At 49.6% G+C, this 50,057-nt stretch carries 46 protein-coding genes and 1 tRNA gene; 5 read left to right on the plus strand and 42 right to left on the minus strand.

Features of this window, described 5'->3' with window-relative positions:
• Window positions 1-259 precede the first annotated feature (259 nt).
• From lysS to tilS, 11 genes are all read right to left on the minus strand, one after another.
• Entirely contained in the window at window positions 260-1,744 is a 1,485-nt protein-coding gene (lysS, locus tag QMA09_RS13125; protein ID WP_290213428.1) for a lysine--tRNA ligase, read from the minus strand.
• Window positions 1,745-1,883: 139 nt separating this feature from the next.
• Window positions 1,884-2,372 carry a 2-amino-4-hydroxy-6-hydroxymethyldihydropteridine diphosphokinase gene (folK, locus tag QMA09_RS13130; protein ID WP_290213429.1) on the minus strand — a complete coding sequence of 163 codons (489 nt, stop codon included), beginning with the start codon at window positions 2,370-2,372 and terminating at the stop codon, window positions 1,884-1,886.
• A complete protein-coding gene (gene folB, locus QMA09_RS13135) occupies window positions 2,369-2,734 on the minus strand; it encodes a dihydroneopterin aldolase (RefSeq protein ID WP_290213430.1) in 366 nt (121 codons plus the stop codon). Before folB ends, folK begins: the two co-directional genes overlap by 4 nt.
• Window positions 2,734-3,540 (minus strand): dihydropteroate synthase, encoded by an 807-nt coding sequence (gene folP / locus QMA09_RS13140; protein ID WP_290213431.1) that lies wholly within the window; start codon window positions 3,538-3,540, stop codon window positions 2,734-2,736. The genes folB and folP overlap by 1 nt, the downstream gene beginning before the upstream one ends.
• Before the next feature lie 126 nt (window positions 3,541-3,666).
• Window positions 3,667-4,605, minus strand: a complete 939-nt coding sequence (gene cysK / locus QMA09_RS13145) for a cysteine synthase A (RefSeq protein WP_135505025.1) — start codon at window positions 4,603-4,605, stop codon at window positions 3,667-3,669.
• Between the two features lie 127 nt (window positions 4,606-4,732).
• Window positions 4,733-5,680, minus strand: coding sequence for a peptidyl-prolyl cis-trans isomerase (locus QMA09_RS13150; protein WP_290213432.1), 948 nt, complete (start codon window positions 5,678-5,680; stop codon window positions 4,733-4,735).
• Window positions 5,664-6,545, minus strand: coding sequence for an Hsp33 family molecular chaperone HslO (gene hslO, locus QMA09_RS13155; protein WP_135505029.1), 882 nt, complete (start codon window positions 6,543-6,545; stop codon window positions 5,664-5,666). The genes QMA09_RS13150 and hslO overlap by 17 nt, the downstream gene beginning before the upstream one ends.
• Before the next feature lies 1 nt (window position 6,546).
• Entirely contained in the window at window positions 6,547-7,329 is a 783-nt protein-coding gene (locus QMA09_RS13160; protein ID WP_290213433.1) for a type III pantothenate kinase, read from the minus strand.
• 114 nt (window positions 7,330-7,443) lie between these two features.
• Window positions 7,444-9,453 (minus strand): ATP-dependent zinc metalloprotease FtsH, encoded by a 2,010-nt coding sequence (gene ftsH / locus QMA09_RS13165; RefSeq protein WP_290213434.1) that lies wholly within the window; start codon window positions 9,451-9,453, stop codon window positions 7,444-7,446.
• A gap of 120 nt (window positions 9,454-9,573) precedes the next feature.
• Window positions 9,574-10,125, minus strand: a complete 552-nt coding sequence (hpt, locus tag QMA09_RS13170) for a hypoxanthine phosphoribosyltransferase (RefSeq protein ID WP_135505035.1) — start codon at window positions 10,123-10,125, stop codon at window positions 9,574-9,576.
• 14 nt (window positions 10,126-10,139) lie between these two features.
• Window positions 10,140-11,549, minus strand: a complete 1,410-nt coding sequence (tilS, locus tag QMA09_RS13175) for a tRNA lysidine(34) synthetase TilS (protein ID WP_290213435.1) — start codon at window positions 11,547-11,549, stop codon at window positions 10,140-10,142.
• A gap of 122 nt (window positions 11,550-11,671) precedes the next feature.
• Between tilS and QMA09_RS13180 the strand changes: the two genes are divergently transcribed.
• Window positions 11,672-11,745: transfer RNA gene (locus tag QMA09_RS13180), tRNA-Met, on the plus strand.
• Window positions 11,746-11,912: 167 nt separating this feature from the next.
• Here the strand turns inward: QMA09_RS13180 and QMA09_RS13185 are convergent.
• Window positions 11,913-12,344 carry a S1 domain-containing RNA-binding protein gene (locus tag QMA09_RS13185; RefSeq protein WP_135505039.1) on the minus strand — a complete coding sequence of 144 codons (432 nt, stop codon included), beginning with the start codon at window positions 12,342-12,344 and terminating at the stop codon, window positions 11,913-11,915.
• Between the two features lie 131 nt (window positions 12,345-12,475).
• The gene (locus tag QMA09_RS13190; RefSeq protein ID WP_135502436.1) at window positions 12,476-12,898 is read right to left on the minus strand and encodes an FtsB family cell division protein; all 423 of its coding nucleotides are present in this window, start codon (window positions 12,896-12,898) and stop codon (window positions 12,476-12,478) included.
• Between the two features lie 279 nt (window positions 12,899-13,177).
• Between QMA09_RS13190 and QMA09_RS13195 the strand changes: the two genes are divergently transcribed.
• From QMA09_RS13195 to argF, 3 genes are read left to right on the plus strand one after another with little or no spacing between them, the layout of a single operon-like run.
• On the plus strand, window positions 13,178-14,248 hold the full coding sequence (locus QMA09_RS13195; protein WP_290213436.1) for a carbamoyl phosphate synthase small subunit: 1,071 nt from the start codon (window positions 13,178-13,180) through the stop codon (window positions 14,246-14,248).
• The gene (carB, locus tag QMA09_RS13200) at window positions 14,241-17,336 is read left to right on the plus strand and encodes a carbamoyl-phosphate synthase (glutamine-hydrolyzing) large subunit (RefSeq protein WP_290213437.1); all 3,096 of its coding nucleotides are present in this window, start codon (window positions 14,241-14,243) and stop codon (window positions 17,334-17,336) included. Before QMA09_RS13195 ends, carB begins: the two co-directional genes overlap by 8 nt.
• A gap of 2 nt (window positions 17,337-17,338) precedes the next feature.
• Window positions 17,339-18,283: an ornithine carbamoyltransferase gene (gene argF, locus QMA09_RS13205; protein ID WP_290213457.1), complete on the plus strand. Its 945-nt coding sequence runs from the start codon at window positions 17,339-17,341 to the stop codon at window positions 18,281-18,283.
• A 99-nt stretch (window positions 18,284-18,382) separates the two neighbouring features.
• Here the strand turns inward: argF and QMA09_RS13210 are convergent, their stop codons facing one another.
• From QMA09_RS13210 to metG, 18 genes are all read right to left on the minus strand, one after another.
• Entirely contained in the window at window positions 18,383-18,673 is a 291-nt protein-coding gene (locus QMA09_RS13210; protein WP_135502429.1) for an RNA-binding S4 domain-containing protein, read from the minus strand.
• Between the two features lie 2 nt (window positions 18,674-18,675).
• A complete protein-coding gene (gene yabN / locus QMA09_RS13215) occupies window positions 18,676-20,139 on the minus strand; it encodes a bifunctional methyltransferase/pyrophosphohydrolase YabN (RefSeq protein WP_290213438.1) in 1,464 nt (487 codons plus the stop codon).
• Between the two features lie 6 nt (window positions 20,140-20,145).
• Window positions 20,146-21,738, minus strand: coding sequence for a putative polysaccharide biosynthesis protein (locus tag QMA09_RS13220; RefSeq protein ID WP_290213439.1), 1,593 nt, complete (start codon window positions 21,736-21,738; stop codon window positions 20,146-20,148).
• A 39-nt stretch (window positions 21,739-21,777) separates the two neighbouring features.
• Window positions 21,778-25,311 carry a transcription-repair coupling factor gene (mfd, locus tag QMA09_RS13225; protein ID WP_290213440.1) on the minus strand — a complete coding sequence of 1,178 codons (3,534 nt, stop codon included), beginning with the start codon at window positions 25,309-25,311 and terminating at the stop codon, window positions 21,778-21,780.
• A 76-nt stretch (window positions 25,312-25,387) separates the two neighbouring features.
• Window positions 25,388-25,951 carry an aminoacyl-tRNA hydrolase gene (pth, locus tag QMA09_RS13230; RefSeq protein WP_290213458.1) on the minus strand — a complete coding sequence of 188 codons (564 nt, stop codon included), beginning with the start codon at window positions 25,949-25,951 and terminating at the stop codon, window positions 25,388-25,390.
• A 114-nt stretch (window positions 25,952-26,065) separates the two neighbouring features.
• Window positions 26,066-26,713, minus strand: a complete 648-nt coding sequence (locus tag QMA09_RS13235) for a 50S ribosomal protein L25/general stress protein Ctc (protein ID WP_290213441.1) — start codon at window positions 26,711-26,713, stop codon at window positions 26,066-26,068.
• A gap of 118 nt (window positions 26,714-26,831) precedes the next feature.
• On the minus strand, window positions 26,832-27,800 hold the full coding sequence (locus QMA09_RS13240; RefSeq protein ID WP_135502420.1) for a ribose-phosphate diphosphokinase: 969 nt from the start codon (window positions 27,798-27,800) through the stop codon (window positions 26,832-26,834).
• 15 nt (window positions 27,801-27,815) lie between these two features.
• On the minus strand, window positions 27,816-29,189 hold the full coding sequence (gene glmU / locus QMA09_RS13245; protein WP_290213442.1) for a bifunctional UDP-N-acetylglucosamine diphosphorylase/glucosamine-1-phosphate N-acetyltransferase GlmU: 1,374 nt from the start codon (window positions 29,187-29,189) through the stop codon (window positions 27,816-27,818).
• 193 nt (window positions 29,190-29,382) lie between these two features.
• The gene (gene spoVG, locus QMA09_RS13250; RefSeq protein ID WP_135502416.1) at window positions 29,383-29,667 is read right to left on the minus strand and encodes a septation regulator SpoVG; all 285 of its coding nucleotides are present in this window, start codon (window positions 29,665-29,667) and stop codon (window positions 29,383-29,385) included.
• 227 nt (window positions 29,668-29,894) lie between these two features.
• Window positions 29,895-30,272, minus strand: coding sequence for a RidA family protein (locus QMA09_RS13255; protein ID WP_290213443.1), 378 nt, complete (start codon window positions 30,270-30,272; stop codon window positions 29,895-29,897).
• A 1-nt stretch (window position 30,273) separates the two neighbouring features.
• On the minus strand, window positions 30,274-31,101 hold the full coding sequence (gene purR / locus QMA09_RS13260) for a pur operon repressor (protein ID WP_290213444.1): 828 nt from the start codon (window positions 31,099-31,101) through the stop codon (window positions 30,274-30,276).
• Window positions 31,102-31,157: 56 nt separating this feature from the next.
• Window positions 31,158-32,021 (minus strand): 4-(cytidine 5'-diphospho)-2-C-methyl-D-erythritol kinase, encoded by an 864-nt coding sequence (gene ispE / locus QMA09_RS13265; RefSeq protein WP_290213445.1) that lies wholly within the window; start codon window positions 32,019-32,021, stop codon window positions 31,158-31,160.
• 148 nt (window positions 32,022-32,169) lie between these two features.
• The gene (gene veg, locus QMA09_RS13270) at window positions 32,170-32,433 is read right to left on the minus strand and encodes a biofilm formation stimulator Veg (protein WP_071152415.1); all 264 of its coding nucleotides are present in this window, start codon (window positions 32,431-32,433) and stop codon (window positions 32,170-32,172) included.
• Between the two features lie 159 nt (window positions 32,434-32,592).
• Window positions 32,593-33,474 (minus strand): 16S rRNA (adenine(1518)-N(6)/adenine(1519)-N(6))-dimethyltransferase RsmA, encoded by an 882-nt coding sequence (gene rsmA / locus QMA09_RS13275; RefSeq protein WP_135502408.1) that lies wholly within the window; start codon window positions 33,472-33,474, stop codon window positions 32,593-32,595.
• Entirely contained in the window at window positions 33,471-34,031 is a 561-nt protein-coding gene (rnmV, locus tag QMA09_RS13280; RefSeq protein ID WP_290213447.1) for a ribonuclease M5, read from the minus strand. The genes rsmA and rnmV overlap by 4 nt, the downstream gene beginning before the upstream one ends.
• 153 nt (window positions 34,032-34,184) lie before the next feature.
• A complete protein-coding gene (locus QMA09_RS13285) occupies window positions 34,185-35,531 on the minus strand; it encodes a G5 and 3D domain-containing protein (RefSeq protein WP_290213448.1) in 1,347 nt (448 codons plus the stop codon).
• A gap of 88 nt (window positions 35,532-35,619) precedes the next feature.
• The gene (locus tag QMA09_RS13290; RefSeq protein WP_290213449.1) at window positions 35,620-36,387 is read right to left on the minus strand and encodes a TatD family hydrolase; all 768 of its coding nucleotides are present in this window, start codon (window positions 36,385-36,387) and stop codon (window positions 35,620-35,622) included.
• 179 nt (window positions 36,388-36,566) lie between these two features.
• Window positions 36,567-38,528 carry a methionine--tRNA ligase gene (metG, locus tag QMA09_RS13295; protein WP_290213450.1) on the minus strand — a complete coding sequence of 654 codons (1,962 nt, stop codon included), beginning with the start codon at window positions 38,526-38,528 and terminating at the stop codon, window positions 36,567-36,569.
• 332 nt (window positions 38,529-38,860) lie between these two features.
• Between metG and QMA09_RS13300 the strand changes: the two genes are divergently transcribed.
• On the plus strand, window positions 38,861-39,139 hold the full coding sequence (locus QMA09_RS13300; protein ID WP_135502400.1) for a transition state genes transcriptional regulator AbrB: 279 nt from the start codon (window positions 38,861-38,863) through the stop codon (window positions 39,137-39,139).
• A 153-nt stretch (window positions 39,140-39,292) separates the two neighbouring features.
• Here the strand turns inward: QMA09_RS13300 and rsmI are convergent, their stop codons facing one another.
• From rsmI to QMA09_RS13355, 11 genes are all read right to left on the minus strand, one after another.
• The gene (rsmI, locus tag QMA09_RS13305) at window positions 39,293-40,162 is read right to left on the minus strand and encodes a 16S rRNA (cytidine(1402)-2'-O)-methyltransferase (protein WP_290213451.1); all 870 of its coding nucleotides are present in this window, start codon (window positions 40,160-40,162) and stop codon (window positions 39,293-39,295) included.
• Window positions 40,159-40,428 (minus strand): GIY-YIG nuclease family protein, encoded by a 270-nt coding sequence (locus tag QMA09_RS13310; protein ID WP_290213452.1) that lies wholly within the window; start codon window positions 40,426-40,428, stop codon window positions 40,159-40,161. The genes rsmI and QMA09_RS13310 overlap by 4 nt, the downstream gene beginning before the upstream one ends.
• On the minus strand, window positions 40,415-41,152 hold the full coding sequence (locus QMA09_RS13315) for a tRNA1(Val) (adenine(37)-N6)-methyltransferase (RefSeq protein WP_290213453.1): 738 nt from the start codon (window positions 41,150-41,152) through the stop codon (window positions 40,415-40,417). The genes QMA09_RS13310 and QMA09_RS13315 overlap by 14 nt, the downstream gene beginning before the upstream one ends.
• A gap of 106 nt (window positions 41,153-41,258) precedes the next feature.
• Entirely contained in the window at window positions 41,259-41,615 is a 357-nt protein-coding gene (gene yabA, locus QMA09_RS13320) for a DNA replication initiation control protein YabA (RefSeq protein WP_135502393.1), read from the minus strand.
• A 10-nt stretch (window positions 41,616-41,625) separates the two neighbouring features.
• On the minus strand, window positions 41,626-42,438 hold the full coding sequence (locus QMA09_RS13325; RefSeq protein WP_135502391.1) for a PSP1 domain-containing protein: 813 nt from the start codon (window positions 42,436-42,438) through the stop codon (window positions 41,626-41,628).
• Between the two features lie 4 nt (window positions 42,439-42,442).
• Complete coding sequence (holB, locus tag QMA09_RS13330) at window positions 42,443-43,435, minus strand: DNA polymerase III subunit delta' (protein ID WP_290213454.1); 993 nt, start codon at window positions 43,433-43,435, stop codon at window positions 42,443-42,445.
• 105 nt (window positions 43,436-43,540) lie between these two features.
• Window positions 43,541-43,870, minus strand: a complete 330-nt coding sequence (locus QMA09_RS13335; protein WP_135502387.1) for a cyclic-di-AMP receptor — start codon at window positions 43,868-43,870, stop codon at window positions 43,541-43,543.
• An 87-nt stretch (window positions 43,871-43,957) separates the two neighbouring features.
• Entirely contained in the window at window positions 43,958-44,593 is a 636-nt protein-coding gene (tmk, locus tag QMA09_RS13340) for a dTMP kinase (protein ID WP_135502385.1), read from the minus strand.
• A gap of 112 nt (window positions 44,594-44,705) precedes the next feature.
• Window positions 44,706-46,817: an RNA degradosome polyphosphate kinase gene (locus tag QMA09_RS13345; protein ID WP_290213455.1), complete on the minus strand. Its 2,112-nt coding sequence runs from the start codon at window positions 46,815-46,817 to the stop codon at window positions 44,706-44,708.
• Window positions 46,818-46,874: 57 nt separating this feature from the next.
• Window positions 46,875-48,407, minus strand: coding sequence for an exopolyphosphatase (gene ppx / locus QMA09_RS13350; RefSeq protein ID WP_290213459.1), 1,533 nt, complete (start codon window positions 48,405-48,407; stop codon window positions 46,875-46,877).
• Window positions 48,408-48,471: 64 nt separating this feature from the next.
• Window positions 48,472-49,902 (minus strand): aminotransferase class I/II-fold pyridoxal phosphate-dependent enzyme, encoded by a 1,431-nt coding sequence (locus tag QMA09_RS13355; RefSeq protein ID WP_290213456.1) that lies wholly within the window; start codon window positions 49,900-49,902, stop codon window positions 48,472-48,474.
• Window positions 49,903-50,057 lie beyond the last annotated feature (155 nt).

A 50,057-nucleotide genomic window follows, 5' to 3' on the forward strand; every position in this document is an offset into this window, starting at 1 on the left:
TTGTTGACGTTTTGCTGTTCAGTTTTCAAGGTTCATGTTTGTACGCCTCTTCATTTGGCGACTTTTCAATATTACCAGCTTCCTTTTCGGAAGTCAATAACAAGTTGCAAATTTTCTTCGTGTAATCTAGATGCCAAAAACACGACATCAATTAATATATCACCTCTCCCTCCTGAGCGCAAGACTTATTTAAAATAAAAAACCGATTCGGGAATATTCTCCTCGAACCGGTTGGGTAAATATTTTAAATCTATGCTTATCAGTCGCGCGAACGCATCTGAGGGAACAGTAGAACGTCTCTTATAGAAGCGGAATTGGTCAACAGCATAACTAGACGGTCAATCCCAATCCCAAGACCTCCCGTAGGCGGCATGCCGTATTCCAGCGCTTCGATGAAATCATCATCCATTTCATGCGCTTCATCGTTGCCTGCTTCTTTTTCAATTAATTGAGCTTCAAAACGCTCGCGTTGATCGATTGGATCATTTAATTCTGTAAAGGCATTTGCATGTTCTCTACGAACAATAAACAATTCGAAGCGGTCTGTAAAACGTCCATCTTCCGGATTCTTTTTAGCCAGTGGAGAGATTTCTACAGGATGTCCATAAACAAAAGTTGGTTGAACCAACTCTCCTTCTACACGCTGCTCGAAAAACTCATTCAGAATATGGCCTACTTCCATAGTTGGTTTAACTTCAATATTATGCTCTTTCGCTAAAGCGTGCGCTTCATCTTTCGTCATCTGCTCCCAGAAGTCCACTCCTGTGTATTCTTTCACTGCGTCAGCCATGTGCAGGCGCTTCCAGCCTGGCGCAAGATTGATCTGGTCCTCGCCATATTGGACCGTGGTTGCACCTAGTACATCCTGCGCAATATGCGCGATCAGATTCTCTGTCAATTCCATGACATCGTTGTAATCTGCGTAGGCTTCGTAAAGTTCAAGCATTGTAAATTCAGGATTGTGGCGTGTTGAAACACCCTCATTGCGGAATACCCGCCCTACTTCATAAACTTTTTCCAAACCGCCTACAATAAGACGCTTCAAATGAAGTTCGATAGCGATGCGGATAAACATCTGCATGTCGAGCGCATTATGATGCGTGATGAACGGACGTGCAGTCGCTCCACCAGCAATCGAATGCAGCATCGGTGTTTCCACTTCCAAGAAACCTTGATCATCCAGGTAGCGGCGCATCGATTGAATGATGCGGCTGCGCAGAATGAATGTCTCTTTGCTTGTTTCGCTTGTAATCAAATCCAAATAGCGCTGGCGGTAACGCTGCTCAATATCTTTAAGGCCATGGAATTTCTCTGGCAGCGGGCGCAGGGCTTTCGTCAAGAAGAAGACTTCTTTCGCTTTAACAGAAAGTTCCCCTACATTCGTCTTGAAGATCGCCCCTCTTACTCCAAGGATGTCGCCTAGATCGACTGTATTGAAAAATTCATATGCTTCGTCGCCGATCGCGTCTTTACGGACATATATTTGGATTTGGCCTTTCAGATCCTGAAGATGTGCAAATCCAGCCTTGCCTTTTCCGCGCTTCGTCATGACGCGTCCGGCAATTACCACTTCATGCGGATTTTCTTCAAGCTCTTCTTTTGAAAGCTCGCTGTATTCATTGATGATTTCTTCAGACAGGTGAGTACGTTCAAAACGCGAACCGAAAGGGTCCATCCCGTTATCACGGAACGCCTGCATCTTTTGGCGCCTCACCAATACTTGGTCGTTTAGCTCTTCTGACATGTTCTACACTCCTTTATTTTTCAACACCTTGATCATTCATGTATTTCTCTATTGTACACAATTTCCTCAGCGGCTACATAAAAAAAGCTGCCACAAAGTTGTGGCAGTTCTTATTTCCAGCTTAAACTGCACCGTTCGCCTAGATTTTATGGAGAAATTCTTCAGTCCCGCTATAGGTTTTCCATAATCGGACCCCCTGTTCAGGCGGCTCCGGCATTCCTTCAAGAGAAGGGTTCACTTCCAAAAGCGGGATGAGTACGAAAGCCCGTTCGTGCATCCGCGGATGCGGAACAACCAATCTCTCCGATTCTATTTTTTCTACGTTATAGAGCAGGATATCGAGGTCTATTGTCCGCGGTCCCCATTTGACGAGCCGTTTGCGCTGCAGCTGCTGTTCAATTTCCTGGCAGGCATCCAATAATTCCAAAGCGGAAAGGCTTGTCCGGACATGAACGGCCATATTCAAAAACGGCTCTTGCGCGGTGAAGCCGACCGGGTCTGTTTCATATAAAGATGAAATGGCCGCAACTTCTATCGCCGGATGCTTACCCAACAAATCTACAGCCTGCTTCAGCATAGCTAATCGGTCGCCCATATTCGAGCCGAGCGATAAGTAGCTGTCGTTCATACGAATTCCCCGCGCGACAATTCGATTGCCACCGACCGGTAATGCCCAGGGATCGGCGGATCGGGTTTGACCATGTAGACCCGGATGCCTTTGACGAGCGGGAACTTCGTTAAAATGCCGGCAGCGATTTCTTCAGCCACCGCTTCGACAAGCTTTTTCGGCGGCCCTTCGACAATTGCGCGGCAAGCTTCGTAAACTTCGCCGTAATGCACCGTGTGTTGTAGGTCGTCTGTTCTGCCAGCCTCCGCTAAATCAACTGCCAGCGATACCGTCAGACGAAAACGTTGCCCCAACTTGGTTTCTTCAGCAAATACGCCGTGGTAACCGTAAAACTCCATATCGTTCACATGAATGAAATCCATTATTCCGCCTCCTTGTATTTCGTTTTCCCTGTCAGCACATCCATCATGCGCACGGCACGGCTTGTTTCTTTGACGTCGTGGACGCGCACAATTTGGCAGCCGCGGTCGACGCCGAAACAGACGGTGGCAAGCGAACCTTCGAGCCGCTCTGCTACCGGCAGCCCCAACACTTTGCCGATCAGCGACTTGCGTGAAGTTCCAAGCAGCACCGGATAGCCGAGCGCAACGAACTCTCCGAGATGCTGCATCATTTCAATATTGTCAGCAGCGGACTTGGCGAAGCCGATGCCCGGATCCAGCCAAATCTTTTCTTTGCGGACGCCGGCATTAAGCGCAATTTCTATACTTTCGCTTATATCTTGCTGGACATCCGGCCAAAAATCCTTGTATAACGCATCGTTACGGTTGTGCATTAAAATAATGGGCACCTCCCATTTCGCCGCAACCTCTGCGATGGCAGGTTCATATTTCGCGCCCCAGATGTCATTGATGATATCTGCCCCCGCTTCAATTGCCGCTTCAGCCACTGCCGCTTTATATGTATCAATTGAAATCAAGACGTCGCATTGGTTTTTCAACGCTTGAATCACCGGAACGATACGCGAGATTTCTTCGGCATCGGAAATCATCGTGTAGCCTGGCCGCGTCGATTCACCTCCGACATCGATGATATCCGCACCGTCTTCTACCATTTGGCGTGCCCACGACACTGCTTGTTCAACCGACGTATAGTTGCCACCGTCAGAAAAAGAATCCGGCGTTACATTCAATATGCCCATCACCCATGTTTTATTGGTCAAATCCATGTTTTACACTCCGTTCTGGACCCTGTTATTGCCCGGGAAATAATCACTCTCTCCATATTATCGCGAATAACGCCATTTTCGCCATAATAAAAGAGCATGCATAGGCATACTCTTTTTAGAAGCGACTCAATTTTCTTCGAATTGGTAAAGCGGAGTGCTCAAATAACGTTCGCCGTTTGATGGGATGATCGCCAGCACTTTTTTGCCTTTGCCAAGTTTCTTCGCAACTTGCAGCGCAGCGTAGATTGCCGCCCCAGAGGAAACGCCTCCGAGAATGCCTTCTTCGCGAGCCGCTTTGCGGGCTGTTTCGTACGACTGATCATTCGTCACTTGAATGATTTCATCGTAAATTTTCGTGTTGAGGACTTCTGGCACGAATCCAGCGCCAATGCCTTGGATTTTATGCGGGCCCGGCTTGCCGCCTGACAATACAGGCGAGTCCGTCGGTTCCACTGCAACGATGTGGATGCCCGGGTAATGCTCTTTCAACACTTGGCCAGCGCCGGTGATGGTGCCGCCTGTACCGATTCCGGAAATGAACGCATCCAATTGCTCACCCATCGATTCCACGATTTCCGGTCCTGTTGTCAGTCGGTGCACTTCCGGATTCGCTTCATTCTTGAATTGCTGGGGCATGAACCAGCCGTTTTCAGCAGCCAGTTTTTCAGCTGTTTTAATGGCGCCGTTCGGACCGTTCATACCGTCAGGGCCTGGAGTCAGAACCAATTCTGCACCATATGCACGCAATAAGTTGCGGCGCTCCATGCTCATCGTTTCAGGCATGACCAATACGGATTTATAGCCTTTAGCCGCAGCAATCATTGCCAGGCCGATTCCCGTGTTGCCGCTTGTCGGTTCAATAATCGTGTCGCCTTGCTTTAAATTGCCGTCTTTTTCAGCAGCTTCAATCATTGCCAATGCGATGCGGTCTTTCACACTGCTGCCAGGATTGAAGTATTCCAATTTCAAATAAACCTCTGCATCTTCAGGGCCAGTCAGGCGATTTAATCTGACAATCGGTGTTTGGCCAATCAATTCGGTAACAGAATTTCCTATACGCGCCATTTCTCAACACTCCTAATCCCTAGTAGTTTTGTAAGTATTAATCTTTCCTTATCGTATCAATGTTTCTCATTTTCTGTCAAATTGTATACACCAAAAAGGCATTTCCAATGAGAAATGCCTTTCTGTTTTATTGGCCGTAAAACCATTCTGCGTCGAATTCTTTCCAGAAAGCTTCTGGAGTGACTGATTGAGGGAGCTGCTCAAGCGCAAGTTCGCGGCCGATATGGCCTTTGACTTCTTCGAAGGAGAACTTTTGGCCTTCCGCTTTATCCACCACCGCTACTATCGCCAGGCGGCCGTCTTTCAATGCCACCGGCTCTGACCACTTTCCAGTTTCGATCGATTGGACCGCTTTTGCAACGGCCGGATCGACAGACGGCTGGTCCGGGGAAATATAGCCGATGTCGCCGCCCAAGCTGGCAGACGCGGTATCAACCGATTTTTCGCGGGCCAGCGCTTCGAAGGAAGAACCGTTTTCAAGTTCTTTCAGCGCCGCTTCGGCCTCGCTTGCTGACTCGACGACCATCATGCTCGTGCGGTAGCCGTCCTCGACGTCATAAAGCGCCTGGTTTTCTTGATAAAACGCTTCGATTTTCTGGTCTTCAACCACGATATCTTTCGTCAGCACTTTTTCCAGAATCAATTGCGATTTCACTTGCTCGCGCAAGCTTTCCCCATTTTCTGCATACAGCGCCATATCGGTGCCATCCTGCGCAGTGCGGAGCATCGCAAGTTCGAGATCGATTTCTTTGTCGCTGACTTCGATGTTGTACTCTTCGGCTGCAGTGGCCATGACTTTTTGATTGACCAACCCAAGCAGGGTATCGCGGCCATGCTGCTCTTCCATCGCGGCCATCCATTCCTGGCGCGTGATCGAATCGCCTTGGACAGTGGCGACTTCTTCACTGCTGCCTGCTCCGTTCGGAATCAGCCAAGCAATGAACCACAGCAGGTTTCCAACAAATAATAGCAATAACAGGACCAGCAGCGGACCCGTCTTCAATCTTCTTCTCGGCGGACGCCCTGCAGTTGCCGGTGATGCAGCAGGGCGTTGCGTATTACGCGTGTAGCTCATCGATTAACGCTTCCAATTCTTCTTTAGAATAATGGTATTTTTCCAAACAGAAATGGCATTGCGTTTCAGCCATTCCTTGCTCTTCAATCATTTCGCGGATTTCTTTTTCACCGAGTCCCAAGATTCCTTCTGCAAAACGTTCTTTGGAGCAATTGCATTCAAACTTCACCGGCATTTTGTCCAAAATCTGCACATTTCCTTCGCCGAGCACTTCTTCCAAAATTCCTTCCGGCGTCAAACCGCGCTGGATCATTGTGGAAACAGGTTCGATATGAGCCAATCTTTTTTCGATTGCCGTAATCGTTTCGTCGTCAGTATCCGGCATCAATTGGATGATGAAACCGCCAGCAGCGAGAATGGAGTTGTCTGTATCCACCAAGACACCCAAGCCGACCGACGATGGCACCTGCTCAGAAACCGCGAAATAATAGGTCAGGTCTTCCGCAATTTCACCTGAGACGATCGGTGTCTGGCCCGTGAAATTCTCCTTCATGCCAAGGTCTTTAACAATCGCCAGCATGCCATTGGTGCCAACCGCTCCTTTAACATCCAGCTTGCCTTTGACCGACGAATCGATTTGGGTCTGTGGATTTGTTACGTAACCGCGCACCTTGCCATCAGCATCGCTGTCGACTAAGATGGCGCCGATCGGCCCTCCCCCTTGAATTTTCAACGTCACTTTGTCATCGCCTTTCAGCATTGCGCCAAGCATGACCCCTGCGGTCATCGCGCGCCCCAATGCAGCAGACGCTGTCGGCCAAGTCTGATGGCGGCGCTGCGCCTCCCCTACAGTTTCCGTCGCATCAGCGGCAAACGCCCGGACGCTGCCGTTAAAGCCCAGTCCGCGCACTAAATAATCTCCCATATTAATCGTTCCCTTCTAACGCCTGATTGCGTTTATAAATTAAATAAAGGCCCTTCAATGTCAAAAACGGATCCACTTTGTCGATCATCGACGATTCCGCCGCAATCAACGAAGCCATTCCCCCTGTCGCGATAACGGTCGGCTTTTGTTTGCTCTGCGACTTCATGCGCGCAATGATGCCTTCCGCTTGCCCGACATAGCCGAAGACGATGCCGGCCTGCATAGCTGATACGGTGTTTTTCCCGACGACGTTTGCCGGACGCGCAATCTCGATGCGCGGCAGTTTCGATGCACGATTGTACAACGCTTCGGTGGAAATGCCAATGCCCGGCGCAATCGCCCCGCCCATGTATTGCTGGCGTTCGTCAATGTAACAATACGTTGTCGCCGTTCCAAAATCGACAATGATCAACGGAGTTCCGTATTCATGGATCGCCGCAACCGCATTGACGATCCGGTCTGCTCCGACTTCACGCGGGTTATCGTACTTGATATTGAGACCGGTTTTTACGCCAGGCCCGACAACCATCGGCTTAATGTGAAAATATTTCTGGCACATCCGCTCCAGCGAAAACATGATTGGCGGCACGACAGAAGACATGATGATGCCGCCGATCGCTTCAAATCCGAGGCCGGAGTCATTCAGCAGCATTTTGATTTGCATGCCGTATTCATCTTCCGTTTTGTGGCGGTCTGTTTCAAGCCGCCAATGATGCAGCAGCTGCTGCTCCCCATAGACACCCAAAACAATATTCGTGTTTCCGACATCCATTACTAAAATCATATTTGAGCCCTCACTTATCAACGATTTTCCAACACATCATACCATATTTTCAGAGAAATAAAAAAACCGATCGGCCGTTCCTAAAAAGGAAAGGTCGATCGGTCTTAACACGTCTTATTTACGGTCTTCCTGAATCGGTCCAACGGCTTCACCGGATCTGCCTTCTTTTGGCAAATCGCCAGCTGAAGGATCACTCGGAGCACCCGTTACATCCACTGCTTCATCGTCTTTCGACAAATCAACAGCATCTTTTTCAAAATCGCCGTTCAATGCTTCGTAAGAACGTTCCGGAAGCGTGCCGTGGTCTTTCAAGTGAAGGATTTGGCCCGCATCCAACGTTTCCACTTCAAGCAAAGTATTGGCAATCAACGATAGAAGATCTTTGTTTTCAGTCAGGATCTCTTTCGTGCGCAAGTACTGCTCTTTGATGATGCGCTGGATTTCCTGATCGATTTCAAATGCGATGGCATCTGAATAATTCTGGTCTGAGTTGAAATCGCGCCCAAGGAAGACATTGCCGCCTTGCGCCTGGCCGAATTGGATCGGTCCGATTTTGTCGCTCATTCCATATTCAGTAACCATGCTTCTCGCAATGGCTGTCGCACGCTGGAAGTCATTATGCGCTCCGGTTGAAACTTCACCGAAACTTAAGTCTTCCGCAACACGTCCGCCAAGCAAACCTGAAATCTTATCAAGCAATTCCGGTTTCGTCATGAAGTAGCGATCTTCTTTCGGCAGCATGACAGCATAGCCGCCTGCTTGCCCACGAGGAACGATCGTCACTTTATGGACAGTTTCCGCATCGTCGAGAATCAACCCAACAACCGTATGGCCGGCTTCGTGGAATGCCACGATATTGCGTTCTTTTTTCGAAATGACACGATTCTTTTTAGCTGGTCCCGCAATAACGCGGTCCGTCGCTTCATCGATATCGGACATGTCGATTTTCAATTTATTGCGTCGAGCGGCCACCAGGGCTGCTTCGTTCAATAAGTTTTCCAAATCCGCTCCCGAGAATCCAGGAGTGCGCTGTGCGATGGCTTTCATATCGACAGTCGGATCCAAAGGCTTGTTGCGTGCATGCACTTTCAAGACTTCTTCGCGACCTTTGACGTCCGGGCGGCCAACTGTAATCTGGCGATCGAAACGGCCTGGGCGAAGAAGTGCCGGATCCAGGATATCTGGCCGGTTTGTAGCTGCGATGATGATGACGCCTTCGTTCGCGCCAAATCCATCCATTTCTACAAGCAATTGGTTCAATGTCTGCTCACGCTCATCGTGTCCACCGCCGAGGCCTGCGCCACGCTGGCGTCCAACTGCATCAATCTCATCAATAAAAATGATACATGGTGAATTTTTCTTCGCATTTTCGAAAAGGTCACGGACACGGGAAGCCCCGACGCCGACGAACATTTCAACGAAATCCGAACCACTGATCGAGAAGAAGGGAACGCCCGCTTCTCCAGCAACCGCACGGGCCAAAAGTGTTTTACCGGTACCCGGAGGCCCGACAAGCAAAATCCCTTTTGGAATGCGCGCACCGATATCAGCGAAACGGCGAGGATCTTTCAGGAAGTCAACAACTTCCACTAGCTCCTGTTTCTCTTCGTCTGCTCCAGCTACGTCATTGAAGCGGACTTTATGTTTCTGATCATCGTACAGCTTCGCTTTGCTTTTCCCGAAATTCATCACTCGGCCGCCACCGCCGCCTTGTGATTGGTTAAGCAGGAAGAAGAAGAGGATGAAGATGATGATGAATGGAATGATGCCAGTGAAGAATTGAACCCATCCGCTTGTCTGCGGGGCTTTCAAGAAATCCACGTCGGCACCCTCGGATGTCGCAATTTCATCAATTTGTGTAATTAACGCTTCGTTTTCCACAGGGATATTGGTGACGAAAGTTTCATCGTCTTTGTACGTTTTCAATTTACCTGTCACTTCGTAGACATTTGCATCAGGTTGGATGGTAATTTCTGAAATCGTCCCGCCTTGGACAGCTTCCAAGAATTCATTGTATCCTATTTCGTTAGTCGGTTGGTTACTGTTATTGAACGTCCCCAAAATACCGATAATAACTAGGAAGATTAGTAGATAAAATATGGTGTACCGAAATATTCGATTCATCCCAAGCCTCCTCATAAAGTTTCCAAAAACTATACTAAATACTACCATACGAGCATTTCCGCATACAACGAAAAGCCCTTAGCTTTGCGGGTGAATCCGTATTGTGTGAACTTCTTTTGACTATTCTTGATCTTCGCTGTAAACAGCAGGTTTCAAGACGCCAATATATGGAAGATTACGGTATTTTTCCGCATAGTCCAAACCATATCCCACAACGAATGCATCCGGAACTTCAAATCCGATATAATCGGCTTTCAAATCCACTTTGCGGCCAGACGGCTTATCCAGCAACGTAACAATTTTGATCGAGTTCGCTTTGCGGTATTTGAATAAATCCACCAAATAGCTGAGCGTCAGTCCGCTGTCGATGATGTCTTCAATGATCAGTAGATCGCGGCCTTCCACGCTGGCGTTCAAATCTTTAATGATTTTCACTTCACCTGAAGAAACAGTCGCATTGCCGTAGCTTGAAACGTCCATGAAATCCATTTCCACATAACCGTCGATGCGCTTCATCAAATCGCCCATAAATGGCATTGCACCTTTTAATACGCCGATTGCCAACGGGTATTTATCCTGATAGTCGCGAGTAAGGATTGCTCCTAATTCCCGCGCTTTCTCTTGCAAACTTTCTTCCGTGATCAATATTTCTTCAATGTCTTTTTGTAGCATGGTGGGCCTCCTAGTTAATCCGCTTTTTGCGTTTTCTCGTGGTGCTCTATCAATACCCAGTCGTCACCAGCACGCGGTTCGCGGCTGAAAAGACTGGATGGGCGCAGTCCTGGAATCAGCAATACCTCATCTTTTTCCGTTGCAATGACCGGCCAATTCTCTCTTTCACAAACAGGGACTTTCTCATCGATCATCAGGCGCGACACTTTTTTCGGCTGCTGCATGCCGGCAAGTTTGATCCGGTCTCCCGGCTTGCGGCTTCTGATGAACATCCTGTCGTGTTTAGATGCGGCGAAATACCAAAATACAGCATTCTCTTCTTTTTCAACCTGCAGCAAAGGGACCTTTTTGTACCGAAACCCGTTCACTCTTTCAGACCAGTCACCTGTGATGGGCATTGCATCTATTGCAGTTGCCGGATGGACCGGCTGTCGGCTAAAGAACACCGCGTCGTATTGGCGTGTCATCATATAATTATGCGGCAGATGCAGAAAAACAGTACCGGCTGAAACTTGCATGGCGTTTTGAACCTGTTCAGCCAATTGCTTTGTTATCGACACTTGCTGCCCATTATATAGATAGTTTAATAGTATTAGAACCATTCTTTTTTGTAAAGCAAGTGCTCCGCTTCTGAAACTTTCAGCCGACAAGCATAGCCGGCCATCTGTCCAACGAACCAGTCCGTCCACTTGTTCACGTGCCAGTCCGTCCAAAAAACGCTGGTCTTCCTGCAGCGTTTCGGCAAGTTCGACGAAATGATCCGACACCGACGGCTCTTCTTTCTTCAGCAGCGGTACAATTGCTTCCCGAACGCGGTTGCGTGTATAAATCGGTTCCGCGTTGCTGGAATCTTCCCGGTGGACAACGCCATGGCGCCGGGCATAATCAGCGACCTCGTCTTTTGTCACCGCGAACTGCGGCCGGATGAGCTCCCCTTCGCCGAACGGGCGGCGCAAAGGCATGCCGAACAGACCCGATTGCAGCGACCCTCTCAAGCCTGCCATCAATACCGTCTCCAATTGGTCATCAGCGTGGTGGGCAGTTGCAAACTTCTGCGCCTTCTCGGCTGCCATCACTTCCTTGAAATAAGCATAGCGTTCATCGCGGCACACCTGCTGTTTATTGCCGCCCGCCGTTTCCAAGATGGCTGGGATTGGTATCGATCGGCTGAAACAAGAAACTTTCCAATGCCGGCAAGTTTCTTCAGTGAAACTGCGATCCATGCGGGATTCCTCGCCGCGCAGCATGTGGTCGACGTGCACGGCCGACACCGCTACTCCGAAAGCCTGCTCGTTCATTTTCAAGAAATGCACCAGCACGAGCGAATCAATGCCGCCGGAACAGCCGACAAGCACCTGTTCTCCCGGAACCAGCAACTGGTGTTTTTTGATAAAGGCCGCCATCTTCTTTTCGTATGTTTCCATGCACTCACCTCTCCCCGGCCTTTTTATCATCTATATAAAAAGAACGCCCTAAAACTTTTTTCTAAATCTGATTGACACTCCGCCATTTAGATAGTATGATTTGAAATGTTCGTTTGAACAAAGGCGGCGTAGCTCAGCTGGCTAGAGCGTACGGTTCATACCCGTGAGGTCGGGGGTTCGATCCCCTCTGCCGCCATCATCGTTGTTAAAAGCAGCATCCTGACAAAGGATGCTGCTTTTTTTTGCGTTCAAGCGCATTTTGCACCTTATAAAAAAAACGCTCCCCTCGAAGGAGAAGCGTTTCGATATGAATTGTTAAGCTGTCATGAAGCATTTTCCTATGCTATTAAAACAGCTAGCAAGTTAGCCTCTTTTTGCACCGCGGCCGCCGCGCTTGGATTCTGTAGCGCGTTTCAATGAAGTTGCGTTTTCTTCACTTTCCTTCAAGAACTTCGCCATTTTCGTCTCGAAGTTTTCTTTTGGTGCGCGTTCAAACGAACGGTTATTGCTCGGACGTGGACGCTGCGGACGATCCGGACGTACCGGTGCGCCTTCTGGCTGTGGTTTCGCTTTGCGGATGGACAGACCGATTTTGCCGTCTGCTTCCACATTCATCACTTTGACTTCCACCATTTCGCCGACTTTAAGATGATCGTTGATATCTTTGACGTAATTGTCTGCGACTTCACTGATATGCACGAGGCCTGTTGCACCAGTTGGTAACTGAACGAATGCTCCGAAATTTGTGATACCTGTTACTTTACCTTCTAACTTGCTGCCTACTTCAATCGACATAAAAAAAATGCTCCTCCTTAAAAATTAAGATGACCGCCATATGGGGCCAAAAAACTCATTTATGCGGGACGTTGCCCGAATTTTATTATAACACTTTTTATTATAACCAGCAAAAAAAGAGTGTCAACTGACTACTCTTCTTTAACTTCATCTTCTTCATTTTTATGGTCTTCGTTCGGCGTTGTGAAAATGATTTCACCCTCATCCGACAGGAAATATTCCTTGCGGGCCAATTTTGCTATGTAATCGTCATCGTTCAACAGCATGATCTGTTCTTCGAGCTGCGCTTGTTCTTTTTCGACTTCCTCAAGCGCTGCCAGCGTTTCGGCACGCTGCGCTTCTTTCTCCGCCATGCTTTGCGACTGCGCATAAATCGTGGTCCCAATCCAGATGGTGGCCAGCAATACGAGCACCCCGAATACCGAGAGCCTTCTGAAAAGGCGGACTTTATGCGCCTGCTGGCGTTTTTCCTGCCGTTCAACGGAGCGGACGTAATCATTTCGAATTGAAGCGACTTCCGGACTGCCTGCATTCTTCTTCCTCTTCAAACCCATGACTTTCCCTCCTCCTACTCACTTTGATGCCATTATACACGATTATGGGAAATTTTATAAGATTTTTTTGCATTCCCTGCCGTTTTTACAGCATTTCCGCTGCTCCGCTCAAAAACAGCAGATTATTTATTAATAAAAATACTATTGACTTAATTTTTATGCAGTCTATAATATTATTAACTCTAATCAAAGGCTAATTAAATCATCTTTATTTAAAATTTACTTTTTTCGAGTTAATAAATATACATTAATAATGAATAAACGCTAGGAGGCGAAATTATGGCAGGATTGTTGTCACTTGCAAACGGCATAGACTTTTCAGGAGATTGGCATGGAGATGCGGGGCACGTACAAGGAGAGATTGTCTTTTTTACCGGAATGACGGGATATGAGGAAGTATTGACGGATCCTTCCTATAAAGGGCAAATTATTGTGTTTTCTTATCCATTGATCGGCCAGTATGGCGTCCAGGCGGCGCATATCCAATCGGAAAAAATTCAAGCAGCAGGGATTGTCGTCGCCGAGCTTTACGACGGGCCTGTCGAAAAAGGAGCAATGCCCCTTGCGGAGTTCGCCCGGAAAGCACAGGTGCCGATACTCAGCGGCGCCGATACCCGCTCCATCATCCAAGCAGTGCGTGAATCGGGGACGATGCAATCGCACTTGGCCTCCGCTTTCGCAGGGACAGGCGAATGGCAGCCCGTGCAAACCGATTTCTTTGCGGTGCCGGACAGCTCTGCTGAGGTGGTGGTATTCGGTGAAGGCCACCTTCACATCGGCTTGATCGACTTCCATTATAAATCATCGATCTTAACGGAATTGCTGCAGCGCAATTGCAAAGTCAGCGTCATTCCGCATACCTTGCCGACCAACCAGCTGGACAGGCTCGGGCTGGACGGCCTGCTGTTTTCAAACGGACCCGGCGACCCGGCTGCCCTGGCGCCGCTGTTTCCGGTCTACCGGGACTGGGCGGAGCGCTATCCGACATTCGGCATCTGCCTCGGCCACCAAGTGCTCGCGTCCAGTTTCGGCGCCAAGACCACCAAATTGCCATTCGGCCACCGCGGGGCGAACCATCCCGTCATCAATGTGAAAACCCAGCAGGTTTCGATGAGCTCGCAGAACCATAGCTATGTCGTCGAAGACGCGAGCATCGGTGAAACGCCGTTGTCGATCCTTTATAAAAACGTCAACGATGGCAGCATCGAAGGGCTGTTCCATGAAGAGCTCCCGCTCCTGACGGTCCAATTCCACCCGGAAGCCGCTCCCGGCCCTGCTGACCATCTGGCGTTGTTCAGCCAGTTTCTAACCACAGCCCAACAGAAAAAGAAGGTGAAAATGCATGCCTAAGCAGCAAGACATAAAAAAAGTATTGGTTATCGGCTCTGGCGCGATTGTCATCGGCCAAGCTGCTGAATTCGATTATTCCGGCACCCAGGCTTGCCTGGCCCTCAAAGAGGAAGGCATCGAAGTGATCCTCGTCAACAACAACCCGGCGACCATCATGACGGACAAGAGCATGTCGGACAAAGTCTATTTCGAACCGCTGACAACTGACAGCGTCACTGCCATCATCGCCAAAGAACGCCCGGACGGCTTATTGGCGACCGTCGGCGGACAGACCGGATTGAACCTGGCAATGGCATTGTCGGATGCCGGCGTCCTCGCAGAGTATGGCGTACGCCTGCTTGGCACGAATATCGGCTCAATCAAACAAGCCGAAGACCGCGAACAATTCCGCGCATTAATGCACAAGCTTGGTGAACCGGTGCCGCAGAGCGCCATCGTCTACTCGACGGACAGCGCCCTTCAATTCGCCGAACAAACCGGCTACCCGCTCATCGTACGCCCTGCTTATACCCTGGGCGGCTTCGGCGGCGGCATCGCACAGGATGAAACAGCTTATATCTCGCTCGTCCAGCAAGGCCTGAGCGCAAGCCCGATCAAGCAATGCCTCGTGGAAAAAAGCATCGCGGGCTATAAGGAAATCGAATACGAGGTCATGCGTGATGCTGCCGGAACGTGCATCACGATTTGCAATATGGAAAACATGGACCCGGTCGGTGTCCACACCGGCGATTCCATCGTCGTGGCGCCGAGCCAGACGATGAATGACCGCGAATATCACTTGCTGCGCACCGCATCCATCCATATTATCGAGGCACTCGGCATCATTGGCGCCTGCAACGTGCAATTTGCGCTCCATCCGGAAAACTCCACGTATTACTTGATCGAAGTGAATCCGCGGGTCAGCCGTTCGTCGGCGCTGGCATCAAAAGCGACCGGTTACCCGATCGCTAAAATCGCCGCCAAGCTGGCACTCGGCTATTTGCTGGCAGAATTGAAAAATCCGGTGACCGGCACGACGTTCGCGAGCTTTGAGCCTGCGCTCGATTACGCCGTCGTCAAAATTCCGCGCTGGCCATTCGACCAATTCCAGGACGCCGACCGTTCACTAGGAACGCAGATGAAAGCGACCGGCGAAGTCATGGCCATCGAACGCAGCATGGAAGCCGCGTTCCAAAAAGCGGTGCGTTCGCTTGATATTCCACTCGACGGCTTCCGCTTGCCCGCTTTGGCGGAAATGCCGACGGCCCGTTTGGAAGAGCTTGCCGCCGCGCCAGATGACCGCCGCTTGTTCGTGCTGTTCGAATTGCTGGTGCGCAATAAAAGCATGGCGCATCTCCATGAGCTGACGGCGATTTCGCCTTATTTCCTCCATGTCCTGAAACGCATCGTTGATGAATGGCGCAAACTCCAATTGCTGTCATGGAACGATATGACCTACCAGCGTCTGCTGCAAGCGAAATCACTTGGTTTCAGCGACCGGCAGCTGGCCGATTTATGGCATATCTCCCCTTCTGAAATCTGGGGGCAGCGCAAAAGCTGGGGCATGTCTCCTGCTTACCGCGTCATTGATACGTGCGCCGCGGAATTCCGCTCGCAGACGAATTATTTTTATTCCACGTGGAGCGGCTCTTCCGACGCGCGCTCTTCCAACCCGAAAAAAGTGGCGGTCATCGGTTCAGGCCCGATCCGCATCGGCCAAGGCATCGAGTTCGATTATTGCTGCGTCCACAGTGTCATGGCGCTGCAGCAGCTCGGCTATGAAGCGGTGATGATCAACAACAACCCGGAAACGGTCAGCACGGATTACGAAATCGCCGATGCGCTGTACTTCGAACCGATGGCAGCGGAAGACATCCTGAATGTCCTGGACTTTGAAGGCATCACCAACGTCATTGTCCAGTTCGGCGGACAGACGTCACTGAATGTCGCGGCCGAATTGGAAGAAGCGGGCATCACCGTGCTCGGCTCGACCGTCGACCTGCTGGACCAAATGGAAGACCGCGACCGGTTTTATGCGTTTCTTGAGTCGATCGGACTCCCGGCCATTCCCAGCTACACGGCCGAAACCCCTGAGCAAGTCCCGCAATTCGCTAAAAAGCTCGGCTACCCCGTTCTCCTTCGCCCGTCTTATGTCATCGGCGGCAAAGGGATGAACGTTCTGCATAATGAAACCGAGCTTGCGCAATGGCTGGCACAGACAGAAGCCGTGTTCCCGGTATTGGTCGACCATTTCATCACCGGCAAAGAAGTCGAAGCCGATATCTTGACGGACGGTGAAAACGTCTGGGTATCCGCCATCTTCGAACACATCGAAGGCACCGGCGTCCATTCCGGCGACAGCATTTCCATCACGCCGCCGATCACACTGTCGGCGCATGAACTCGAAGAGATTGCCAGCACCGCGAAGCACATCGCTGGCAATATGGCGTATAAAGGCTTGTTCAACATCCAGTTCGTCTATGAACAAGGCCGCTTGTTCGTCATGGAAATCAACCCGCGGGCATCGCGCACAGCTCCAATCAGCTCCAAAGTGACCGGCGTTCCGTTGGTGCAGCATGCCACTGCGCTGATGCTCGGCATTCCGTACGGGGAGCTTGGCATCGAGGAGGATTATAACGGCCAGCCGGAATACACGGTAAAAGCGCCCGTGTTCTCCCATATCAAGCTGCCTGGCCTGTCGCCGGTGCTGTCGCCTGAAATGATGTCGACCGGCGAGGTCATCGGCCAAAGCCCGGATGCCAACATTGCCATGTACAAAGCGCTCGTTGGCGCTTCGCAGCAATTGGCGGACTTGGACGGCGGCGGCACAATTTTCATCACCGATGCATCGCTGCCGTTGATCGACTTGGATTTCTGGCTGAAGCATGGCTTCGCCTTCCATACAGAAGAATCGCTGCCATTCGAAAAATGGCTGGCGACAGATAACAAAAAAGCTTATATCGACTTGACGCTGGAACCCGACAAGGCACAGGCGGCCCAAGCAGCTGTCCGCCGCCTTCACGTCTGGACGCGCCGCGAAACCATCGCTGCGTTCCAGGAAGCTGTGAAACTCATCAACGGATCGACGAAAGGAGTGCTTGCGAAATGACAATGACATTGACATCCGCTACACAACTGACCCAGAATCATTTATTGTCGCTGAAAGATTACAGCACCGAAGAAATCTTGGAGCTGCTGGCGCTTGCCGCGGATCTGAAAAAGCCTGAAAACAAACACCTGCCTTTGCTGCAAGGCAAAGTGCTTGGCATGATTTTCGAGAAATCTTCGACGCGCACGCGCGTATCATTCGAAGCAGGCATGCTGCAGCTCGGGGGCCATGCGATGCACCTCAGCACGCGCGACATCCAGATGGGCCGCGGCGAGACGATCGCTGACACCGCCCAAGTCCTGTCCGGCTATTTGGACGGCATCATGATCCGCACGTTCCACCAGGCGACGGTCGAAGAATTCGCCGCCAACAGCAAAGTGCCGGTCATCAACGGTTTGACCGATGATTTCCATCCGTGCCAAGTGCTTGCTGATTTGTTGACGATCCAGGAACATTTCGGCGTGCTTGCCGGCAAGAAAATGGCATATATCGGCGACGCCAACAATATGTCGAATTCATTGATGATCGGTGCGGCGAAAGTCGGCATGGACATCACCATCGCCTCCCCTGCCGCCTACGCCCCGAAACCGGACATGGTGGCATTGGCGCAAAGCATCGCGCTGGAAACCGGCGCAAACATTCACGTAACGACAGACCCGGTTGAAGCAGTGGCCGGCTGCGATGTCATCTATACGGATGTATGGGCCAGCATGGGCCAAGAAGCGGAAGCGCTTGAGCGCATGGAGCATTTCAAGAATTTCCAGGTAAACGAAGAGCTGGTAAAGCACGCAAATAGCCATTATATTTTCATGCATTGCCTGCCGGCCCACCGTGAAGAAGAAGTCACTACCGCTATTCTTGAAGGGCCGAACTCGGTCGTCTTCCAAGAAGCGGAAAATCGCCTGCATACACAAAAAGCGCTGCTTGTTGCACTTATGGGCAAGTGATTGCTTCGTGAGTAAGCATGCAATGATTTATCCAATCAAAAAAGCTGCACCTGAGCCCATTGCTCCGGTGCAGCTTTTTCTTGTGTTGCGTTTTAACTCTTACGCTTCGTCATCGATGAACTGGGGTTCGACTTTATCCAGCTTTTCTTCGTTTAAGATTGTATACATATTCGCCGTTTCTTCTTTCTTGGCGTTTTCTTTGATTTGGTCGACACGTACCGTAACCACTTTTTGGCCAAAACGGATTTGCAGTTCATCGTTTTCTTTGATGACGGAACTCGCTTTGGCTTTCGAACCGTTTACAGTGATGCGGCCTTGGTCGGCCACTTCTTTCGCCAGCGTGCGGCGCTTGATCAAACGCGAGACTTTCAAAAATTTATCGAGGCGCATAGTCAGTCTTCCTTTCTTGCCAATGCTTTGGCTTCGTTCCAATATTGATCGAGCTGCTCAAGCGTATAGTCGCTGAATTTTCCAGTCCCTTCTGTGACGCGTTTTTCAACGTGCCCGAAGCGCTTGCGGAATTTGCTATTGGCTTGGATCATCGCCTGCTCCGGCGACAAGCCGTAAAAGCGCGCGATGTTGACCAATGTAAACAGCAAATCGCCGAATTCATCGAGTTGGCGCTCTTTTGTCCCTTTCGCCGCTTCCTGCTGGAATTCCTGCCATTCTTCCTGGAATTTATTCCATGCACCGTCTGCATCGGGCCAGGTAAAGCCGGCTTCCGCCGCTTTTTTCTGGTAGTTGTACGAGGTTTCCAATGCCGAACTAAAGCGCTGCTGGCCGTCGAGAAGCGATTCTGCCGCCGGCTTTTCCTGCGCTTTGATGCTTTCCCAGTTCGCCACGACGTCCTCTGCACCGCCGACTTTCACGTCACCGAAAACATGCGGGTGGCGGCGGATCATTTTGCTGCTGATCGACGCCAGGACATCTTCCAGCTGGAAATAGCCATTGTCCTGGCCGATTTGCGCATGCAGAAAGACTTGCAGCAACACGTCGCCGAGTTCTTCGGCAATCGCTTCATCGTCTTGTTCGTCGATCGCCTGCAGCAATTCGTGCGCTTCTTCCAATAAATACGGGCGCAGCGACTCATGCGTCTGCTCACGGTCCCACGGACAGCCATCGGGACCGCGCAATGTGGCGATGATCGCCCGGAACGTCTGCCATTCCTTGATGCGGTCCAGCTGCGCTTCTACCGGCGGCACGTAGATTGTCGTCAAATTATTCACTTCCGTTGAGCGGTCAAGCTCATAAAGCGGCACGGATTTCAGCAATTCTCCCGCTGAACCCGCTGCCGTAACAATCGTCACCGGATAATCTTCCGGGTATTTCTCCATCAACGCGAGCTTCACTTCTGAAGCGCTGAAGGAGTCGTAGACTTGTGCGATCAGCACATGCTGCGCCATATTGACGTCATCGCTGTGCAGCGCTGTGCCATCCAGCAATTGAAAGCCTTCGATCGGATCTATGCGCAAGGCACCGAAAATGGCGTCGAGAAAACTTTGCCCGCCTTCGATCGATAAGCGGCAGCGCCCTTCTTTTTCTGCAGCGACCAAATGCTGCACCGTCTGTTCCGCAACGAGCGGGTGGCCCGGCACTGCATACATGACCGGCTGCTGCGCGGATAACGCGATCAGCGTATCGGCAATTTCCTGATACACCGGCTCAAACGCATCGTGCTTTTCGTAGACCGCGTCAAACGATGTCCAGCTGATGCCTTCTTGCGCCAGTTCGCTCAAAACTGGATGGTCCGCAGTCCGCACATATAATTCCGTTGCCTGCTTCAAGCTTTTATAGACGCCGAACGGCAGCTGGTCCAAATCTCCAGCGCCAAGGCCGATTACGCGTATGGTATTCATATGTCATCACCTTTTCTGTTTTCTGATCCACAATTGAAGACCGGCAATTTTCCGACCGAATGGCATGATGTACCATTGCTTCTCCGTAATGATGCGGCTTTTCGCAATTAGCGCCATAAATACAGCTGCACCAAGGGCCACTGCTGTCAATGCTGTAGAAAGCGCCTGCATGCGGCTGGAAAAAGAGTCAAACAGCACCATATCTGCAAACAACGCCCAAGCCGTTACAACCACTCCCATCGCCGCTGAAGCGAGGAGAATCCAGCCGTAATAGCAGGTTGGCGCAAAATGGATCGGCCAGACCCGTTTGAAATACAGCAATAGCCCGGCCACAATCAGCGCTAAGCCGAGATTGCCGGCAAGCGCGGCACCAGCCACTCCCCATAACGGCACCAGCAGCGCATTAAAAATCACTTTCACCGCCAGTCCGCCAGCCAATAACAAAGCCGGCACTTTCACTTTGCCGAGTCCGTGCAGCATGGCGGCCATGACGAGAATGAGCGACATCCAGACGATTTGCCAGCTGAAAATGATCAATGCCGCTGAGCCGTCACGCGTCTCGAACAGCATTTCATTGACATAAGGCATGACAAACGCCAAGCCTGCCGCTGACGCGACTGCGAACAGAAACGAAATGCGAAAAGCAAGCTGGGCGTATACTTCCGCCGAACGGCCGCTTTGCTTTTTCGCCATATGTGCGACGAGGGGCACGATAGCGAGTGCCAGCGACGACGCAATCAGCAAGCCGAATTGGACGAGCGGCTGGCCGCGGTCGTACACGCCTTTTTGCTCCATCGCCGCCATTCGCCCCATGCCGTTTTCCGTCAGCAAACGGAAGATTGTAAACGAATCCGCCAGCTGAAAAAACAATAAAATCAGCGAACTCATGCTGACACCTAGCGATATGGCCATCAGCGCTTTGATGACCGGCCATTTTTTCAACGCAGACACACGCGGAAAGCGCAGCTGGCGTTTGCGGAAAAAGACGAGCAGCAAAAACGCGCCCGCCAACGCGCCGGCTGCCGCTCCGAATATTGCTGTCTGGCCGGCCGCATACAATGAAAAGCCGTTCGACACCACGATCCACGTGCCAATCAGGATCACGGTGACGCGGGCTGCCTGTTCCGCTACTTGTGCATAGGCGACCGGCGCCATGTCATTGCGCGATTGGAAAAGCCCTTTCAGCACGGCGAGCACAGGCATCAGCAGCACGGCGAAAGCGCCGGCTTCCAGCAGCGGTGCCAGTAAAGGATCGCCCATCCAGCCTGCCAAGCGGCCAGCGCCGAAATACAATCCTCCGAATATCAACAGCGAGACCGCCGTGATAAAGCTGAAGGCAACACGCAAAATCCCGCCTTGGTCGGCTTCAGGCGCATCCGCCAGCACTTTCGACACCGCAACGGCAAAACCGTATGACGTCCACGCCGCGAAAATTCCGATGAACGGATACACTTGCTGGTAGATGTAGAAGCCTTGGTCGCCGACCATGTTCTGAAACGGCACCCGGTAAACCGCGCTGAGCAACTTGACGATGAAGCCTGCCAACGTCAACAGCACAGTGCCTTTCATGAATGTTTTCATCGTTCCTTCATTATTCAACGGGCCCCACCCATTCCTTCGCATTAAAATTCATCCGCATCAGCCGACCGGTTTTTCTTCCTTCAATGATTCCGGAAGCAGCTTGATCATGCCTTCAAGAACGTCGAATGGGTGTGTTTTACCGGTTTTTGTGTCATCGATCGACATCACCAATTGCTGGCCGGCCATCCGGAAACCGACAGCGCGGCCGAATGCAGCGGATTGTTCCACCAATTTGCCGCCGTTGACCGAAGTCGTACCGCGTTCGCTCAGTTTGACCGCCGTAACCGAGCCGCTGCGCTTGATCGATTCGACTCCTGCCATACGCGCCCATACTTTCATGCGGGCAATGCGCAGCAGGCGGTCCGTTTCAATCGGCATATCGCCGAAGCGGTCGATGAGCTCATCCTGCAGCTCTGACACTTCCTCGACATCGGTAATGCCTTTGACGCGCTTGTACATCTGGATTTTCTGGTAGCCGTCGCCGATATAGCTGTCCGGAATATAAGCATCGATATCGAGCGAAATCTCGATTTCCGGCACCACTTCCTTCTTATTGCCCGTGCGGCGCTCTTCAATCGCCTGCTCAAGCATTTGTGAATACAAATCAAAGCCGACCGAATCGATAAAGCCGTGCTGCTGTGAACCGAGCAGATTGCCCGCTCCGCGGATCGACAAATCGCGCATGGCGATTTTAAAGCCGGAGCCGAGTTCGGTAAACTCCTTGATCGCCATCAGCCTTTTTTCAGCGACATCCGTCAGCACTTTATCGCGCTGGTACATGAAATACGCATACGCGACACGGTTCGACCGGCCGACGCGGCCACGCAATTGATACAATTGCGACAAGCCCATACGGTCGGCGTTGTAGACGATGAGCGTATTGACGTTCGGAATGTCGATGCCCGTCTCGATGATCGTTGTCGTCACCAAGACGTCGTATTCGCCGTCCAGGAAACTGAGAATCGTCGATTCCAATTCCGATTCCGACATTTGCCCGTGGGCATAACCAACACGCGCTTCCGGCACGAGCGCCTGGATTTCTTCCACCTTGCGGGTCATGTCGTCAACACGGTTGTACAGATAGAACACTTGCCCGCCGCGCGCCATTTCGCGTTCAATGGCTTCGCGCACCAATGCGCCGTTATGCTCCATGACATAACTCTGCACAGGGAAACGGTTGGCCGGCGGCGTTTCAATGACCGATAAATCACGGACGCCGATCATCGACATGTGAAGCGTACGTGGAATCGGTGTAGCCGTCAGCGTCAAGACGTCGACATTGGTTTTCATTTGTTTAATCTTTTCTTTATGCGTAACGCCAAAGCGCTGCTCTTCATCAACGATCAACAGCCCTAAATCTTTATAGGCGATGTCTTTCGACAAAATTCGGTGCGTGCCGACTACGACATCGACCGTGCCGTTCTTCAAGCCTTTCGCTGTCTCAGTCTGCTGCTTTTTCGAACGGAAGCGGCTCATGAGGCCGACGGTGATCGGATAATCCTTGAAGCGTTCAGCCATCGTTTCGAAATGCTGCTGCGCCAAAATCGTCGTCGGCACGAGGAATGCCACCTGTTTGCCGTCCAGCACGGCTTTGAACGCCGCGCGGATGGCCACTTCGGTCTTGCCATAGCCGACATCGCCGCATACAAGGCGGTCCATCGGCCGCTCGTTTTCCATGTCGCGCTTCACTTCATTGATCGAACGCTCCTGGTCGACGGTTTCCTCATAAGGGAATTCCGCCTCGAATTGGCGCTGCATGTCCTGCTCTTTGGAAAATGCATAGCCTTTCTGGGCTTCGCGTTCTGCGTACAATTTGATGAGGTCGTCCGCCATGTCCTGGACGGCAGCCGATACTTTCCTGCGCGTCTTCTGCCATTCCGCCCCGCCCATCTTATGGAGCTTCGGCTCTTTTTCTTCCGAAGCGATGTATTTCTGGATCAGGTCGATTTGGTCGACGGGAACGAATAATTTATCATCGGCTTTGTAAATGATGTGCAGGTAATCTTTGTGGATGCCGCCGATTTCCAGCGTCTCGATGCCGACATAGCGTCCGATGCCGTGATGGACATGGACAATATAATCTCCGGGTTTTATTTCCGAATAGCTTTTAATGCGCTCGGCATTCGTCAGCTTTTGCGGGCGGCTTTTTTTCTTCGCCTGCTGCTTGAACATCTCTGCGTCTGTAATGACCGCAATCCGCTGCAGCGGCATTTCAAAACCAGACGATAAATCACCATCGACCAAATAGATATGGCCGCCTTGCACTTCTGTCTGCGGATTGAATATTTCCGCCTCCATGCCGTAATCTTCGAGCACCGACCGTACTTTTTCCAAGCGTTCATTGCCTTCTGCAATGACGAAGGCCTGGAATTTCGCGAGCTGCCAGCGTTCCATTTCCGCTTTCAATAAATTCATCTGGCCATGGAATGACTGCATCGGTTTGCACGAAAAGGCGATCGACTTTTTGACTTGAACGGATGGAAATGTCCGGACAAACAGCGACAGGAACGTCACTTTTTGCTTGGTTTTTTGCAACACTTCCCGGAACGTGTAAGACAGCCGCAGGTCATGCAGGAATTTCCCTTCTTCCAGCAGCGACACAATCCAGTCCCCTTCTTCACGTTCCAGCGTTTCGGTCATTTCCTGGATGCGCCCGAGCTCATCAAAAAAGATAAAGCCGTCTGCGGGGAAATAATCCGCCAAAAAGGAAGATTGCGTTTCCACCAATGCCGCATATTTCGCTACCTGATCGGGCACATTGCCTTCCCGCAGCATGTCGATATCATGCTGGATATGCAGCAGCAACGCTTCTTTCGTATCTTCGGCTTTGATTGATTTCAGCGATTTCGCGAGCTGCGCTTCAATCTCGTCGGCAAGCTGCAAACGCTGCGGCTTCGATAAGACCAGTTCAGAAGCCGGCAGGATGCACAGCGACTTGACCTTTTTGAGCGAACGCTGGTCTTCAGCTGAGAACAAGCGAATCGAATCGACTTCCGTGTCGAACAATTCAATGCGTACAGGGTGTTCGAAATTCAACGGATAGATATCGAGGATTCCGCCGCGCAGCGCAAACTCTCCAGGTGTCGTCACCATCGGCGTGCGCGAGTAGCCCATCGCCACCAGTTTAAGCATCCACTGCCCGGTATCAAGCTCTTCGCCCTCATTGACGCGCAATGTGGAATCCGCCCATTGTGCATGGGACGGCATCAATTTGCGCATGCCCGCTACCGGGGTGATGTAAATGCCTTGGCCGTTGCTCGCCATGTGGTCAAGCGTATCAATGCGGTGGGCGCGCAATTCCGGACCTGAAAATGATACATCTGCTGCAATCAGTTCATCTGCCGGATAAAGATGCACCATGTCTTCGCCCATCAATTTCGTCAAATCGTCATAGACGCGCTGCGCATGCAGCAAGTTCGGAGTAACGATCAGCAGCGGCGCTTGTGTTTTCGCCCAGACTGTTTGGTAAAATACCGGGCGTGCGCTGCCGGAAAGTCCGGAAATAAGCTGATGGTCTTGGCCATTCTGTAAATCCGCAATGAATTTCTGTGTATGAGAATCCTCTGAAAACACCTGCAATATTGGATCCATGAAGATTCCTCCTTTCAAGATGCAATTGATCGGCAAACAGCAAAAAGCTCTGTACGCATTTTGCGCCAAAGCAATTTTACGAGCCGTTAAACTGGTTCATGACTTCTATATAAGGTTTGGACAGCCATAATTCGCAAGCGTCCGCACTTTTTTCCACGGCCTGCGCCATCTCGGGGATTTCGGCGTCAGAAAAACGCGATAACACGTAATCGGGCACTTTCATGCCGGCTGGCGGACGGCTGATGCCGATGCGCATCCGGTTGAATTGCTGCGATCCGAGATGCTGGATCAGCGACTTGATGCCATTGTGGCCACCGGCGCTGCCTTTTTGGCGCAGCCGCAATTGCCCCGTCGGCAAATCGAGATCGTCGTAAATGACGACAATGTCTTCTATGGCAATATTGTAATAATCCATCAACGCATTGACGCTTTCGCCGGACAGGTTCATGAACGTCAACGGCTTTAACAGCATGACTTTGCCTTCAGGCCGGTGAATGACGGAATACATGCCCTTGAATTTCGACTGTGTCAATGGGGCGTTCCATTTCATCGCCAAGTAATCGATTACTTTGAACCCGATGTTGTGCCGCGTCTGTTCATATGCCTTGCCTGGATTGCCTAAGCCGATAATTAATTTCATCATTAATCTTCCTTTGCTTTTTCGCTGTCTACCATTTTACCATAAAGGCGCTTTAAAGCAGAAAAATAGGGGCTGTCAGATGACAGCCCCTTGTTTTCAATGATGCAGATTTGCTTACGCTTCTTTAGATTCTTCAGAAGTTTCGCCTTCAGCTGCTTCAGTTTCAGCTTCGCCTTCAGCGCCTTCTTCCGTTTCTTCAGGCTCTTCTTCTACAGTCGGTGCTGTAACAGAAACCAATAGGAAGTCGTCTTCATCTAAGATTTCATAAGATACTGTGTCGCGGATGTCGCCGACAGATAAGTGATCTCCGATTTCAAGTGCCGATACATCGACATCAAGTGAATCTGGAATATCCGAAGGTTTCACTTTTACATTCACTTCACGGTTCGGCTGGTTCACAACGCCGCCTTCTTTTTCGCCGGCTGCTTCGCCAGTCGTGTGGACTGCTACTGCTACTTCAAGCTCTTCGCTCATGTTAACTGCTAAAAAGTCAACGTGCTTGAAGCTGCCTTTCAAAGCATCGCGTTGGAAATCGCTTAATACGACATTCAAGGTTTTTCCATCAACATCCAAGTTGATAACGCCGTTACGCCCTGATTCACGCAATGTTTTGATCAAATCGGCTTCAGTTACAGAAACTGAAAGTGTTTCAGTCTGATATCCGTATACTACGCCCGGCACACTGCCTTTACCGCGAAGTTCAGTTAATGATGAATTCGGTGTTTTGCTTTCTCTTTGTTGTGCTGATAATTTTGTACCCATATGTTCTCATCCTCCAGTTATATTGTGCGTGTTCAGTATACCACTGATTAGTCATATATAGTGCATACCCATCCAGGCACAAAATGAAACCCCGGAAGATCCAGCTAAAGGACAGAAATCAATCGAAAAGTGTGCTGACGGACTTTTGTTCGTGTACACGGACAATTGTTTCAGCCAATAATTTCGCAACTGAAAGCTGCTTGATTTTTGGCGAACGTTTTTCTTCTGGAAGCGCAATCGAGTTCGTCACAATCAATTCTTTGATGACAGAATCGTTTATGCGCTGAACCGCTGGACCTGAAAGGACCGGATGCGTACAGCAAGCGTAGACTTCTTTCGCTCCGCTTTCGATCAATGCGCTGGCCGCGATTGAAATCGTTCCAGCTGTATCGATGATGTCGTCGATGATGATGGCGGTCTTGCCTTCCACATTCCCGACGATGTTCATGACTTCAGCTACATTCGGGCGCGGGCGCCGTTTGTCGATGATGGCGATTGGCGCTTTCAGGCGGTCTGCCATTTTGCGGGCGCGCGTCACTCCGCCGTGATCCGGCGATACGACAATGACATTGGCCAAGTCGATGCCGCTTTCTTTCAGGAAGTAATCCGAAATAAGAGGAACAGCTAACAAATGGTCGATCAAGATATCAAAGAACCCTTGAATTTGAGGTGCATGGAGATCCAGTGCAATGACGCGTGTAGCGCCAGCAGTTTCCAACAGGTTTGCCACGAGTTTAGCCGTGATCGGTTCGCGTGAACGCGCTTTGCGGTCTTGGCGTGCATAACCGTAATAAGGCATAACCACGTTGACAGTCCGCGCAGAAGCACGTTTTACCGCATCGATCATGATCAAAAGCTCCATCAAGTTTTCATTGACCGGCTGTGAAGTCGATTGGACGATAAAGACGTCATAGCCACGGATGCTTTCCTCGATATTGATCTGGATTTCGCCGTCGCTGAAATGGGTTACCGAGCTTTTTCCAAGCGGCAAGCCGACTTCTTTCGCAATCTCCTCCGCTAGTTCCTGGTTGGAATTCAAAGCAAAAATTTTCATTTTTGTAGTTGCTGGATCAATTTGATAACTCATCTTGTGTGTAGCCTCCTATTTTTTTAGGTGTAGTTTGTTTACATAGCCTTCTTTGTTTTCCTGGCGGGCACGTGCGATGGCAAGCGCTTCGCTTGGCACATCTTTGGAAATCGTGGAGCCCGCTGCGACATAAGAGCCTTTGCCTACTGTTACAGGCGCAATCAGGTTCGAGTTGCAGCCGATAAACGAGTCATCTTCAATCGTAGTAAGGAATTTATTTTGGCCGTCGTAATTGACTGTAATGGTGCCGCAGCCGATATTGACGTTGGTTCCGACTTTTGCGTCTCCGATATAGCTTAAATGAGAGACTTTGCTGTTGTTGCCGAGTGTCGCTTTCTTCACTTCGACGAAATTGCCGATTTTCACTTCGTTGCCGAGTTCCGATTCCGGGCGCAGATGCGCAAATGGACCGACTGCCGCGTCTTGGCCAATCGAGCTGTCATAAACATGCGATGAGCGGATGCTTGTACGGTCGCCGACAGTGCTATTGGAAATCGTTGTCCCCGAAGAAATAAAGCAATCTTCCCCGATCACTGTATGGCCTTCAAGGATGACGTTCGGCTGGAGCACGGTGTCGCGCCCGATCTCCACTTCAGCGCCGATATATGCAGTTGCAGGGTCGATGATCGACACGCCGTTTCTCATATGCTTTTCATTGATGCGTGCACGCATGAAACGTTCCGCTTCGCTCAACGCGACGCGGTCATTGACGCCAAGTGTTTCATCGAAGCTGTCTGTTGCATAAGCAGCAACCACTTCACCTTGTTTTTGAAGGATTTCAATAACGTCCGGCAGATAATATTCACCTTGCGCATTGTTATTCGATACCAATTTCAACGCTTCAAACAGCGCTTCGTTATCGAAGCAATACGTACCAGTATTGATTTCTTTCACTTGCTGCTCTTCCGCGGAAGCGTCTTTTTGCTCAACGATTTTCGCAACTTCGCCTGCTTCGCCGCGGATAATGCGGCCATAGCCTGATGGATTGTCTGCAATCGCTGTCAAGATTGTCGCTTTTGCGCCTTGTTCTTTATGGTGAGCAAGCAAAGCTTCCATCGTTTCGGTGCGGATCAACGGCGTGTCTCCACAAACGACCAATGTCGTTCCTGGCAGCCCTTCGATCAATGAAGCAGCTTGCTGTACGGCATGAGCCGTTCCTAGCTGTTCTTCCTGAAGCGCGTATTCACTTTTCGCGCCAAGCTGTTCTTGCACTTTTTCCGCGCCGTGGCCGACGATCGTCACGATTTTTTCTACGCCCAAGCGGCTGACGTTGTTCGCCACATGCTCAACCATTGGCATGCCGCAGACTGGGTGAAGCACTTTATAAAGCTTCGACTTCATGCGCGTTCCTTGCCCCGCTGCTAAAATCACTGCATATGTACTGGTCATCTGGGTGCTCCTCCTAAAGTAAAATGTAATATCTATTTTCTCTCTATAGTAGATCTTGTCACTATTTCCTTCTTGACTATAGCGGAAAAACCTTGATTTTTCAAGGTTTCAGAGCATGACAATCCCATGACAAAAAGCTTCCCAATAAAAAAAGAGCCCATTCTAATGACAGAAGGCTCTTGAGGTTTCACATTTATACGCCAGCTTCTTCAAAAACCGGCTCATTTTCACTTTGTTCATATGCAGCTAAAATCGCTTCCTGCAATTTATTGCGGGTACCCGAATTGATCGGATGCGCAATGTCCCGGAATTCTCCATCCGGCGTGCGTTTGCTCGGCATTGCGACAAACAGCCCTTCGTTGCCGTCAATCACCCGGATATCATGCACGACGAACTCGTTGTCCAGCGTGATGGAAGCGATTGCCCGCATGCGGCCGTCGGTTTGGACCCGGCGGAGCCTTACATCAGTTACTTCCATTTTCTCACCACCTTTCTTCTAAGATGCTTTTTAATGCCTTTTTTATTGCTAATTTACTAATTCGCTTCCAAGGACTAAACTCCTTTAAAAATTACATAATTTATTAGAAAACTTAATTAATTGGAATAGAGCATCTGGAGTTGGATGTAAACATCAACTTATTCACTATAAAAGAACGAAAAAAGCTGCCGAGAGTTTTCTCGGCAGCTTCGTTTACTTTATTGGATTTACTTCGCGATTAATGCGATGACTTCGATTTCAACTTTTGCGTCTTTCGGCAAGCGCGCTACTTCTACCGTGGAGCGCGCCGGCTTGTGGCTGCCGAAATAAGAAGCATACACTTCGTTCAATTCAGCAAAATCGTTCATGTCTTTGATGAAAACCGTCGTTTTTACGACTTGCCCGAGCGAAGAACCTGCTTCCGCCAAAACCGCCTGCAGATTGGCAAACACTTGATGCGCTTGTTCGGCGATTGCGCCTTCGACCATGCTGCCTTCCGGCGTCAATGGGATCTGGCCTGAGCTGTAAAACATATTTCCTGCAATGACACCTTGCGAATAAGGTCCGATGGCTGCTGCTGCTTTGTCCGTTGCTACAAATTTCATATCAAAAACCTCCATTAGTAAAATAATTTCCTTCTTCCAATGCGATGGTCCGTTCTTTTTCGCTTACTTCGTGCAATTTGACGAGCGACAGGTATTTCTCTACAAGTTGTTCATCTGAATGCTGCGCCTCAACGAGCACGGCTACGCCAGCCAGCGTGCAATCGAATTCTTCCAGCAGGTTTTTCATGCCGTTCATCGTTCCGCCGACTTTCATGAAATCGTCGGTGATCAGCACGCGCTGGCCGCTTTTCATACTGCGTTTGGACAGCACCATGGTCTGGATGCGGCGGGAAGAGCCTGACACGTAGTTGATGCTGACGGTTGATCCTTCTGTCACCTTGCTGTCTCTGCGGACGATAACGACCGGCACATTCAAATGGCGGGCAATCGCGTGTGCAATCGGGATGCCTTTTGTCGCCACTGTCATGATGACATCGATTTTCTCATTCGCAAAAGCCGTAGCGAACACTTTGCCCACCCGGTTCATGATGCCCGGATTGCCCAAAACGTCTGTCATGTAAAGATAGCCGCCTGGCAGCAGCCGATCGGAATGCCCAAGTTCTTCTATCAATTCGGCCATGATGCCTTTGATCTCGTCTGCATGAAGCTTCGGGACGTATTTGACGCCTCCCGCCGCTCCCGGCACTGTCATCAACAAGCCGATTCCGCGTTCTTCAAACGTCTCTTTGATGATTCCCAAGTCCTCGCTGATCGAGGATTTGGCGGAATCGTAGAGGTCTGAAAAATAAGTCAGCGGGATGAGCTTGTGCGGATGGTCCAAAAGGTAATGTGTCATATCAACTAACCGTTCACTGCGCTTCCACTTCATTTTGCACTCTCCTAAACACGAATAATTTATAGAAAACTTACCATAAATGTACGTCTTTAGGCAAGTGTCTCCCGTTCGCCGATCAAGCGAACCACATAGACTTCGCCGCAAAAGCCGCGAAGCCCGTTATAGATGCGGGGAATCCGCGCTTCCTGCTGAACCAGTCCGAAGACGGTCGGGCCGCTGCCGCTCATCAATACCGCGTCTGCACCGAATTTTTTCATCTGTTCTTTGATTTGCGCCACTTCCGGATGCATTTCCAGGGTTACGCTTTCGAGCGCATTGCCCAAATGATCGCACATGCCTTGGTAATCGCCTTGTTCCAGCGCTTCGATCATTTTGCCTGTGTCTGGATGCTCTGCATTAGCAGGGTTGAACGCACCGTAGACGTCCGCTGTGGAAACGCCGATCGTCGGCTTTGCCAAGACGACCCAGCAATGCGGCGGAGCAGGAAGATGTTCGATGATTTCTCCGCGGCCTTTTGCCAGTGCGGTCCCGCCATAAACGCAGAACGATACATCCGATCCGATTTTAGCACCGAGTTCCGCCAGTTCGTCCAGCGACAAGTTCAGCTGCCACAATTGGTTCAGGCCTTTCAATGTCGCCGCGGCGTCGCTGCTGCCGCCCGCAAGCCCTGCAGCTACCGGGATCTGTTTATCGAGCGAAATGATGACGCCCGATTTGATGTTGAATGTATCTTTCAATAATTGCGCCGCCTGATACGCTAGATTGCGCGAATCGTTCGGCACGAAACGGTCGGCTGATTCAATATGTATGCCGCTTTCTGTCGCTTTCAAACCGATCCGGTCAGCCAAGTCGACGGTGGTCATGATCATTTCGATTTCGTGGTAATTGTCTGGCCGCTTGTATAAAACGTCCAAGGTTAAGTTGATTTTGGCAGGTGCCTTTACGTAGAGCATCCCACTGCCTCCTTTTATAGTCTAATGAAAACTATTTTAACACACGCGGCACAGTTCGGGCGTGCTAAGGCAAATAAACAAAAAAACACACCGCCTGTTGTGTGCAACAGGCGGTGTGTTTTTCAACGAAAATTATGGATATAGTTCATTATTTAACAACGAGTGCGTCTTCTGTTCCTTCATACACAGTGATTTCCACTGCTTCTGTTAAGATGTCTGCGTAGCTGTAAGATACGCGTTCAAATGCATGCTCATCTTGATCAAGCTCAATTACGAACACGGAGTGGTACGTTTCGCGCAGAATTCCGGCGCGTTCGACCGTTTTCTTGCGTCCTCCGTTTGCCTTTAAAAGCAATCGTTTCCCTAAATGCAGGTCCAACGATTTTTTAATATCCGCCAAAGTTTTGGGCATTTGTCTACACCTCACTATAGACAAAGTTTAACAGAATTTGACCCTTTAGTCAAGCAAATTTCTAATTTTATCAGCGTTCTACTGATAATGTCAATATTTTTTTATCCGAAATATCTCTAAAAGCGGGTTATATGTGCCATTTTTGTAACAGAATCTCCCTTATTGTGCGAAATAAGGATACAATTTATCCGCCAACAGCCCAAATTCTGCAATCGACAAGGTCTCGCCGCGGCGTGAAGGCTCGATTCCCGCCTCTTCCAATGCTTTTAAAACCAGCTCTTTCTTCTCTTTGCCATTAGGCATCGCGCTTTGGAGATTGTTTAAAATGGTTTTGCGGCGCTGGACGAATGATCCACGCGTAACCGTGAAAAAGAAATCCTCATCAATGACTTTCACGCGGGGCTCAGGGAGCTTCATCATGCGGATAACCGCAGAGTCCACATTCGGCTGCGGCATGAATACCGTTTTCGGTACCGTCAGCGCCATTTCCGCATCCGTATAGTATTGGATAGCGATCGACAGCGAGCCATACGCTTTTGTTCCCGGCTTCGCTGTTATGCGTTCAGCGACTTCTTTTTGCAGCATGACCACCAAGCCGCGGATCGGCAATTTTTCCAGCAGTAATTTCATGATGATCGGCGTCGTCACGTAATACGGCAGATTGGCTACCACCACGATGTCTTTATAGCCCGCCAGCTCTTTCTCTATGGCTGCTTCCACATCGGCTTTAAGGATGTCGGAATGGATGATGGAGATGTTGTCGTAAGGCGACAGTGTATCTTCAAGCACCGGCAGGAGCCGCTGATCGATTTCAAACGCCAGGACTTTGCCTGCGGCACGCGCTAAATGTTCCGTCAGCGCGCCGATGCCCGGACCGATTTCAATGGCTGCCGATTCTTTCGTCAGCTCCGCTTTGCCGACAATTTTGCGCAGGATATTGGGATCGATCAAGAAATTCTGCCCCAGGCTCTTTTTGACAGTCAAGCCATGCTTGTCCATTATTTGCTGAGTGCGGATCGGTGTTGCTATATCTTTGTTCATTCGTGTTCCTCCTGGTTTAAAGCGATGACCGCTTCGATGAATTGCTGTTTCGTGATGCCGAACATGTGGAGCCGTTTCTGCAGCTGCTTGCCATTGGTATAGCCAATCTGCAGCATCTCCCCGAGCCGTGTTCGCCGCATTTTAGCGCGCGGGTGCGCAACCAGCGCCGCTTCAATCAAATCTTCCATGGTGATTTCCGGCGCTTCGCCATTCTGGATCGTGGTGTAGACCGCTGACAAGGCTTCACGGATGTCTTCATCCGCTGCATGCTCGATGCCGAGGCCTTTGCCATTTTTCGCAATGGTCTTTTCTTTCGCTAAAAAAGCATGCTTGACCGCCGGCACATGTTCTTCAATAATAGCACGGATCCGCCGGCCCGGATAATCCGGATCGGTAAAAACAATGACTCCCCGTTTTTTCTGGGCATGCGCAATTTGTTCAAGCGTCGATTTCGAAATGGCCGAACCGTTCGTTTCAATGGTGTCAGCATGCACCGCTCTTTTGACGGCAACTGTATCATCTTTGCCTTCCACCACGATTATTTCTTTGATCTTCATCTATTTTCCTCATTTCAAGCATCGTATTTCGCCACCCTCGATTTACCGGCAAGAGGCTATCCGTTGAAGTTTCCTTCTATTTTACACCTGCGCTGCTAAACATGTAAAAGGCTTTCCCAGGGAGCACCCGGGAAAGCCTTTGGTGTTTTTGAATTAATTTAAGACCGTTACTTTTACTTGTTGGCGTCCGAATGCGATGGCAGAAGATTGCTTCGCCATGAACAAATCGATTTTATTTCCTTTGATTGCGCCGCCTGTGTCTCCAGCAACAGCATAGCCATAGCCTTCCACATACACTTTAGAGCCTAACGGAATGACGTTCGGGTCTACAGCAATGACTTTCAATCCAGGGTTCGCTTTCAAGTTGATGCCTGTAGCAGTTATCCCAGAGCATCCCGTGCAACTAGCTGTATAAGCTGTTGCAGAGACGATCAAAGTTCTGCCAGCCGGCTCAGCAGGTGCTGTAGCGGCTACTGAAGCGGTTTTCGGTTCAGCTGCTTTCGGAGCAGCAGTTTTTGGTGCCGTAGCTTTTGGCGCTGGCGCTTTTGGTGCTGCTACTTTTGGAGCCGTGGCTTTTGGCGCTGGCGCCGCCGCTTTCGTGCGCGCTCCACGCGATACGCTAGCAACGATAACTTTAGTGCCGACAGCCGTCAGCTGTTTTTTCGGTTCTTTTACTACTTTTTTATCTTTAAGTTCACGCTTTACTTCTTTGCCATTTTCTTTAATCACTTCATACGTTTTCGAAACAACGCCATTTTGGCCTTTTTGGACGACTTTTTCTTTGCCTTTAAGAATAGAAGAATCTTTCTTCGTTTCAACAGCAAATTTTACAGAATCCTCAACTACATCGGTGACCTTTTCTACACGAACTACTTTAACTTCTGAATTCGGAAGGACCATTTCATCCATTCCGTTTTCAACCCGGTCAAGTTCGCTTAAAGAAATCTTGTTCTGCTTTAAAAAGTCAGCGACCGTAGTCGAAGTGGACCATACTTTTTTCTCTTCCAAACCATCAAGGACTGTAACCTCGTAAGCTTTTTCTACAGAAACAGCTGTATCCGCATCTATTTCTTCATCTAATCCAGGCGACACTTTATCATGTTCAGTAATTTCAATAGCCGCTTTGTTCAAGATCTCTCTCACGGTATTGTTTGTTGTCCATGCCGCAGCTTTTTTGCCATCGACATTCACTGTGTATTCTTTTGCCTGCTCAAATTCGAGCGCGATATCTTTCTCAATTGCCGTATCGGCAGTATGGCTTAAATAATCATGTTCGGAAACGTTGATTTCCTGCTCTTTCAGGAAAGCCCCTACTGTTTCTGCGTGGGTTTTCACTTCTGTTGTTTCACCATTAGCCGTGATGGATACCGTGTTTTTCGTTCCTTCATAAATCGCGAACGTCAAAACAGCTGCAAACATCAAAACTGTGGCGATGGCAACAACGATTGATTTGCCTTTTAACGCATTTACAGACTTTCCATTAGTTGATAACTTCGTCAAAAATAACTCCTCCTCTTTCACTTGAGTGATTGTAAAGACCCGAATTCAGGCGTAAATCCAAGCAATTCTGAACTTCTTGGATGATTCTCTACGCCAGTTTGAAAAACTGTTCGGCATTTTTGGTCGTAGCGGCTGCTACTTCTTCAATTGAAATGCCTTTCAGCCGAGCGATTTCTTCCGCGACAAGTGGGACATAGGATGGTTCATTGCGTTTTCCGCGATATGGATGGGGAGCCAGATAAGGCGCATCTGTTTCAATCAGCAGATGGTCCAACGAAATCGCTTCTGCCACTTCTTTCGGCTTTTTAGCGTTCTTGAACGTTACCGGCCCTCCGAGTGAGATCATAAAGTTCATCGCAATGCTTTCGCGCGCAGTTTCTACGCTGCCGCCGAAACAATGCATGACGCCTCCAACTTCTTCGGCGCCTTCTTCTTTCAAGATCCGCAGTACATCTTCCGTAGCTTCACGATTATGTATGATAATCGGCAACTTCACTTTTTTCGCAAGGCGAATCTGCTTTCGGAACACTTCTTGCTGGATGTCTTTCGGCGATTTGTCCCAGTGGTAATCCAGGCCAGTCTCTCCGATTCCGACAACCTTGTCATGTGCCGCCAGCTCTTCGATCCAGCGCAAATCTTCTTCGGTGCAATCGATTGCGTCAACCGGATGCCAGCCGACAACTGCATATATAAATTCGTATTGCTCAGCAAGCGCTATTGCACGTTCAATCGTCTTGCGATCAAATCCAATCACAATCATTTTTGTAACATTGCTTTCTAAAGCTCTGTTAATGACTTCTTTTAAATCTTCATCGTATTGGTCAGCGTTCAAATGTACATGGGTATCAACGAACATCAAGCATTCTCCTCACATTAAACCTTATTTTAATTGTTTTTTACGTGTCTTTCTTCACACCAATATTACAGTTGCATAACAAAACATGTTTTTTATATATCATTTTGCTTATTTTAGCCTAATAAAATCCAAATAAAAATGGCACTCTCCTAGTAATAAGAAGAGCGCCCAATATCATGTTATTTTATTTTTGCTCCGTTTGGTAGATTTTCATCCACAGCCGCCAGCGTCAAAAAGCCATCTTTTTCGCCTGCCAATATCATGCCCTGAGACAATTCGCCGCGCAATTTCACCGGCTTCAAATTGGCAACCACAACCACTTTTTTGCCGACCAGCTCATCCGGCTTATAATGTTCCGCAATGCCAGACACCACTTGGCGCTGTTCATACCCCATATCGAGCTGCAATTTCAGCAATTTCGACGTTTTTGGCACCGCTTCACAAGCCGTTACCGTTGCTGCACGAAGATCCACTTTCATGAAATCGTCAATGCTGATTTCCGGCTCTTGCGCCGGCAGTTCCTCCACTGCTTGCTCTTCTTCGGCAGGCGCTGTGTCGCCGCGCATCTGGTCGCGGATATACGCCACTTCCGGCTCTACTTCAAGACGCGGGAAGATCGGCGTTCCTTTGGAAACGACTTTGATGCCTTCCGGGATAAAGCCGAAATGCCCCAATGTTTCCCAAGCCAATGCGTCTTCCGACAAACCAAGCTGCTCGATGATCTGTTTCGGTGCATTTGGCAGGAACGGCTGCAGCATAACGGCCGCCATGCGCAGGCTTTCCGCCAAATGGGCCATTGCAGAAGCCAATTCCGCTTTCAAGCTTTCATCTTTCGCCAAAACCCATGGCTGCGTTTCATCGATATATTTATTGGTGCGCGAAATCAATGCCCATACTTCGCTCAGCACGATGCTGAATTGCATTTTCTCCATATGTTCTTCGTAGACGCCGACCGTGCGCTTCGCCACTTGCTGAAGCGTTGCGTCAAATTCAGTGACATTCCCTTTGATCTGCGGCACTTCGCCATCGAAGTATTTATTGATCATCGACACGGTGCGGTTCAACAAGTTTCCAAGATCATTCGCCAAATCGTAGTTTGTGCGTTCGACAAAGGATTCCGGCGAGAACACCCCGTCCGAACCGAATGGCAGTTCACGCAGCAGGAAATAACGCGTTGCGTCCAAGCCATAGCGCTCTACGAGCATTTCCGGATAGACAACATTGCCTTTCGATTTCGACATTTTGCCGTCTTTCATCATAATAAAGCCGTGCGCAAAAATTTTCTTCGGCAGCGGAAGATCGAGCGCCATCAAGAAAATCGGCCAATAAATCGTATGGAAGCGAACGATATCTTTGCCGACCACATGGACATCTGCTGGCCAGTATTGATTGAACAGCGTGTCGTCATCGGAACCGTAGCCGAGTGCTGTGATGTAATTCGACAATGCATCGACCCATACGTAGATGACGTGCTTCGGATCTCCAGGAACCGGGATGCCCCAGTCGAACGACGTGCGGGATACCGATAGATCTTCAAGGCCCGGCTTGATGAAATTATTGATCATTTCATTTTTGCGCGATTCCGGCTCGATGAATTCCGCATGGTTTTCGTAATAATCCAGCAGACGATCTGCATACTTCTTCATATTGAAGAAATACGATTCTTCTTTCACTTTATGGACCGGGCGGCCGCAGTCCGGGCAATTGCCGTCGACGAGCTGGGCTTCTGTATAGAAAGACTCGCACGGCGTACAATACCAGCCTTCGTATTCGCCTTTATAGATGTCGCCGTTGTCCAAGAACGTCTGGAAGATTTTTTCGACACTCTTTTTATGGCGCTCTTCGGTCGTGCGGATAAAGTCATCATAGCTGATGTCCATGACTGACCATACTTTTTTCGCAGCTTCTGCCATTTCATCCACGAAAGCCTGAGGCGCTTTGCCGGCTTCTTTTGCCTTCTCCTCAATCTTCTGTCCATGTTCATCCATTCCTGTCAGAAACCGGACATCGAAACCTTTCAAGCGTTTATAGCGAGCCATTGCATCAGAAGCGACAGTTGTATAAGCCGTACCGATGTGGAATTTTCCGCTTGGATAATAAATCGGGGTCGTTATATAAAAAGTATTGTTTTTAGCAGTCACGAAAAATTCCTCCAGTTTTTTGGTATAGTTCTTATTTTAACGAAAGAGCCAATTTTGTACAATATTTCATACCACTTTCTCAATTCGACAATATCTCATATTTCAGATTATTTAATTTTTAACTAAATTAAGAACAAATATAATTATTTTGGAAATTAATAGTAGATTAAAAGTCTTTTTATCAATTTAGCGCCACATTTTCGTAAAATTTATTATGATAGCGATAGTTTTTTATTGACCCAATTGCCATTACTTGGTATGATTTATGACAGGAAGTGGTAATTGTCGAATTTTGGCGAAAACATCCGACAAATTTGAGGGGAGAGAATGATATGAAATCAACAGGTATTGTACGTAAAGTAGACGAGCTAGGACGAGTGGTCATTCCAATCGAGTTGCGCCGCACACTAGGAATCGCTGAAAAAGACGCTTTGGAGATTTATGTAGATGACGATAAAATTATCTTGAAAAAGTATTTGCCGAATATGACTTGCGCAGTTACTGGCGAAGTGTCAGATGAAAACATGCAACTTGTAGGCGGGAAATTGATTTTGAGCCCTGAAGGCGCAGAAATGCTTGTCAAAGAAATTCAAGGCCACTTAAAAAAATAAGATCAGCGAGTATCTTGAAAAAACCGGAGTGCATACGCACTCCGGTTTTTTCGTTTATTGAGCTAATAAATGGAACCGATTTTCCTCAAGGAAGTGCAGCAAATGCAGCTTTCATATTTCGGGCTATATGAAATGTCAGGCCAGGAAGGTTTTTTATACATGATACGCTTGGTATACTTCCCGTTTGGAAAGGCCCCGCTCCACTGACACTTCTTTGATCGCTTCTTTCGATGAGACCTCTTTCTTCTCCATCACTTCCGCAACATGCTCCGCAATCGGCAGATGCGTCCACCATTTCTCGGTTTCCACCACATCCGGTTCGGCATTGCCTTCCACGACAACGCAAAACTCGCCGCGGACGGTGTTTTCATCCGCCCATTCCACCGCTTCACCGACCGTGCCGCGCAGGAATTCCTCGAATTTCTTCGTCACTTCGCGTGCCAGCACGATCCGCCGCTCATCGCCGAATGCTTTTTGCATGCTTTTCAAACTGTCTTTCAAGCGGTGCGGCGCTTCATAGAAAATGAGGGTTTCTTGCTTTTGGTTCAACGCCTCTAATTCGGTCAACCGGTCTTTCTTGCCGCGGGACAGGAATCCGTAGAACAGGAACGGCTGGGGCGCAATGCCGGAAGCGATCAGCGCACTGAGGGCTGCATTGGCGCCTGGCACCGGCACGACCGGATAATCTTCCTCAAGCACACGCTTGACGATGTCTTCCCCCGGGTCTGAGATGCACGGCATGCCAGCGTCGCTGACCAATGCCACCGACTTCCCTTCCCGCAAGTAAGACAGGATTTTATGGCCGCCGCTGTCCTGATTGTGTTCGTGGTAGCTGACGAGCTTTGTCTGGATATCGAAATAATTGCAGAGGTTTTTCGTGTTGCGTGTGTCTTCCGCTGCGATGACGTCGACTTCGTTCAAAATCCGGATGGCGCGTACGGTCATGTCTTCGAGATTGCCGATCGGCGTTGCTACGAGATACAAAGTCGCTTGGTCTTCCTGAAAACTTTTTTGCGATTTCATTGGCCGTCTTCCTTTCTGTCCGCGATATAGCGGATTTTTTTCGGTTTCGGCAATTGCTTGAATGCATATTCCGCTTTCATCGCGGCCGGCTTTGTTTCAAATTGCTCTTGGTAAATCAAAGCAGCCGGCCTTCTCGCCCGTGTATATTTTGCGCCTTTGCCCGAATTATGGGCGTCCAGGCGTTTCTGCAAATCATTGGTGTAGCCGGCGTAATAAGAGCCGTCCGCGCATTCGAGCACGTAAAAATAATGCTTACCGGCTTCCATATAGCAACGCCCGCACTTCTTCTGTGTATTCCCCGTCTTCGCCATAGACAATCAGCGGTGGCAGGATTTTCAAATCCGGCTTGCCGTCTTTGATGCCTTCAATGAGCAGCGTATTCGCTTCTTTTCCGGCTTTCGGGTAAACCAGACGGACGCGTTTCGGCTCCAGCCGGTGGGCGCGCATTGCCGTGATGATGTCGATCAAGCGCCCCGCACGGTGGACAAATGCCGCCTTGCCCCCCTGCTTCAGCAGCTTGCTGGCGGCGGCAATGGATTCATCGAGCGTCAGGTGCAGTTCATGGCGCGCAATCGCCATATGCTCACTGATGTTCTTGTCGCTCATTTCATGCGCCGGGAAGTACGGTGGATTGCAGGTCACGACATCAAATTTTTCAATGCCCAGCTGCGCCGGTATTTCTTTGACGTCGCCTTGGATGATATCGATGCGGTGGCTGAGCCCATTATAGTCGATGCTGCGCTTCGCCATATTGGCCAGCCGCTCCTGCAGCTCCACCCCGATAATCGGCATCTCCGTCCGGGCGCTGAGAAACAGCGGAATGGCACCGTTGCCCGTGCACAGATCCACAATCGCTCCGCGCTTTTGCGGCACATACGCGAACCGCGCCAGCAGCACTGCATCCAGCGAAAAGGAAAAGACCGAGGGGCTTTGAATGATCCGCAACTCTTCCGCCAATAAATAATCGAGTCTTTCGTCGTCCAATAACATCTTTCCAACTCCTCTTACATAACAAAAGGCTGCCGCCACGCTAGGTGTCGGAAGCCTTTCTTATTGGTCAGCCATACTGCACCGAAAACGCACAGTAAATCCAGCCTTAATTTTGCTTGTTTAAAAAAGATAAACAAAACAGGCAATCGTCGCCTTTTCTCGAGCTGCCGAAATGCACGTTGCAGACGTGGTAGCCTTCATGATACAGGCGCGCCAGGTTATCATAGCCTTCGCCGATATCCATAACCGCTTTTTTCAGCTTCACCGGATCTGCGACCACTTCCGGCACCGCCTGATGAAGTTCATCCAGACGGGCGCGCAGGTGATGATTTTCCAGCTGCAGCGCGTGATGCTCTTCCATCGTATGTGCCACGACCGATTTCAACTCCCGGAACTGCTCTTGCATCGATTCCAATTGCTGTTCGAATTCCATGACCGTATCTAAAAAATTCTTATCTTTCACTTAAACCACCTCACGCTCTCGTTCCTTGGTCCATTATCTCACTTAATGCGTATTCAAGTGTCTGTTCCTGCTCAGCCAGACGAACTTTCAATACACGTTCCAAAATGTTCATGCTGACCACGCGGCCGTCGCCGTCCGGCGTTCCCACACGGGTGCCGACATCCGGCATTTCTTTTTTCGCTGATTCGTATTCATCGTTTTCGTATTTCAAGCAGCACATAAGCCTGCCGCATAGGCCCGAAATTTTAGACGGGTTGAGCGACAAGTTTTGGTCTTTCGCCATTTTGATCGACACCGGCTCAAAATCGCCGAGGAATGTCGAACAGCAAAGCATGCGTCCACAAGGGCCGATGCCGCCCAGCATTTTCGCTTCATCGCGTACGCCGATTTGGCGCAACTCGATGCGCGTCCGGAAAATCGACGCTAAATCCTTCACCAAGTTGCGGAAGTCGACGCGCCCTTCAGCAGTAAAGTAAAAGATCACTTTATTGCGGTCGAATGTATATTCAACATCCACAAGCTTCATGTCCAGCTTGTGTTCTTCGATCTTGTCCGTACCCATTTCAAAAGCACGCCCCGCTTCCAGGCGATTTTCTTCCACCTGTTGGCGATCGCGTCCGCTTGCTACACGCACCACTTGTTTAAGCGGCAACACCACATCGTTTTCTTCGACTGCCTTCACCGGTACGACCACTTTGCCGTATTCCACTCCCCGAGCAGTTTCGACGATAACGTAATCGTCTTTTTCAATCGCAAATTCTCCTGGATCAAAATAATATATTTTACCCGCCTTTTTAAAGCGGACACCTATGACATTATACACTCGTTTACCCCTCCTGCAGATTCAGCATTAATTGCTCCATCAGCAGCGTCCGATTCATATTGCGCGGCAATTGCTGCTTGGCCCATAATATGGCCTGCAATTGCTTGGACAATACCGCAAAAGAACGCTGAAGCGCCATCTGCTTCCAAGTTTGTTCCATATCCGGATACGTCCGAGCGGTTTCAAGATCCGCTTTTGCCGAAGCGATGTCCCGATATGCAAATAATAACATGTCCAGCCCTCTTTCGGCATCTTCTTTTTCCTTGAACAGCGGAAGCCATTCCGACTGCAGCAATAAAAGCGCTTCATGGACGTTGGCATTGACAGTTTCCACTAATTTTAACACAGTCTTGCGCTGCTGGATAAATGCTTCGTCGACACTCAGCTCAATTGCCTCTTCAGTGCTCTGCGTCAGCATGCTGACCGTCGCTGCCATCGAGGCCGTCATGCCCCCTGCGAGCAATTGCTCAATCAACTTCGGCCGCGACAGCGGCTGAAACGACACCAGCTGGCAGCGCGAGCGAATCGTTGACATGATGGCATTGAGCCGTTCCGTCAGCAGGATTGCCGTGACATTGAATTCCGGTTCTTCAAGAAATTTCAGCAGCGCGTTGGCGGACGCATTATTCATGCGGTCCGCTTCTTCAATGACATATATTTTACGGCCCGAACTAAAGCCCGTTTTATTCATGCTAAAAATCAACTCACGAATCTGGTCGATTTTGATGTTCTGGCCATCCGGTTTGATGAAAACAATGTTCGGATGGTTTCCTGTATTGTATAAATGGCAGCTTCGACATGTTTCACATGGAACATTTTGCGAAGGCGTTTCGCACAGCAGGAGCTTGACGAAAAAGTGTGTGATTTCCGTTAAGCCAGAGCCGGCGGGGCCTTCAAACAAAAAGGCATGGGCAAGGCGGTCTTTTTCAAAAGCACCTTGCAGCCTCTTCATGACCACGGGCTGGATTTCTTGCAGCTCTTCTATCGTTTTTTGCACAATGTCACCTTCATCCTTACGTTGTAAAAAATCCCGTGTTCCAAATGGAGCACGGGCGTGTCATAGACCGGCCTGGAAAAGGCTGGTGGTGTGTAGCTGCAAAGTTTAGAAATGGTGGAATTGCTCGATTGGCAAGACGAAAATCGTCGCTCCGCCAACTTCCACTTCCACTGGGTACGGAATATACGAATCGGCGTTGCCGCCCATCGGAGAAACGGGTGCTACCATCTGCTCGCGCGCACGGCAGTTATCGCGGATCAAATCCATCAATTTCGGCACGAGCCCGTCATCGACCCCAATTAGGAAAGTCGTATTCCCTGAGCGTAAAAACCCTCCCGTACTGGCAAGCTTGGTAGCCCGGAAATCATTTTTTGTTAACGCATTGGATAGACGGTTGCTATCTTGATCCTGCACGACTGCTACGACGAGTTTCATCAGCACTCACTCCCTTAAGAAATGTTTTCTACTTTCTCTATTATAACATGAACAAATACTTACGCTGTATATCTTTCCGGCATGTGTTCAGTTCTTCCGGCTGTCCATGAAATCCGCTACAACGGCAAGCGCATCTTCAAGGACTTTTTCGATGCTGTTGCCGGCATCAATGACTTGGATGCGTTCTGGATATTGGCCGACCAGAATGTGATAGCCTTCCCGCACGGTTTCGTGAAATTTCATCGACTCCACGTCCAGCCGGTTGACTTCACGCCCCGCATCTTTTTCGATGCGCGCGAGCCCCACCTTCGGTTCAACGTCAAAATACAGCGTCAAATCCGGCATGTAATCATCAATGGCGAATTTATTGACCGTATAGATTTCCTCGATGCCAAGGCCTCTAGCATATCCTTGGTAAGCAAGGCTGCTGTCGATATACCGGTCGCATAAAACGATTTTTCCAGCTTCCAGCGCCGGTATGACTTTTTCGACGAGATGCTGGCGGCGCGCCGCTGCATACAGCAGCGCTTCGGTGCGCGGGTCCATGCTAGAATTATTGCGGTCAAGGATGACCCCGCGAATCTGTTCAGCAATTTCAATGCCTCCCGGTTCCCGCGTACAGACAATTTGATGCCCTTGCTGTCCGAGAATGTCCGCCATTAACTTTAAAATACTGGTTTTGCCGGAACCTTCTCCGCCTTCCAGTGTGATCAAATAACCCATTCTGTCTTCACCTGTTTCCTTTTGTTCTAAACTCTTTCAACTATACAGCAATTGCCGCTTTTTTTCGCCCGCCTGCAGTAAAAAAGCGCCATTTAGGCGCCTTTCCTCAGTGTTATTCTTCATCTTCCGCGACTTGATAGGCTTCGTTGTAAAGGATCACCTGGGAGTTGATCTCTTTTTCCCCGCTTTTGCGTTTGACGTAATGATATTGCCCTTTATTGTCCTGTTCGCGCGCTTTGACATTGTCTTTCAGCGCAATGATCAGGATGTGCTTCACTTCTGCTTTAATTTTGGCGTCATAGACCGGGAATAAGATTTCAATGCGGTTTTCCATATTGCGCGTCATCATATCCGCAGACGACAAATAGGTCTTTTCTTCGCCGTTATGGTAGAAATAATAGACCCGGCTGTGTTCGAGCAGACGGCCGACGATGCTGCGCACCCGGATGTTGTCGCTGATGCCTTTGACGCCAGGGCGCAGGCAGCAGATGCCGCGCACGATCAAATCGATTTGGACGCCTGCTATCGAAGCCTCGTACAAACGCTTGATCAATGTTTTATCCGTCAATGAATTCATCTTCAGGATGATACGGCCATTGCCGTATTTTTTATGGCAATCGATTTCTTCTGCGATCAGGCGCACAAAATCCTTGCGTATGGTAAATGGCGCGACCGATAAATGGTGGAATTCCGGCTTCTCGGTATAGCCGCTCAAAAAATTGAAGAAGTTCGTGGCATCGACCCCAAACTCTTTTTTCGACGTGAACAAGCTCATATCGGTATAAACTTTCGCTGTTTGGTCATTGTAATTGCCAGTGCCTAAATGGACAAAACGCTCGATTTGATCGTTTTTCTTGCGCACCACCAAGGTGATTTTGCTGTGTGTTTTCAAATGCGTCATGCCGTAAATGACATGGCAGCCCGCCTGTTCAAGTTCTTTCGCCCATTGGACGTTGTTCTCCTCATCAAAACGGGCTTTCAGCTCTACGAGCACGGTCACTTGCTTGCCGTTTTCCGCTGCCCTTTTCAGCGCCTTGATGATTGGAGAATCCCCGCTGACGCGGTACAGCGTCTGCTTGATCGCCAAGACGTCGGAATCGTCTGCAGCTCCGGAAACAAACTCCACAACCGGTTCAAACGATATGTAAGGATGGTGGAGAAAGATGTCCTGTTCCATTATTTTATCGAAGATGTTTTCATCAGATGCCAAATCGCGGGAAGGCTGGGATATCCGATTTTCAAATACAAGCTTCCCGTGGGTTTTAGCCATTTTCTTATAAAAGTTAAAAAACAGCGTCAAATCAATCGGCCCTTTGGCTTCGTAGACATCTTTTTGGTCTATTTCCAGTTCGTCGATAAGGTAGGCCAGCACTTCCGGATCAAAACCTTCTTTTTGTATTTCAAGCCGTGCTGCAGCCCCCCATTTTCGTTTCCGCAGCTCTTTCTCGATTTCTTTCAGCAAATCCCGCGCGCCTTCTTCATGAATGGCCATGTCAGCATTGCGGGTGATGCGGAACACCGATACGGAAAAAACCGAAAAGCCGTGAAACAGCTTGCCGATGAAATGCCCGATGATGTCTTCCAGCAGGACAATGCGTTCTTTTCCCGCTTTCCCTCCCAAAATCACGAGTCGATCCAATACAGCTGGCATTTGGACAATGGCGGTTTTAAAGCGCATCTCCGCTTCCTGGTCATTGTCTTTCAGCACAATCGCCAAGTTTATGCTTTTATTGAGCAGCATGGGAAATGGCCGGTAAGCGTCTATTGCCATCGGCGTAAGCACTGGGAAAATCTGCTCGTCAAAATAGGCTTCCGCGTCTTTCAGTTCTTTGGAACTCAATTCAGCGATCTTCAGAAATCTGACGCCCTGTTCCTTCAGCTGCGAAAGCAGTACACCATTCCATGTCTCGTATTGCACATCCACTAATTGGTGGGTCCTATTGGCAATTTCCTTCAATTGGTGCTGCGGCGTCATGCCCGCCTTGTTTTCCGGCTTATTGAAGCCGACCTTCACCTGATCCTGCAGCCCTGCTACACGCACCATGAAGAATTCATCGAGGTTCGAACTGAAAATCGCCAAAAATTTCAGCCGTTCCAGCAACGGATTCCGCTCATCCAGCGCTTCCTGCAATACGCGTTCATTGAACGCCAACCAACTAAGTTCACGGTTATTATAATAGGAAGGTTCGTTCAAGTAGACATCCTGTTTATTGGTCGTACCCACAAATTCCACCACCTTTTATTTGAAGTTCCCACCGATCAAACCCGATGGGGCGCACGGCTATTTTTTCCGGATGAATTTGAGCTCAATCGATTTCTTCAGCTGTTTTTCCAAATGTTTCTTCTGTTTTTCCGCCTGGTATTGCTCCGGTCCCCAATCGTTATTGCATAGGATCTGGAATACCAGCTCGCCGCCTTCGGGCTCTACGGTAATCGATTGGATGATGTCGCGCTTCGTGGCATTCAAACTATAGGCCAATTTGACAATCGAGCCGAACAAGCTGTATTTCGAAAGCTCATCTTTTCCGAACCAATCTTGGTAAAGCGCTGCATTGCGTTTGAAGAGCTCTTTGTTCTTGAAGGAGGCGATCAGCGCTATCGTCAGGCGTTCTTTATGCAATAAGCCGTCAATCGTCCGATTCGCGAGCAGGTAGAATGTGTGCTGATGGCTTGCTTCCGCATCGATATAAGAACCGAGATTGTAGAGTGAACTGCCTAACCGGATAAACTTCTCATCTTTTTGGCTGATCGGGCCGATTCCGTGCTTTTCCAGTTCATGCAGCATCATCATCGCATTCGTACTGACTTGCGAGGCATGCTTTAAATTGATGTCGTAATCGATGGCCAACTCGTAAAAACTTTCCTCAACAACATTCGGGAAAATCGGCATCTCGAAATCTTTGGTCAGCTGCTCGTAGAAGACGCCATCCCGCAGCCCTTTGCGGCTTAAAGCAAACACATCCGCTTTGATGTAGTCCATCAAGCAGGTAAACACCTCAATGGCTGGAATGATGATGTCGGCGCGGTCTTTCGACAACCCTTCCACGCGCTGGATCTCTTGGAAATCCATCGACAGCAGCATCTTATTGACCATTTTGACATCAGCTGCTGACATCTTGTATTGATGGACGCCTGCGAGCGGATATTCAATGTATTCCTGATGCACCTGCGCCATATTCCGCGCACTTCCCCCGATGCCGATAAGCGGCAATTTTTTATCTTTCAGCCATGGCAAGGTCTGGAACTGTTCTTTCAAAAAAGCACGCAGCTTTTTAAGCTCATCACCTGTCGGCATATCCCCTTTGACAAACCGCTCTTTCAACGACAATGCACCAAACGGAAAACTATAAAAATAAATTAATTTACGGTTCTCAAAGAACGTCAGCTCTGTACTGCCTCCCCCGATATCCACAGTAATTCCGCTTTCAAACGGCGTCGAGTTGACGACAGCCAAAAAGCCGTAATTGGCCTCTTCATACTCAGACAATACCCGAATGTCGAAATCCGTCTCTTTTTTGATGCGAGCTACTATGTCCTGCTGGTTATTGGCCTGCCGGACGGCCGCTGTCGCAACGCATTTAACTTCATCCAAATTATGATGCCTCGTCACTTCCTGGAAACTTTTTAATGTATTGACCAGCACATCGATTCCTTCATCTTCCATACTGCCTGATTCTGACAAATAGCTGCTCAGGCGAGCCACCGCTTTGACGTTTTCCGTTTCTGTCAGCCGCCCGCTTTTGTCGCGCGTATAAATAACCAAGCGAATTGTATTGGAGCCGATATCGATGATTGCGTATTTATCCTTATCCATCATGTTCCCCACATCCTGACCTGTTGAAATTTCGATATACTTTACTTTACCCGAATTTACAGGTTTAGCGGCCTTTCTCAACCGCCAATACACAGATTAATTTTTCTTCCAGCCGGTGTTCACCTTGAATTTGAGCGCTCGCCGCCAAATAATCAGCCAAGATTTCCAGTTTATCAAGTGTCCATCGTTCCCCCGGCAGCACCAGTGGAATCCCGGGCGGATAAGGCACCACCATTTCCGCTGAAATCCGTCCCAGCCCTTTCGCATAAGGAATCCATTCCGTCTCTTCCATATCGAGAGTGCCCAACGGCATATCCGGCACGCTGATTTTCGGCAATTCCGGCACTGCCATGCCCATTGTTTTCCGCTCTTCCTGCAGCACCGCCCGGACCGCCTCTTTCACACGGCTCCGGATTTCCGCAAAAGGATACGAATGCACTTGTTTCAATAAAGGCAAAATCAGCAGCACTTGATACGGATCCGCCAGTTCTGCGTGGACGTCCATCTCCTCAAGCTGCTCTTTCAGCTGAAATCCGCTGTGGTGTCCAACTCGCAGCATCAACTTCAGCGGATCGTCCGGTTCAAACACTTCAAGCTGCGGAATGCTTTTCAGGGCATCGATGAATAGCTGCCGCTTTTCTAAAAAGCTGCGCATATCCGGCTGCGAGTAATTTTCAATATACGCCCGCGCGTCATCAAGTGATGCCATGATGAGATAAGAGGGGCTGCTGGATTGCAGCATGCGCAAATACTTTTTGATTTTCCGGCTTGCCACTAAAGAACCCTGCACATGCAAAAACGACCCCATCGTCATTGCCGGCAAGGTTTTATGTGCCGACTGGACCACAGCGTCAGCGCCGAGAGCAAGCGCCGATGCAGGAAACGGCGGACCCGCCACGAAATGTGCGCCATGCGCTTCGTCAACCAATACCGGGATGCCTTTTTCGTGGCAATACAAGATGATTGCGCCCAAGTCTTGCGCTGCCATGCCGTAATAATCGGGATGCGCCAGCATAAGGGCTTTGGCCGTTGGATAGGCTTCTACTGCTTCTTTCACATCTTCGAGCCGCAAAGAGCCCGCTGACAAAGAATCCACGTTCCATTCCGGAGCCAGATAAACCGGCTCAACGCCAGCCAATTCCAATGCATGGAATACAGATTTATGCGAATTCCGTTGAACGAGGAGCGTGTCGCCTTTTTCACATGCCGCATAGACCATCGCTAAATTGCCGACGGTCGATCCATTGACCAGAAAAAAACTCTGTTGTGCCCCGTAAGCCTCTGCCAGGAGCTTCTGCGCCTCATCAATCGCTTCTTCGGGATAATGAAGATCGTCCAGGCCCGCAAGCTCTGTAAAGTCATATGCAAGCGCAGACTTGAAGGCGTCTGGAAGCCCTGAAAGTATTCCATTCTTATGGCCTGGCACGTGAAAAGAAATCGGATGCTGCTGCTGAAAATTCACCAACGCGTCTACTAAAGGTCTTCGCTGTGTCATGGATTTCATCCTTCTCTGCTTAGTAATATGTCCATTATATCGGATCCGCAGATTTTTACACTTCTGCAAGGGCAGTTCGAGCTTTTGCGCGTCCGGATTTTTCTTCCGGACGCACAAAAAAACCGCTGCCGGTTAAGGCAACGGTTTTCTTCTTC

It is taken from the genome of Planococcus sp. APC 3906 (genome assembly GCF_030407685.1).
GTDB lineage: Bacteria > Bacillota > Bacilli > Bacillales_A > Planococcaceae > Planococcus > Planococcus koreensis.

Excerpts from the sequence above, each read along its gene's own strand:
- QMA09_RS13185 (WP_135505039.1), bottom strand. The coding sequence starts at position 12,344 with ATGTCGATTGAAGTAGGCAGCAAGTTAGAAGGTAAAGTAACAGGTATC.
- ppx (WP_290213459.1), bottom strand. The coding sequence starts at position 48,407 with ATGGATAAGGATAAATACGCAATCATCGATATCGGCTCCAATACAATT.
- QMA09_RS13235 (WP_290213441.1), bottom strand. The coding sequence starts at position 26,713 with ATGGGTACAAAATTATCAGCACAACAAAGAGAAAGCAAAACACCGAAT.
- yabN (WP_290213438.1), bottom strand. The coding sequence starts at position 20,139 with ATGAATACCATACGCGTAATCGGCCTTGGCGCTGGAGATTTGGACCAG.
- veg (WP_071152415.1), bottom strand. The coding sequence starts at position 32,433 with ATGCCCAAAACTTTGGCGGATATTAAAAAATCGTTGGACCTGCATTTA.
- QMA09_RS13190 (WP_135502436.1), bottom strand. The coding sequence starts at position 12,898 with ATGGGTTTGAAGAGGAAGAAGAATGCAGGCAGTCCGGAAGTCGCTTCA.
- QMA09_RS13240 (WP_135502420.1), bottom strand. The coding sequence starts at position 27,800 with ATGAGTTATCAAATTGATCCAGCAACTACAAAAATGAAAATTTTTGCT.
- QMA09_RS13300 (WP_135502400.1), top strand. The coding sequence starts at position 38,861 with ATGAAATCAACAGGTATTGTACGTAAAGTAGACGAGCTAGGACGAGTG.
- rnmV (WP_290213447.1), bottom strand. The coding sequence starts at position 34,031 with ATGAAGATCAAAGAAATAATCGTGGTGGAAGGCAAAGATGATACAGTT.
- QMA09_RS13160 (WP_290213433.1), bottom strand. The coding sequence starts at position 7,329 with ATGATTTTAGTAATGGATGTCGGAAACACGAATATTGTTTTGGGTGTC.
- hslO (WP_135505029.1), bottom strand. The coding sequence starts at position 6,545 with ATGGGAGATTATTTAGTGCGCGGACTGGGCTTTAACGGCAGCGTCCGG.
- glmU (WP_290213442.1), bottom strand. The coding sequence starts at position 29,189 with ATGACCAGTACATATGCAGTGATTTTAGCAGCGGGGCAAGGAACGCGC.
- ftsH (WP_290213434.1), bottom strand. The coding sequence starts at position 9,453 with ATGAATCGAATATTTCGGTACACCATATTTTATCTACTAATCTTCCTA.
- folB (WP_290213430.1), bottom strand. The coding sequence starts at position 2,734 with ATGGATTTCATTCATGTGAACGATATGGAGTTTTACGGTTACCACGGC.
- QMA09_RS13355 (WP_290213456.1), bottom strand. The coding sequence starts at position 49,902 with ATGACACAGCGAAGACCTTTAGTAGACGCGTTGGTGAATTTTCAGCAG.
- mfd (WP_290213440.1), bottom strand. The coding sequence starts at position 25,311 with ATGGATCCAATATTGCAGGTGTTTTCAGAGGATTCTCATACACAGAAA.
- spoVG (WP_135502416.1), bottom strand. The coding sequence starts at position 29,667 with ATGGAAGTAACTGATGTAAGGCTCCGCCGGGTCCAAACCGACGGCCGC.
- QMA09_RS13310 (WP_290213452.1), bottom strand. The coding sequence starts at position 40,428 with ATGGAAGCCGGTAAGCATTATTTTTACGTGCTCGAATGCGCGGACGGC.
- QMA09_RS13195 (WP_290213436.1), top strand. The coding sequence starts at position 13,178 with ATGGCAGGATTGTTGTCACTTGCAAACGGCATAGACTTTTCAGGAGAT.
- QMA09_RS13335 (WP_135502387.1), bottom strand. The coding sequence starts at position 43,870 with ATGAAACTCGTCGTAGCAGTCGTGCAGGATCAAGATAGCAACCGTCTA.
- lysS (WP_290213428.1), bottom strand. The coding sequence starts at position 1,744 with ATGTCAGAAGAGCTAAACGACCAAGTATTGGTGAGGCGCCAAAAGATG.
- tilS (WP_290213435.1), bottom strand. The coding sequence starts at position 11,549 with ATGGAAACATACGAAAAGAAGATGGCGGCCTTTATCAAAAAACACCAG.
- folK (WP_290213429.1), bottom strand. The coding sequence starts at position 2,372 with ATGAACGACAGCTACTTATCGCTCGGCTCGAATATGGGCGACCGATTA.
- QMA09_RS13150 (WP_290213432.1), bottom strand. The coding sequence starts at position 5,680 with ATGAGCTACACGCGTAATACGCAACGCCCTGCTGCATCACCGGCAACT.
- hpt (WP_135505035.1), bottom strand. The coding sequence starts at position 10,125 with ATGCTACAAAAAGACATTGAAGAAATATTGATCACGGAAGAAAGTTTG.
- QMA09_RS13315 (WP_290213453.1), bottom strand. The coding sequence starts at position 41,152 with ATGTTATTGGACGACGAAAGACTCGATTATTTATTGGCGGAAGAGTTG.
- rsmA (WP_135502408.1), bottom strand. The coding sequence starts at position 33,474 with ATGAACAAAGATATAGCAACACCGATCCGCACTCAGCAAATAATGGAC.
- purR (WP_290213444.1), bottom strand. The coding sequence starts at position 31,101 with ATGAAGTGGAAGCGCAGTGAACGGTTAGTTGATATGACACATTACCTT.
- QMA09_RS13255 (WP_290213443.1), bottom strand. The coding sequence starts at position 30,272 with ATGAAATTTGTAGCAACGGACAAAGCAGCAGCAGCCATCGGACCTTAT.
- rsmI (WP_290213451.1), bottom strand. The coding sequence starts at position 40,162 with ATGAAATCGCAAAAAAGTTTTCAGGAAGACCAAGCGACTTTGTATCTC.
- QMA09_RS13290 (WP_290213449.1), bottom strand. The coding sequence starts at position 36,387 with ATGTTCGTTGATACCCATGTACATTTGAACGCTGACCAATACGATGAA.
- cysK (WP_135505025.1), bottom strand. The coding sequence starts at position 4,605 with ATGGCGCGTATAGGAAATTCTGTTACCGAATTGATTGGCCAAACACCG.
- folP (WP_290213431.1), bottom strand. The coding sequence starts at position 3,540 with ATGGATTTGACCAATAAAACATGGGTGATGGGCATATTGAATGTAACG.
- QMA09_RS13210 (WP_135502429.1), bottom strand. The coding sequence starts at position 18,673 with ATGCGCCTCGATAAATTTTTGAAAGTCTCGCGTTTGATCAAGCGCCGC.
- tmk (WP_135502385.1), bottom strand. The coding sequence starts at position 44,593 with ATGGGTTATTTGATCACACTGGAAGGCGGAGAAGGTTCCGGCAAAACC.
- pth (WP_290213458.1), bottom strand. The coding sequence starts at position 25,951 with ATGAAATTAATTATCGGCTTAGGCAATCCAGGCAAGGCATATGAACAG.
- argF (WP_290213457.1), top strand. The coding sequence starts at position 17,339 with ATGACATTGACATCCGCTACACAACTGACCCAGAATCATTTATTGTCG.
- carB (WP_290213437.1), top strand. The coding sequence starts at position 14,241 with ATGCCTAAGCAGCAAGACATAAAAAAAGTATTGGTTATCGGCTCTGGC.
- ispE (WP_290213445.1), bottom strand. The coding sequence starts at position 32,021 with ATGCTCTACGTAAAGGCACCTGCCAAAATCAACTTAACCTTGGACGTT.